45 protein-coding genes are annotated in these 57,671 nt (G+C 71.0%); 27 read left to right on the top strand and 18 right to left on the bottom strand.

The annotated features are described in order from the left end of the window. Positions 1–338: 338 nt before the first annotated feature. Together K8638_RS24940 and K8638_RS24935 are read left to right on the top strand one after the other, a co-directional pair. Complete coding sequence (locus K8638_RS24940; RefSeq protein WP_223757117.1) at positions 339–1,097, top strand: DUF1338 domain-containing protein; 759 nt, start codon at positions 339–341, stop codon at positions 1,095–1,097. A gap of 85 nt (positions 1,098–1,182) precedes the next feature. Next, on the top strand, positions 1,183–3,267 hold the full coding sequence (locus K8638_RS24935; protein WP_223757116.1) for a S9 family peptidase: 2,085 nt from the start codon (positions 1,183–1,185) through the stop codon (positions 3,265–3,267). Here K8638_RS24935 and K8638_RS24930 read toward each other — a convergent pair. The 3 genes from K8638_RS24930 to K8638_RS24920 form a co-directional block, all read right to left on the bottom strand. Beyond that, on the bottom strand, positions 3,264–3,851 hold the full coding sequence (locus K8638_RS24930) for a GNAT family N-acetyltransferase (protein ID WP_223757115.1): 588 nt from the start codon (positions 3,849–3,851) through the stop codon (positions 3,264–3,266). The two genes, K8638_RS24935 and K8638_RS24930, sit on opposite strands and share 4 nt — an antisense overlap. A gap of 125 nt (positions 3,852–3,976) precedes the next feature. Further along, positions 3,977–5,425, bottom strand: a complete 1,449-nt coding sequence (locus K8638_RS24925; protein ID WP_223757114.1) for an OmpA family protein — start codon at positions 5,423–5,425, stop codon at positions 3,977–3,979. 24 nt (positions 5,426–5,449) lie between these two features. Continuing rightward, entirely contained in the window at positions 5,450–5,809 is a 360-nt protein-coding gene (locus K8638_RS24920) for a DUF4398 domain-containing protein (protein ID WP_223757113.1), read from the bottom strand. A 213-nt stretch (positions 5,810–6,022) separates the two neighbouring features. Between K8638_RS24920 and K8638_RS24915 the strand changes: the two genes are divergently transcribed. After that, complete coding sequence (locus K8638_RS24915; RefSeq protein WP_223757112.1) at positions 6,023–6,907, top strand: 5'-3' exonuclease H3TH domain-containing protein; 885 nt, start codon at positions 6,023–6,025, stop codon at positions 6,905–6,907. 52 nt (positions 6,908–6,959) lie between these two features. On the opposite strand, the gene K8638_RS24910 is transcribed toward K8638_RS24915, so the two are convergent. Further along, entirely contained in the window at positions 6,960–7,961 is a 1,002-nt protein-coding gene (locus K8638_RS24910; RefSeq protein WP_223757111.1) for a hypothetical protein, read from the bottom strand. Then, a complete protein-coding gene (locus K8638_RS24905; protein ID WP_223757110.1) occupies positions 7,958–9,103 on the bottom strand; it encodes a hypothetical protein in 1,146 nt (381 codons plus the stop codon). The genes K8638_RS24910 and K8638_RS24905 overlap by 4 nt, the downstream gene beginning before the upstream one ends. Before the next feature lie 306 nt (positions 9,104–9,409). On the opposite strand from K8638_RS24905, the gene K8638_RS24900 reads away from it, so the two are divergent. From K8638_RS24900 to K8638_RS24890, 3 genes are read left to right on the top strand one after another with little or no spacing between them, the layout of a single operon-like run. Then, positions 9,410–9,850 carry a group II truncated hemoglobin gene (locus tag K8638_RS24900; RefSeq protein ID WP_223757109.1) on the top strand — a complete coding sequence of 147 codons (441 nt, stop codon included), beginning with the start codon at positions 9,410–9,412 and terminating at the stop codon, positions 9,848–9,850. A 42-nt stretch (positions 9,851–9,892) separates the two neighbouring features. Further along, on the top strand, positions 9,893–10,492 hold the full coding sequence (locus tag K8638_RS24895; protein ID WP_223757108.1) for a TetR/AcrR family transcriptional regulator: 600 nt from the start codon (positions 9,893–9,895) through the stop codon (positions 10,490–10,492). Between the two features lie 36 nt (positions 10,493–10,528). Then, positions 10,529–11,470 carry an alpha/beta hydrolase gene (locus K8638_RS24890; RefSeq protein ID WP_223757107.1) on the top strand — a complete coding sequence of 314 codons (942 nt, stop codon included), beginning with the start codon at positions 10,529–10,531 and terminating at the stop codon, positions 11,468–11,470. Positions 11,471–11,540: 70 nt separating this feature from the next. Here the strand turns inward: K8638_RS24890 and K8638_RS24885 are convergent, their stop codons facing one another. Both K8638_RS24885 and K8638_RS24880 read right to left on the bottom strand, forming a co-directional pair. Next, the gene (locus K8638_RS24885; protein WP_223757106.1) at positions 11,541–12,044 is read right to left on the bottom strand and encodes an imm11 family protein; all 504 of its coding nucleotides are present in this window, start codon (positions 12,042–12,044) and stop codon (positions 11,541–11,543) included. A 220-nt stretch (positions 12,045–12,264) separates the two neighbouring features. After that, complete coding sequence (locus K8638_RS24880; protein ID WP_223757105.1) at positions 12,265–12,720, bottom strand: VOC family protein; 456 nt, start codon at positions 12,718–12,720, stop codon at positions 12,265–12,267. 372 nt (positions 12,721–13,092) lie between these two features. Here K8638_RS24880 and K8638_RS24875 point away from each other — a divergent pair, with 372 nt between their 5' ends. From K8638_RS24875 to K8638_RS24865, 3 genes are all read left to right on the top strand, one after another. Then, complete coding sequence (locus K8638_RS24875; RefSeq protein WP_223757104.1) at positions 13,093–14,454, top strand: serine/threonine-protein kinase; 1,362 nt, start codon at positions 13,093–13,095, stop codon at positions 14,452–14,454. Positions 14,455–14,613: 159 nt separating this feature from the next. Then, the gene (locus K8638_RS24870; protein ID WP_223757103.1) at positions 14,614–15,528 is read left to right on the top strand and encodes an ABC transporter ATP-binding protein; all 915 of its coding nucleotides are present in this window, start codon (positions 14,614–14,616) and stop codon (positions 15,526–15,528) included. Continuing rightward, complete coding sequence (locus K8638_RS24865; RefSeq protein ID WP_223757102.1) at positions 15,525–19,130, top strand: M1 family aminopeptidase; 3,606 nt, start codon at positions 15,525–15,527, stop codon at positions 19,128–19,130. Before K8638_RS24870 ends, K8638_RS24865 begins: the two co-directional genes overlap by 4 nt. A gap of 552 nt (positions 19,131–19,682) precedes the next feature. Here the strand turns inward: K8638_RS24865 and K8638_RS24860 are convergent. After that, positions 19,683–20,966: an acyl-CoA desaturase gene (locus K8638_RS24860; RefSeq protein ID WP_223757101.1), complete on the bottom strand. Its 1,284-nt coding sequence runs from the start codon at positions 20,964–20,966 to the stop codon at positions 19,683–19,685. A gap of 203 nt (positions 20,967–21,169) precedes the next feature. Next, entirely contained in the window at positions 21,170–22,630 is a 1,461-nt protein-coding gene (locus K8638_RS24855) for a DUF4397 domain-containing protein (RefSeq protein ID WP_223757100.1), read from the bottom strand. Positions 22,631–23,013: 383 nt separating this feature from the next. On the opposite strand from K8638_RS24855, the gene K8638_RS24850 reads away from it, so the two are divergent. Both K8638_RS24850 and K8638_RS24845 read left to right on the top strand, forming a co-directional pair. Beyond that, entirely contained in the window at positions 23,014–25,041 is a 2,028-nt protein-coding gene (locus K8638_RS24850; RefSeq protein WP_223757099.1) for an alpha/beta fold hydrolase, read from the top strand. A 157-nt stretch (positions 25,042–25,198) separates the two neighbouring features. Beyond that, on the top strand, positions 25,199–25,744 hold the full coding sequence (locus K8638_RS24845) for a hypothetical protein (RefSeq protein WP_223757098.1): 546 nt from the start codon (positions 25,199–25,201) through the stop codon (positions 25,742–25,744). 21 nt (positions 25,745–25,765) lie between these two features. On the opposite strand, the gene K8638_RS24840 is transcribed toward K8638_RS24845, so the two are convergent. Then, positions 25,766–28,459 (bottom strand): GAF domain-containing protein, encoded by a 2,694-nt coding sequence (locus tag K8638_RS24840; protein WP_223757097.1) that lies wholly within the window; start codon positions 28,457–28,459, stop codon positions 25,766–25,768. A gap of 277 nt (positions 28,460–28,736) precedes the next feature. On the opposite strand from K8638_RS24840, the gene K8638_RS24835 reads away from it, so the two are divergent. Next, positions 28,737–30,647, top strand: coding sequence for a potassium transporter Kup (locus K8638_RS24835; RefSeq protein WP_223757096.1), 1,911 nt, complete (start codon positions 28,737–28,739; stop codon positions 30,645–30,647). 373 nt (positions 30,648–31,020) lie between these two features. Next, positions 31,021–32,043 carry a hypothetical protein gene (locus tag K8638_RS24830; protein WP_223757095.1) on the top strand — a complete coding sequence of 341 codons (1,023 nt, stop codon included), beginning with the start codon at positions 31,021–31,023 and terminating at the stop codon, positions 32,041–32,043. A gap of 27 nt (positions 32,044–32,070) precedes the next feature. Here K8638_RS24830 and K8638_RS24825 read toward each other — a convergent pair whose 3' ends face one another. Continuing rightward, entirely contained in the window at positions 32,071–32,652 is a 582-nt protein-coding gene (locus tag K8638_RS24825; RefSeq protein WP_223757094.1) for a TIGR02265 family protein, read from the bottom strand. Positions 32,653–32,723: 71 nt separating this feature from the next. Next, entirely contained in the window at positions 32,724–33,461 is a 738-nt protein-coding gene (locus K8638_RS24820) for a metallophosphoesterase (RefSeq protein WP_223757093.1), read from the bottom strand. Between the two features lie 454 nt (positions 33,462–33,915). On the opposite strand from K8638_RS24820, the gene K8638_RS24815 reads away from it, so the two are divergent. Further along, on the top strand, positions 33,916–35,520 hold the full coding sequence (locus K8638_RS24815) for an N-acetylmuramoyl-L-alanine amidase (protein ID WP_223757092.1): 1,605 nt from the start codon (positions 33,916–33,918) through the stop codon (positions 35,518–35,520). Positions 35,521–35,527: 7 nt separating this feature from the next. Beyond that, positions 35,528–36,625, top strand: a complete 1,098-nt coding sequence (locus tag K8638_RS24810) for an LpqB family beta-propeller domain-containing protein (RefSeq protein WP_223757091.1) — start codon at positions 35,528–35,530, stop codon at positions 36,623–36,625. Between the two features lie 3 nt (positions 36,626–36,628). On the opposite strand, the gene K8638_RS24805 is transcribed toward K8638_RS24810, so the two are convergent. From K8638_RS24805 to K8638_RS24790, 4 genes are all read right to left on the bottom strand, one after another. After that, positions 36,629–38,641, bottom strand: coding sequence for an ATP-binding protein (locus K8638_RS24805; RefSeq protein ID WP_223757090.1), 2,013 nt, complete (start codon positions 38,639–38,641; stop codon positions 36,629–36,631). A gap of 63 nt (positions 38,642–38,704) precedes the next feature. Next, on the bottom strand, positions 38,705–38,941 hold the full coding sequence (locus K8638_RS24800; protein WP_223757089.1) for a hypothetical protein: 237 nt from the start codon (positions 38,939–38,941) through the stop codon (positions 38,705–38,707). 96 nt (positions 38,942–39,037) lie between these two features. Next, positions 39,038–39,898: a carboxypeptidase regulatory-like domain-containing protein gene (locus tag K8638_RS24795; protein ID WP_223757088.1), complete on the bottom strand. Its 861-nt coding sequence runs from the start codon at positions 39,896–39,898 to the stop codon at positions 39,038–39,040. Between the two features lie 184 nt (positions 39,899–40,082). Then, the gene (locus tag K8638_RS24790; protein ID WP_223757087.1) at positions 40,083–41,396 is read right to left on the bottom strand and encodes a hypothetical protein; all 1,314 of its coding nucleotides are present in this window, start codon (positions 41,394–41,396) and stop codon (positions 40,083–40,085) included. A gap of 239 nt (positions 41,397–41,635) precedes the next feature. Between K8638_RS24790 and K8638_RS24785 the strand changes: the two genes are divergently transcribed. After that, positions 41,636–42,643: a hypothetical protein gene (locus tag K8638_RS24785; RefSeq protein WP_223757086.1), complete on the top strand. Its 1,008-nt coding sequence runs from the start codon at positions 41,636–41,638 to the stop codon at positions 42,641–42,643. Between the two features lie 37 nt (positions 42,644–42,680). Here the strand turns inward: K8638_RS24785 and K8638_RS24780 are convergent, their stop codons facing one another. Further along, complete coding sequence (locus tag K8638_RS24780; RefSeq protein WP_223757085.1) at positions 42,681–43,352, bottom strand: DsbA family protein; 672 nt, start codon at positions 43,350–43,352, stop codon at positions 42,681–42,683. Between the two features lie 163 nt (positions 43,353–43,515). Continuing rightward, positions 43,516–44,541, bottom strand: coding sequence for a RimK family alpha-L-glutamate ligase (locus tag K8638_RS24775; protein WP_223757084.1), 1,026 nt, complete (start codon positions 44,539–44,541; stop codon positions 43,516–43,518). 77 nt (positions 44,542–44,618) lie between these two features. Between K8638_RS24775 and K8638_RS24770 the strand changes: the two genes are divergently transcribed. From K8638_RS24770 to K8638_RS24720, 11 genes are all read left to right on the top strand, one after another. After that, positions 44,619–46,049, top strand: a complete 1,431-nt coding sequence (locus K8638_RS24770; protein WP_223757083.1) for a sigma 54-interacting transcriptional regulator — start codon at positions 44,619–44,621, stop codon at positions 46,047–46,049. Between the two features lie 123 nt (positions 46,050–46,172). Then, on the top strand, positions 46,173–46,976 hold the full coding sequence (locus K8638_RS24765) for a TadE/TadG family type IV pilus assembly protein (protein ID WP_223757082.1): 804 nt from the start codon (positions 46,173–46,175) through the stop codon (positions 46,974–46,976). A gap of 64 nt (positions 46,977–47,040) precedes the next feature. Continuing rightward, positions 47,041–48,663 carry a pilus assembly protein TadG-related protein gene (locus tag K8638_RS24760; RefSeq protein WP_255662904.1) on the top strand — a complete coding sequence of 541 codons (1,623 nt, stop codon included), beginning with the start codon at positions 47,041–47,043 and terminating at the stop codon, positions 48,661–48,663. Further along, the gene (locus tag K8638_RS24755; RefSeq protein ID WP_223757080.1) at positions 48,660–49,709 is read left to right on the top strand and encodes a pilus assembly protein; all 1,050 of its coding nucleotides are present in this window, start codon (positions 48,660–48,662) and stop codon (positions 49,707–49,709) included. The genes K8638_RS24760 and K8638_RS24755 overlap by 4 nt, the downstream gene beginning before the upstream one ends. 34 nt (positions 49,710–49,743) lie before the next feature. Beyond that, the gene (locus K8638_RS24750) at positions 49,744–50,067 is read left to right on the top strand and encodes a hypothetical protein (RefSeq protein WP_223757079.1); all 324 of its coding nucleotides are present in this window, start codon (positions 49,744–49,746) and stop codon (positions 50,065–50,067) included. 43 nt (positions 50,068–50,110) lie between these two features. Then, positions 50,111–51,019: a hypothetical protein gene (locus tag K8638_RS24745; RefSeq protein ID WP_223757078.1), complete on the top strand. Its 909-nt coding sequence runs from the start codon at positions 50,111–50,113 to the stop codon at positions 51,017–51,019. Between the two features lie 38 nt (positions 51,020–51,057). Then, complete coding sequence (gene ileS, locus K8638_RS24740; protein ID WP_223757077.1) at positions 51,058–53,958, top strand: isoleucine--tRNA ligase; 2,901 nt, start codon at positions 51,058–51,060, stop codon at positions 53,956–53,958. An 80-nt stretch (positions 53,959–54,038) separates the two neighbouring features. After that, positions 54,039–54,458 carry a hypothetical protein gene (locus K8638_RS24735; RefSeq protein WP_223757076.1) on the top strand — a complete coding sequence of 140 codons (420 nt, stop codon included), beginning with the start codon at positions 54,039–54,041 and terminating at the stop codon, positions 54,456–54,458. 92 nt (positions 54,459–54,550) lie between these two features. After that, on the top strand, positions 54,551–55,495 hold the full coding sequence (locus tag K8638_RS24730; RefSeq protein WP_223757075.1) for a DUF2381 family protein: 945 nt from the start codon (positions 54,551–54,553) through the stop codon (positions 55,493–55,495). Between the two features lie 10 nt (positions 55,496–55,505). Further along, positions 55,506–56,009, top strand: a complete 504-nt coding sequence (locus tag K8638_RS24725) for a hypothetical protein (RefSeq protein WP_223757074.1) — start codon at positions 55,506–55,508, stop codon at positions 56,007–56,009. Positions 56,010–56,652: 643 nt separating this feature from the next. Further along, positions 56,653–57,671, top strand: a 1,019-nt coding sequence (locus K8638_RS24720) for a hypothetical protein (RefSeq protein ID WP_223757073.1), incomplete at its 3' end; no start/stop codon positions are given.

Below are 57,671 nucleotides of genomic sequence, written 5' to 3'. Positions count from 1 at the left end.
CGAACCTGTCAATTAGCTTTGCTTCAGGATGGCGCAATGCGCTGTTGATGAAGAGTCTTGCGTGGCGCTGGCGTTTTTACCCGGCACACCCTATCTCCGCGCTCGCTTTCGGGCGGTGAGGGCGGTGGCGGGAAGGAAGTCAATGCATACCATGGGTGTGGAGACTCGAAACTCCAAGGCGAGTCTCCAGCAGCCTCCGCGCTGCACGGCGGCGCGCGTATCCGGTTGAGCAGTCCCCTCCAAGGACCCGGACCCGCGCGCCGCCGCTCTTTTTTCCGGCATCAGGAGCTTCTCGGGCGCGGGCCGCACGTCCAGGCGTGGCGCTACATTGCCGCGCCATGACGACCGCCCATGCCACCCGTCTCCTCGCGCTGCTCTGGGAGCGCTACGCCGCCGAGGTGCCCTACGCGCGCACCTTCGTCCAGCTCTCCGGGGGCAGCTTCCGCAACGACCACGTCGCGCTCCGTTCGCTGGCCCGGCCCGGCAGCGGCATCGCGATGTTCTCCCGGCCCTTCGAGCGGCTCGGGTGGAAGCCCGCGGGTGCGTACACCTTCCCCGACGCGCACCTGTCCGCCATCTACATGTCCCATCCGGCGGGGCTGCCGCGCGTCTTCATCTCCGAGCTGAAGCAGGAGGAGCTCTCCCCGCGCGCCCGCGAGCTGCTCGCCGCGCTGCCCGAGGACCCGCCCGCGCCGGATGACGTGGAGGCGCTCGCCGCGTGGTTCTCCGCGCCGCCGGCGCCGCCGGACGAGGCCGCGCTGCTGGAGCTGGAGAAGGAGTCGCAGTACGGCGCGTGGCTGCTCGCGTTCGGCCGCAAGGTGAACCACTTCACCGGCTCCGTGGATGACGTGGAGGTGTGGCAGCGGCGCATGCGCGAGGCGGGTGTGCCCATGAAGGCGGACATCGAGGGCGCCCCCGGCACGTCGCTGCGGCAGACGGCCACCCACGCCGCGCCGCTGCCGGTGGCGCTGAAGGGCGGTGGCGCGCGCGCGTGGCCCTATGCCTACTTCGAGATTGCCCAGCGCTCGGTGGACTTCGACGGCTTCCTGGGGCCGCAGGCGCGAGCGCTCTTCGACATGACGAAGCGCGGCGGCTAGGTGCTCATCCGGGGTGGGTGTTCGGTGTCCACTCCTGTAGGCTGGCCCCTTCCTTCACTACCTCCTGGGGGACTCGATGCGTCGGGTGACGCGAATCTTCGGACTGGGCGCGATGCTGCTGGGAGCGCCCGGCCTCGGACAGCAGGCCACTTCCGGCGCCGAGCTGCGTCAGGCGGACGTGGCGCTCCGCGGCGCGGTGGTGAAGGCGGTCCGCCCTCCGCTGGAGTCCGTCTACGAGGCGCTCCTGGACACCGTGCGCTTCCGGCAGGTGGCCCTGGCTCCGAACGGCAAGCGCGTGGCCTGGGTGGAGTCCGGCTCGGAGCCGGGCTCGCGGAACGGAGGGGGCGTCATCCAGGTGCTGGACCTCTCCGAGCCCGGCGCGAAGCCGGTCCACGTCACCGTCTGTCTCGGACACAGCGCGTGCAACGAGTCCTCGCTGACATGGGATTCGGATGGGCGGCGGCTGGCGTTCCTGTCCGACGCCGGGCTGGGCGGGACGGCGCAGCTCTACGTGGTGGACGTCGTGTCCAACGGCCCTGCGCGGAAGCTGACGTCATTCACCACGGCGGTGTCCGCTCCGCGGTGGGCGCCGGATGGGGACTCGGTCGCGGTGCTCGTCATGCAGGGCGACGGTGCCGAGCACGCCAAGGGCCCCACGGGGCCCGCGTCCCGCGAGACGGGCGTGGTGCAGGAGTCGCACCCCGTGCGGCGCGTGGCCGTCGTCGACGCGGACGGTGACGGGCACCGCTTCGTGTCTCCGGAGCACCTGTTCGTCTACGAGTTCTCGTGGAGCCCGGACAGCGAGACGCTGGCCATCACCGCCGCGCCTCCGCCCGGAGACGCGAACTGGTGGGTGGCGAAGCTGCACGCGGTGGACGTGGAGTCGGGCCGCGCGCGGCTGCTCCACGCGCCGAAGTGGGCGCTGGCCGAGCCCACGTGGAGCCCCGACGGGAAGCACGTCGCCTTCATCGAGGGGCTGATGAGCGACCAGGGCGTCCATGGTGGTGACGTCCACGTGGTGCCGGCGGCGGGCGGCAAGGCGCGCAACGTCACCCCGGGGATGAAGGCCACCGCCACCAGCCTGGACTGGGTGGCGCCGGGGCGGCTGGTGTTTGGCGCGCAGGTGCAAGGGGAGTCGGCGCTGGGGGCGGTAGACCCGGTGAAGGGCGGGGTGACGATGCTGTGGAAGGGCCCCGAGCACATCAGCGCGGGCGGCTCCGTGGGAGCCTCGCTGTCACGTGACGGGGAGCTGAGCGCGGTGCTGCGCGAGTCCTTCACGCGCGCGCCGGACGTGTGGGTGGGGCCGGTGGGGGCGTGGAAGCCGGTCACCCGTCACAACGCGGAGGTGAAGCTCCCCGTGGGAGCGGTGCGCAGCGTGACGTGGAAGAGCGACGGGCTGGAGATGCAGGGTTGGCTGATGGCGCCGCCCACGCCGCCGGTGGGCAGTGCCCGGGCGCCCATGGTGACGTCGATTCACGGCGGGCCGGCGGCGGGAGTGCTGCCGGCCTTCCACCCGCAGGCGCTGCTGCTCACGAGCCAGGGCTACTACGTCTTCCTCCCCAACGCGCGCGGCAGCTTCGGGCAGGGCGCGGACTTCGTGCAGGCCAACCGGCGCGACTTCGGCTACGGCGACCTGCGGGACGTCATGGCGGGCGTGGACGCGGTGCTGGCCAGCGAGCCGGTGGACCCGACGCGGCTGGGCATCACCGGGTGGAGCTACGGCGGCTACATGACGATGTGGGCGGTGACGCAGACGCAGCGCTTCCGGGCGGCGGTGGCGGGCGCGGGCGTCTCCAACTGGCAGAGCTACTACGGGACGAACCGCATCGACACGTGGATGCTGCCGTACTTCGGCGCGTCCGTGTACGACGAGCCGGACGTGTACTCGCGCAGCTCGCCCATCAACTTCGTGAAGCTGGTGCGCACGCCGACGCTGCTGCTGCACGGTGAGCGGGACGTGGAGGTGCCCGCGTCGCAGAGCTACGAGTTCTTCAAGGCGCTCAAGGCGCTGGGGCAGAAGACCCAGCTCGTCATCTACGCGGACGAGGGGCACGGGCTGCGCAAGCTGGAGCACCAGTGGGACCGCTCGAAGCGGCTGGTGGAGTGGTTCGACACGCACCTGCCTCCGCCGAACCTGCCCGCGCCGAGGGTTACGACGCCGCTGCGCTAACGCGGCTCCGGGGTGTCATCGGGCGCGACGCGGGCGGTGAGGACGTGGTCGCGCCAGCGGCCGTCGATGAGGAGGAAGCTGCGCGCGTAGCCCTCCACGGTGAAGCCCAGGCGCTTGAGCACGGCGGCGCTCTTGAGGTTCTCCGGCAGGTGGTTGGCGTGGAGGCGGTGCAGGCGCATGACGCCGAAGGCGTAGTCGCAGACGGCGCGCAGGGCCTCCGTCATGAGGCCCCTGCCCTCGTAGCGGTGGTCCAGGGCGTAGCCCAGGTCCGCGGACTGGAGGGGGCCGCGGCGGATGTTCGTGAGGGAGAGGTTGCCGATGACGGGCGCCGAGCCGAGGGGCCTCTCGCGCGGGAGGAGGAGCAGGCGCAGGGAGACGTCGTGCCGGAAGTCCTCGCGGTCCTGCGCGAGCCGCGTGCGCCAGTACGTCACCGAGAAGAAGTTGGCGGGCCGCTCCGGGGACACCGGGCCGAAGTGGTCGCGGTTGGCTTCGTGGTACTCCAGCACGCGCCACGCCGCGTCCGGTGGGAGGAGCGCCAGGTGCAGGCGCTCGGTGGTGAGCAGGGCGGAGGTATCGGAGGCCATGGCGCGGAACCGCCCCCGAGGCTAGCGCTTCTCGGGGGCGGTGGGGGCCGCGGACTCCCGAGCCGGCCGGCGCTCGCGGGTCCTGGCGTGCTCGCGAGGCGGGCCTGCTCCGGGGAGTCCCACGCTCAGCGAGGCGGCTGCGTGTCGCTCTGGCCGGGCTGGGCGCCGGGCCGCGGCGGGGTGGCGCCTTCGATGTCTCCGTCCAGGGTGTGACTGCCGCTCTCCGGCCCCTGCACGTCGGTCCCCTCTGAGGGCTGCTGCGTGCCCGTGCCGCCCGTGCCCTGCTGGGGCGCTGGCTCCTGCGAGCCCTGGGGCGCGGGCTGCTGCTCCGTGCCCGTGCCGCCCGTGCCCTGCTGGGGCGCGGGTTGCTCGCCACTTCCACCGATGGCCCGCGCCTCGCGCTCGATGATGATTTCCACGCGCCGGTTGTTGGCCCGGCCCTCGGGCGAGGTGTTGGTGGCCACCGGCCGGTACTCGCCCAGGCCCCGGATGCGGACACGTTCGGCGGGCACGCCTTGCGAGACGAGGAACTCACGCACGCGCTCGGCGCGGCGGTAGGACAGCTCCTCGTTGTAGTCGTCCGGCCCCTGCGAGTCCGTGTGCCCCTCGATGAGTAACGGGCTCTGCGTCTGCTTCAGCACGTCCGCGACCTGGGTCAGCCTGTCCCGCGCCGCCGGGAGCAGGTCCACCGCGTCCGAGGCGAAGAGCACGCTGCCGGACAGCGTCACCACCAGGCCGCGCGCCTCCTCCCGCACCTTCAGGTCCTTCGCCGTCTCATCCAGCCGCGTCAGCGCCTCGGTGGCCTTGCGCTCCGCCTCCAGCCGCGCCTGGCGCTCCTGCTCGGCCTGCTGCTCCGCCTGCACGCGCGCCTGGCGCTCCTGCTCGAGCTGCGCGGCCTGCTGCTGCAGCTCCACGTTCTGCTGCGCCAGCCGCTGCGCCTCGGCCTCGGCCTGCATGCGGCGCTGCTCCTCCTCCTGCCGCCGCGCCGTCTCCGCGGCCAGCCGCTGCGCCTCCGCCTGCCGCTGCTGGGCCTGGACCCTCAGCCGCTCCGCCTCCTGCTGGCGCCGCTGGGCATCCGCCCGCAGCCGCTCCGCCTCCTGCTGCTGCGTCTGCGCGAGCTGCGAGGCCCGCTGCTGCTGCGCGAGCGCCTCCTGCCGCTCACGCTCGGCCTGGGCGAGCTGCTGCCGCGCCGCCTCCAGCTCCGCCTCCACGCGCTCGCGCTGGCGTGCCTGCGCTTCCTTCATCGCCGCCTGCGCCTCCGCGAAGCGGCGCGCCGAGAGGTCCGCCGTGCCGCGCGCATCCGCGGTCTCCGCCTTCCGGAGCGCCACGTACGCCAGCGAGCGCGCGCGAGGCGAGTCCTTGCTGCGGTCATACTCCCGCTCGGCTTCCAGCAGCGCGTCGCGGGCGTCCGCGACGTCCTCCGGGCGCGCCTGCCCCTCGGGGCTGGTGGACAGCTCCTGGTACGCCGCGCGTGCCGCGGTCAGCTCCTTCGGCGGCGGTCCGCTCGCACATCCCACCGCCACCAACGCCGTGGCCCCGGCGAGGGCCTTCCATCCATGCTTCCAACGCACCATGACGCTCTCCTCTCGGGCTGGCGGCTACTGGAGACCGCGGCGGAGGGACTCCGCCTGCTGGGTGGCTCGGTCCGCCTGCCGCTGGATGGGAATGGAGCGGGCCAGCGCGTGCGCCAGGTCCGCGTCCGCCGCGGCCTGCATGAAGCGCAGCTCCGCGGCCTCTTCCTCGCCCTCCACCAGCAGGCGCTCCGCGTCGGAGACCTGCTGCCGGGCGTACTCCAGGTGCCGGGCGGCCTCGGGAATCCGGTCCGCGCCGGCTCCTTCCGCGGCCTTCAGCGAGGCCTCCGCCTCCACGCGGCGCTCATTGGGAACGGGAACAACACGCTGTCCGGCGCACCCGACCACGGTCAGGCACAGCAGGGCGGCAAGCAGCTTCGGGCGCACGGTTCACCTCCAGCCGTCGGGACACCGGGCGCGGGACGCCGCGCCCACAGCCAGAGGTGAGCCCTTCCCCGCAGGCCGGCAATCCGCAGGAGATAGGGTCGCCTGAAGAGGGGGCGGGCGGCCGTGTACGCTGTCGCCCCAGAGGATGAAGTCCCTTGTCACCGCGCACCACCGGACTGGCCGGGGCGCACCGGGAAGGGTAGAGGGAGCGGCATGCGCTTGCACCTGGTGGACGGTACCTATGAGCTGTATCGCGCCCACTTCTCGCCCCGGCCCGGCCACACGGCGCCGGACGGGAAGGACGTGAAGGCCACGGTGGGGTTGATGTCCTCGCTGCTCGCGCTGCTGCACGACGCGGCGGAGGGCGTGACGCACGTGGCGGTGGCGTTCGACAACCCCATCCGCTCGTTCCGCAACGCGCTGTTCGCCGGCTACAAGAGCGACGAGGGCGTGCCGCCGGAGCTGCACGCGCAGTTCGACCTCGCGGAGGAGGCGGTGCGCGCGCTGGGCGTGAGGGTGTGGTCCATGAAGGAGCAGGAGGCGGACGACGCGCTGGCCACGGCCGCGGCGCGCTGGGCGGGCGAGGTGGAGCAGGTGCGGCTGCTCACGCCGGACAAGGACCTGGGCCAGTGCGTGCGCGGCAAGAAGGTGGTGCAGGTGGACCGGCGGCAGGAGAAGGAAATCGACGAGGACGGCGTGCGCGCGAAGCTGGGCGTGTCCCCCGCGAGCGTGCCGGACCTGCTGGCGCTGATGGGCGACGACGCGGACGGCATCCCCGGGCTGCCGGGCTTCGGTGAGAAGGGCGCGTCCGCGCTGCTGGGCGCCTACGGCCACCTGGAGGCCATTCCGGCGGACGCGTCGGAGTGGAAGGTGCGCCCGCGCGGCGCGGAGAAGCTGGCCGCCACGCTGCGCGAGCACCGCGAGGACGCGCTCCTGTACCGCCGGCTCGCCACGCTGGTGACGGATGCGCCGCTGCCGGGCACGGCGTCCCTGGCGGACCTGGAGTGGGCGGGCGTGCCCCAGGGTCTCTACGAGGCGCTCTGCGACAGGCTGGGGCTCACCACCCTCAAGCGCCGCCCGAAGCGCTGGGCGGCGTAGGGCGCGAAACCACCGGACGCCCGCGCGGAGTGTGCGCGGACGCCCGGCCGGCTCAGTCGTGGCGGCGGAAGACGAAGAAGCCCTGGTCGTGCGCGAGCAGCAGGTAGTCTCCGGCCAGCGCCAGGTCGTGGGTGACGAACCGGGAGTAGCGCTCTATCGGCGTCACCAGCCGATGGACGTCCGGCGCCTCCGGGTTGCCGAGGTCGTAGTCCTTGAGCTGTCCGGTGCTGCCGGACGGGACGATGAGCTGGTCTCCGTTCAGCAGCATGCCGGCGGAGTTGGTGCCTGACCCGAAGCCGGCCTTGGCCACTCGCGGCGCCGCGGGGTCCTTCACGTCGATGATGGCGGTGTCGCCCACGTCGCCCACCGAGCCGTACAGCCAGCGGCCGTCGTACAGCGCCAGGTCGCTCATCATCGGCACCTTCACGGTGCCGAGCCGCTGCAGGCCCGTGTCCAGCGAGACGATGGTCAGCCCGTCGGAGCCGCCCGCGTACAGCCGGCCGCCCTCCAGGTGGATGGACTTCGCGTACGCCGGGGAGATGATTTCCGGTGCGCCCGGCTCCGACGGCGTCGACACGTCCACGCGCCGCACGCCCGCCTCGAGGCCGGCGTAATACAGCCAGTTGCCGTCGAAGGTGAGCTGTCCGACGCCGGTGCCGCCCGAGCTGAACGCCGCAATCTGCCGCGGGTTGGGTGCATCTCCGGAGTCGTATGCGAAGAGCACCACGCGGGCGCCATGTCCCACCGCGACCAGCCCCTTCTTCACGGCGAGGTGGTTGCCCGCCTGCGGTGACTGGGGCTCCACCCTCAAGGCCCCCAGGTGCTCCGCGTCCTCGCCGGAGTGGAGGCGGTACATCTGGAGGCCGTAGCTGTCACGCACCCAGACGACGCCGTCGAGCTCCTCGACGTCGAAGGCGGCGCCGGTGGGCGAGCTCGACGTCTTGAACGACGCGACCTCTTCCATGGCCTCCAGGTCGATGCGGGTCGCCTCGTCCCCGCACGCGGCGAGCAGCGCCACGAGCAGCAGCCGGCCCACGTTTCCGATAGAGCTCATCGCGCGACGCATTTGGGGCACTCCAGGTCCTCGTCCACCAGCTTCCACAGGCCCGTGTGCGAGTCGCTGTGGTCCCACAACCAGATGCCGTCCTTGCCGTCCATGACCATGTTGAGCACGCGCGGCAGGCCCGTGACGACGGTGACCCACTCGGTCTGCTTGTCGCCCGCGCGGTGGGCGAGCACGTGGCCCTCGCCGCCAATCTGCTCCGTGCGCATCGCGACGTACGCGTTGTTGTCCTTGTCGACGACCATCGCGAAGGGCCTGCCGAAGTAGCTCTGGTCGTTGACGGGCGAGCGGACGATGGCGCGCTTCGTGAGCCGCGCGTCGCCGGGCTTGAACGTGTACAGCTCCGGCTCGTCGTTCATCACCGCGAGCGTCATGTGGCCTTCGCCGTCGATGCGGAGGCCGCCGATGACGTTGGAGGAGGCGTTGCAGCTCCCCAGCTCGCGCGTGTCACAGTCGAAAATCTTCGTCGCGCTCGACAGGTCCGCAGGCAGCTCGAAGATGCGCGAGCCGTTGGTGGCGTAGACCTTCCCGTTGGGGTGGAGCACGGCGCTCACGGGCGCGGAGGTAGTGCCGGCGCTCGGCGGGGTGTTGGGAATCTCCTCCCACACCGAGGCTCCCGGGGCGAGCCGCTGCAGCGGCCGGAAGCCGCTGGCCGAGCCCGCCATGCCGAGCATCGCGCCGCCAGGCGTCTTCAGCACCGGCATCACCCGGCCGCCGTCGGCGAGCGTGGGGACGGGCGTGAAGCCGTCCTCGGTGAGGACGCGGTACCGCTCGATGTACCCGTTCGTCCCGTTCTCGCTCACGGAGGCGATGATGCCGAGGCCCGGGACGGTGCGGGGCAGGTCCATGATGTTGCCGGCGACGTCGCTACGCTGCACCCAGACCTGGGTGTCCTCCTCGAGCGAGCCCTGGAGCTTCCACAGGCCCATGGAGGACTGCAGGTTCACGTAGGCGTGGCCGTCATCCGTCACGGCGAGCGCGCCAAGGGTCCGGCCCACCGGTGGGAAGCCGATGTTCACCGCCTTCATCGAGGTGGGGTCGGTGCCGTCACCACAGCCGGCGGCACCCAACAGGAGGACCGCCGCCAGCAGCCGCCGGGCGGAGGTCGGAAAATACTGCGATGTGAGATTCAAGCGGCTCTCCTCGCACCCGCCCTGAGTTCAAGAGAGAACTCTCGCAGGCGGGGCTTCAAGCGGCTTGAGCCTATGGGTGCAAAAATCCAGCATCAAGGGATGGATTGTGACCCAGGGAGGTGCTGTGCCTACCCTGTCGCCTGGCCCGTGCCGCCCTGGTCCGCCGGGGGCATGGGGCGCGGCAGGTTCACGGTGAAGGCGCGTACCGCCTGCCACCCTGGCTACTTCCCCGGCGCGATTCCCAGGTGCCCGGGGCTCGAGAGCCGGTCAGGATGGACGAAGTCACTCCTGCCGTTGAAGGAAGTCATGTCCGTTGAACTGAAGATGCCCACCTCGGATGACTGGGTCCCCTCCATGGACGACCTGCCGTACCACCGCCTGGGCGGTGAGGAGCAGGTGCGCGCGCTGGCCTACGCCTTCTATGACGCCATGGACGCCGACGAGCCGGCGCTGGCGAAGCTGCACGAGCTGGACGAGCACGGCCGGGTGAACGCCGGCATCCGCGAGCGCTTCGGCCTGTTCCTCATCGGCTGGCTGGGGGGCCCGCAACATTATATGGAGCGCCACGGCCACCCCCGCCTGCGCATGCGCCACGCGCACGTGCCGGTGGACACGGCCATGCGTGACGCCTGGCTGCGCTGCATGCGCAAGGCCATGGACGCGCGAGGCATCACCGGCGGGCTGCGCCGCTTCCTCGATGAGCGCTTCGCCAACGTGGCGGACTTCCTCCGCAACACCGAGGGCTGAGCCCCGGTTGCGGAAAAAGCACGACCGTTTTATATCTCCTCCATGCGGAAGGGCGAGCTCACGCACCAGACCATTCTCGAACGGGCCGTCCGGCTGGCGAGCCGGGTGGGCCTGGAGGGTCTGAGCATCGGCGGGCTGGCGGAGGAGCTGAACCTCTCCAAGAGCGGCCTCTTCGCGCACTTCAAGTCCAAGGCGGTCCTCCAGGTGCAGGTGCTGGAGACCGCCACCGCGCTCTTCACCGAGCGCGTCATCCGCCCGGCGCTGACGAAGCCCCGCGGCGAGCCCCGGGTGCGCGCCCTCTTCGAGGGCTGGCTGGCGTGGGACAAGGACCAGCTCCTCGAGGGCGGCTGCATCTTCGTGGCGGCGTCGGTGGAGTTGGATGACTCACCCGGGCCCGCGCGGGACAAGCTGGTGCAGACGCAGCGGGACTGGCTGGACGTGCTGGCGCAGGCCGCGCGCATCGCCGTGGCGGAAGGGCACTTCCGCGAGGACGTGGACGTGGAGCAGTTCGCCCACGACGAGTACGCGGTGATGCTGGGCTTCCACCACGCGAAGCGGCTGATGAGAGACCCCCAGGCGGAGACGCGCGCCCGGCGCGCCTTCGAGGCGCTGCTCGCCGCCGCCCGGGCCCCCGCCCACTGATTCTTCATTCTGGAGTCCTTCGAGGAGGCCCTCGTCATGGCAGAAAATAGCACGAACGTTCGGACGAAGATGGCGCTGTGGGGAGTGCGGGCGACGGCGCGGAGCCTGGGGGTGGTGGCGCCGGGGCTGGCGGCGTCGTGGGGGGAGCGGCTGTTCCTGACGCCCCGGCGGACGCGGCGCTCGCGCACGGCGGAGGCGGTGCTGGCGAAGGGGCAGCAGCGGATGCTGAAGCTGGCGGGCGAGCAGGTGGCGGTGTGGAGCTGGGGCGAGGGCCCCCGGGTGCTGCTGGTGCACGGGTGGAGCGGCTACGGCGGGCAGCTCACGGCCTTCGTGGCACCGCTGGTGGAGGCGGGCTTCTCCGTGGTGGCGTACGACGCGCCGGGGCACGGGGTGTCGTCCGGACGCCGCAGCTCGCTGCCGGAGATGGCGGAGTTGGTGGCGGAGGTGGGGCGCGCGACGGGCGGGCCGTTCGCGGTGGTGGCGCACTCGCTCGGCGCGTCGGCCACGGCGGTGGCGATGCGGGACGGGCTGAAGGCGGAGCGCGCGGTGTTCCTGTCACCGCCCTCGGACCCGCGCGGAGGTATCTGGGCCTTCGGGAAGGCGATGGGCCTGTCCGACGGCGTCCAGCGGCGAATCCAGGCGCGCATCGAGACGCGGTTCGACATGCGGATGAGGGATTTGGCGCTGCCGAACTTCGTGGGCCTGCTGCGCGTGCCGCTGCGCATCTTCCACGACGTGGGGGACCGTGAGGTGCCGCTGGCGGCGGGCGAGGCGGTGGCCCAGGCGTGGCCGGGCGCGACGCTGACGCGCACGGAGGGGCTGGGCCACTACCGCATCCTGTACTCGCCGGAGGTGGTGGCGCCCGCGGTGGACTTCATCGCGGAAGGCCGCCCGCGCGGCGAATGGCCGGTGCCGGCGGTGATGGCCTCGGCCGTGCCCTCCTCGCGCAGCGCGCTGCGTCTCGTGCATGGCGGCTGAGGTGGAAGTGGCCGGAGTATTCGTTCAGAGACTGTGACGGATGGGCGTGCCAGCGCTGAATTCTCGCCATTCAGGCTCGCTGGTCAGCGTGTCCTCCACGATGCCCTGTCACACGCTCGAAATGCACTCCAAGGTTCCCGATTCCCTCAAGCGCGTTCTTGATTTCCTCGGACACGATGAAGGCTGACCGATAGCCCTGAATCCGGAAGACACGCGCGTTTTCGATTTTCGAGGTGTCTATCCGCAGCCCGGAGATGGAGCGGTATTCGCCCGCCCGTTCAGGTGCAGCGCCGTTTGGAGGATAGAGCTGGACCTCTCTGGAGTTCGCTTCATCAACGCACTTGAAGCACTTTGTTGCGTTGATGATGTAGAGCGGCTTCGCCGCCCCTTCGACGTCTACAGGGAACACCTGGACGTCGTTGGGCGCGAGTTCACGGAAGGCACGCGCGACCAACTCATCTGCGATGGGCGCTCTCCCGGAGTTGGCCACCGAGAAGGAGCGCTGGGGGCCGCCGTGGAGTGGCCGGGTCTTGAGCGGTCCTGGATCTGGCAGCAGCCTACCGTCGCCAAACATCCACGGGTCATCCAACTCGCCACCCGATGCTGGGACGGGCAGTCCCAGACACCACTGAGGGACATCTGCAATGCCAATGTCGTAGAAATGGTGCGCCACAACTCGTTCCCGTTCAGCAATCCAGCGACCCGCGGGAAGATGCCAGCCTCGGACGCTTCGAGCGCTCGCTCCTCGCATCGTGGGTATCAAGGAGCGAGCGTTTGAATTCAGCAGGACGGCGCTATCCGCCCATCTTCGCCATGCGGCGCTGCATCTCCTCGGGCGACACGTCCTCGATGTGCTGCGCGAGCGTCCACCGGAAGCCCTCGGGGTCCTCGAACTGGCCGGAGCGGTCGCCGTAGAACTGGTTCTCCAGTGGTCGCACCACCTTGCCGCCGGCCTTCACGAAGCGCTCGGCGAGCGCGTCCACGTTCTCCGTGTAGAGGCAGAGCCCCACCGGTGAGCCGCCGTACTGCTTCGTGCTCTTGCTGCCCATCTCGGGGAACTCGTCCGACACCATGAGCCGCGAGTTGCCAATCTGCAGTTCCGCGTGTCCGACCTTTCCGTTCGGCATTGGCATCCGGAACAACTCGGTGGCGCCGAGCGCGGCCTTGTAGAACTCGATGGCCTTCGTGGCGTCGTTCAGCGCGAGGTACGGCGTGAGGGAGTGATAGCCGTCGGGAATCGCCTTGGGCATGGCTGCTCCTGGGGGTGGGCCCGCTCCATGCGGGGGTGGGGGCGGGGAGGCTGCGCGCACCAGGGCTCGGGCTGCAAGGCCGTTCAGTGGCTTCTGGACAGGAGATGACACCATGGCCCCCGGTCACGGCGGCACGGCTCGCACTGCGTTGGTGGCACGTTGGGGACGTTGGCTCTGTGCGTGACCGCGCATGTCGCGACCCTTCGCGGCGGGAGTACGTCGCGACGGAGCTCGTTGACCTGGGGGATTGCGCTGACACGCGCCTACTCCGGGAGTAGCCTCCTGGCGAGCGGTGCGAACCGCGCATCTCCTTGCGAGGCACTCATGCAGTATGGCCCATTGAATCCGGCGCGCCTTCCCTCGGGGACGAGGGTGGGGTCCTGGCGCGTGCTGGAGCGGCGCGGGTTGGGGGCCCACGGGGCCGTCTACCGGGCCATCGGCGCGGAGGTACCCCGCGGCTTCGTGGCCCTCAAGCTGGCCCTGCACCCTCGCAACGAGCGCTTCGCGCGGGAGGTGGAGCTGCTCTCCCGCCTCCGTCATCCCAACGTCCCACGCCTCGTGGACCATGGCGTCTGGCAACAGTACCCGTACCTCGCGATGGAGCTGGCTGACGGCGCGTCGCTGTATGACTGGGCGCTGGAGCGCGTGCCCACCTCGCGGCAGGTGCTCCACGCCCTCGCCAGCCTCGCGCGGGCCCTGGAGGCGACACATTCAGCGGGCGGCGTCCACCGCGACGTGAAGGGCGACAACACGCTCGTCAGAGAGGCGGACGGCCGGGTCTTCCTCACCGACTTCAGCTCCGGGCACTACATTGGAGCCGCCACGCTCACGCAGCCGCCGTTTCCGCCCGGGACGCCGCCCTACCGTTCGCCGGAGGCGTGGCGGTCCGTGCAGCTGCCCATGCGCGAGCCCATCGTGCCCTACGCCCCCGGGCCGGCGGATGACGTCTTCGCGCTGGGTGTCACCGCCTACCGACTGGTGACCGGGGAGTACCCCTTCCCTTCGAATCCGGCGCCCGATGCCGTGTCCATGGAGGGAGCCACGCCTCCGTCCGTGCGAGCGGTCAACGCCCGCTGCTGCGAGGAGTTGAGTGCGCTGACGACCCGGATGCTCTCCGCGAGCCCCGAGGCACGCGGAAGTGCGCGCGAGCTGGCCGCGGCGCTGGAGCACGCCGTGCGCGAGGCGGGGCCGGAAGCGGATGTGCCCCTCTTCGTCCGGGAGGTGTCTCGGCCCGTGGAGGCCCGGGCCGCTCCCCGGCACGTCCCGCGTCACCCTCCCAGTCGCTCCAGGCGGTCCTGGCTCACGGCGGCCAGCCTCGGAGGCGCGCTCGCGCTGGGAGCTGGGTGGATGCTGAGCGCGAATCCTGGAGAGGAGGCGGAGACGGTGCAGGCTTCAGCGCCCGAGGAGGGCAGGGATGGCGGCACAGTCGCCGTCGGAGACTCGGTGCTGACGGCCCCGGTGCCTCTCACCCGCGCCCCCTCTGCGTGGTCCACCATCGCCGTGGACCTGCCTCCCAGGCCTCTCCCGGGCCAGCGGCGGCCGGATGCCAACGGCCGCTGTCCCCTCAAGGAGCAGGTGCCCATCAATGGAGGCTGTTGGATCAAGCTGAACGTGGACCTGAAGACCTGCGGGGAGGAGGGCTACATCCACGAGGGCGGATGCTATGTGCCCTCCGTTCCTCCCGCGCGCCCTCCCACCTCGAGTCCAGCGAATCGCCCTGAGGATGCCCCGTAGCTCGAGGCGCTGTTGAGCGCCCTCGGGCCTGGGCCCTGCCCATGTCCCCCGGAGTCTGGAACCCGGGTTTGACAGCCGGGGCGCGCCCCGCACCGTGCCGGGCTGTTCCGTGGCGCGCGGAAATGGAAATGACCGCATGGTCCCAGGCGTACATGGGCCATGCTCTCCCTCCGCAATCTGGTGAAGGTCTACCCGGGCCCCGTCTCCGCACTCCGGGGCGTGGACCTGGACGTGCCGCGCGGGATGTTCGGGCTGCTGGGCCCGAACGGCGCCGGCAAGTCCACGCTGATGAAGATTCTCTCGGGCCTGCTGGAGCCCACCTCCGGAGAGGTGACGCTGGACGGGGTGGACATCGTCCGCCATCCGGAGGCGCTGCGGCCGCACCTGGGCTACCTGCCGCAGGAGTTCGGCTTCTACCCGTACCTCACGGGCGAGGCCATGCTGCTGTACCTGCTGGAACTCAAGGGCGTCACCGCGCCGCAGGGCTTGAAGAAGCTGTGCGCGGAGCTGCTGGAGCGCGTCAACCTCACCTTCGCGGCGAAGCGGAAGGTGAAGGAGTACTCGGGTGGCATGCGGCAGCGGCTCGGCATTGCCCAGGCGCTGGCGGGCAACCCGAAGCTCATCATCGTGGACGAGCCCACCGCGGGCCTGGACCCGGAGGAGCGGCTGCGCTTCTACCGGCTGCTGGCGGAGGTGGCCCACGAGCGCACGGTGCTGCTGTCCACGCACATCGTCGAGGACGTGGCCATGCTGTGCCCGCGCTTCGCCGTCATCCGCCAGGGCCGCGTGGTGGCGATTACGTCCCCCACCGAGGCGAAGGCCGCCATCCAGGGCACCATCTTCGAGGGCACCGCGTCCGCCGCCGAGCTGTCCGAGCTGCAGCGCACCCGCCGCGTCACCCAGGCCGTGCTCTTCGAGGGCCGCAACCGCGTGCGTATTCACGAGCCGGGCGGCGCCGTGCCCCCGGGCTTCGAGCGCGTGACGCCCACGCTGGAGGACGCCTACCTCCTGCTGATGAAGGACACGCGCGAGCCCGCCGAGGCCGTGGCACCGGTCCGTGAGGTGGCGCGATGAACGCGCAACGGCTGGGCACGGTGGTGCGCGCGGAGATGGCGCACCAGGTGCGCCGCCCGCTCTTCGTCATCCTGCTGGTCATCACCTTCCTGGTGGTGTGGGGCCTGTCGTCCGGCAACGTCACCATCGAGTCCGGGGCCAGCCAGGTGGGCGGGCAGAAGGCGTGGGTGACGAGCGAGTTCGCCGTCTCCCAGACACTCATCTTCCTCACCTTCCTCCTCTACACCTTCTTCATCTCCGTGGGCGCCGGCATGGGCGTCATCGCGGACGACGAGGCGCGCATCGGCCCCATCCTCCACACCACGCCGCTGACGCCGCGCGAGTACGTGTGGGGCAAGTTCCTCGCGGTGCTGGGCACCTACGCGCTGGCGCTGGGGGCGCTGGTGCTCTTCCTGGTGTTCTTCCACCACGGGGTGCCCGCCGGGGAGAACGCGGAGTACCGGGGCCCGCTGTCGCTGCTCAACTACCTGCGCCCGGCGCTCTTCTTCGGCGTGCCGCTGCTGGTGTTCACCGCGGGCGCCGCGTTCGCGGTGGGCGAGCTGACGCGGAGGCCGGTGCTCGTCTACTTCCTGCCGGTGGTGATGCTGTTCATCTGCGCCTTCTTCCTCTGGGAATGGTCGCCCGGATGGCTGGACGCGCGGGTGAACCGGTTCCTCATGGCGGTGGACCCGTCGGGCTTCCGCTGGCTGAGCGAGACCTGGGTGAAGGTGGACCGGGGCGTGGAGTTCTACAACACGGGCCGCGTGCGGCTGGACGCGCTCTTCGTCCTCAGCCGGCTGGGCTTCATCGCGTTGGGCCTGGGCGGCGTGGCGTGGAGCGTGCGCCACGTGGCGCGGGGGCTGCGGGGCGCGCCGGTGCGGGCCGCGAAGGGGAAGACGCTGGCGGACGCGCCGCCCGCTACGCCGCTGGGCGTGGTGCGAGATGAGGTGCCCCTGGCCTCGCTGAACATGGGCGTGCGCGCACCGGGGCTGCTGTCCGGCCTGGGGCACGTGGCGCGCGTGGAGCTGCGGGGCCTGCTGTCGCAGCCGGGGCTCTACCTCTTCGTGCCCATCATCCTCCTGCAGATGGTGGTGCAGTCGCTCAACCTGCTGGGCCCGTTCGACACGCCGATGCTCGTCTCCCCGGGCCACTTCGCGGTGCGCGTCATGGGGCAGGCGTCCGTGTTGGTGTGCCTGCTGCTGATGTTCTACACGGTGGAGTCGCTGGAGCGGGAGCGCGCCGCCGGCTTCGCGCCCATCCATGACGCCACGCCGGTGCGCACGCTGTCGGTGCTGCTGGGCAAGGCGCTCGCCAACAGCGTCGTGGGCGTGGCCATGCTCGTGGCGGCGGGGCTGGCGGGGACGCTGGTGCAGCTCGCGCAGGGGCAGGTGCCGGTGGCGCTGGGGCCCTTCCTCGCCGTCTGGGGCCTGCTGCTGGTGCCGACGTTCATCCTGTGGACGTGCTTCGTGCTGGCGGCGCGCGCGGTGGCCGGTGGGCGCTTCGGCGCGTACGGACTGGCGCTGGCGGCGCTGTGCCTCACCGGCTTCGCGGCGGTGCGCGGCGAGCTGAGCTGGGCGACGAACTGGCCGCTGTGGGGCTCGGTGCGGTGGTCGGACCTGGGGGCCTTCGAGCTGGACAGGACGGCGCTCGTGCTCAACCGGCTGGGCGCGCTGGGGCTGGCGGCCTTCTTCGCCGCGCTCGCGGTGCGGCTGGATGGGCGGCGGGCGGCGGACTCGGTGAGCACGCTGGAGCGGCTGAAGCCGGGTGGGCTGCTGCGCGGCGCGTGGAGGCTGTCGCCGTGGGCGGTGGTGCCGGCGGTGGCGCTCATCGGCGCGGCGGTGCAGGTGGGGCAGGGCTGGCAGGGCGACGCGGCGAAGAAGCGCGCCAAGGAGTACTGGCAGAAGAACCTGGCCACGTGGAAGGACGCGCCGCGGCCCGCGATTCAGGACGTGGACCTGGACGTGGACCTGGAACCCGAGGGCGGGGCGTTCCGCACGCGCGGCACGTACACGCTGGTGAACCGGCACGAGAAGCCGCTGGAGTCCTTCGCCCTCACCGGCGGGGACCACTGGGAGGACGTGCGCTGGACGGTGGACGGGAAGGAGGCCGCGCCGGAGGACCGCTCCAGGTTGTATGTCTTCAAGACGCCCCTGCCGCCGGGCGCGGTGGTGCGCGTGGGCTTCGACTTCCACGGCCGCTTCCCTCGCGGCGCCACGAAGGACGGCGGCGAGGTGGAGGAGTTCATCCTCCCGTCTGGCGTGGTGCTGACGTCCTTCAATCCCTCCTTCGCGCCGGTGATTGGCTACCGGGAGGACATCGGCATCGACGAGAAGGAGAACAAGTACGAGCCGCGCGTGTACTCGGACCACTACTACGAGGGGCCGACGGAGCCCGCATGGGGCACGGGGACTCCCTTCACCACGCGCATCCGGGTGACGGGCCCGGCGGAGTACACGCTCAACTCGGTGGGCGTGCTGGAGCGTGACGAGGTGAAGGACGGCCGCCGCGAGAGCGTGTGGAAGAGCGACCACCCGGTGAGCATGTTCAACATCGTCGCGGGACGCTGGGCGGTGCGGCGCGGTGCCGGAACGGCCGTCTTCCACCACCCCGCGCACGGCTACAACGTGGCGCAGATGCAGCGCGGGCTGGAAGCGGCGCGCCGGTACTACTCGGAGTGGTTCCACCCCTACCCGTGGAAGGAATTGAAGCTGTCCGAGTTCCCCGGCCTGGACACGTACGCGCAGGGCTTCGCCACCAACATCACCTTCTCGGAGAGCATCGGCTTCCTGACGAAGAGCACGCCGAAGGCCAACGCGGTGCTGCTGATTACCGCGCACGAGGCGGCGCACCAGTGGTGGGGCAACCTGCTCATCCCCGGCGAGGGGCCCGGCGGCGAGGTGCTGTCGGAGGGCACGTCGCACTACTCGGCGCTGAAGCTGATTGAGCAGCTCGAGGGGCCGGCGGTGCGGATGGAAATCGCGAAGCGGCTGGAGGAGCGCTACGCGAAGAACCGGCGCGTGGACGCGGAGCAGCCGCTGGTGAAGCTGGACAACACGCGCGAGGGGGACAACACCGTCCTCTACGACAAGGGCGGCTGGGTGTTCTGGATGCTGGAGGACCTGATGGGCCGCGAGGCGATGCACGCGGGCCTCCAGGCCTTCCTGCGCCGGTACATGAACGACGCCGACCACCCGGTGCCGCAGGACTTCACCGCGGCGCTGCGGCCCTTCGCTCCGGACGCTGCGGCCTACGACGCCTTCGTGCGGCAGTGGTTCCACGAGGTGCACGTGCCGGAGTACCGCCTGTCCGGCGCGAGCGTGAAGCAGGAGGGCGGGCAGTGGGTGGCCACGGTGATGGTGGAGAACGCGGGCAGCGGGCGCATGCCGGTGGAGGTGGCGGCGGTGAAGGGCGAGCGCTTCCCGGAGCGGACGGAGGAGGAGGCCGCGAAGGGGCCTGCCACGCAGTCACCGGACTACCGGGAGGCGAGGACGCGGGTGGTGCTCGGGGCGGGGGAGAAGGCGGAGGTGACGGTGCGCGCGGACTTCCCGCCCGAGCGGTGGGTGGTGGACCCCGACGTGCGCGTGCTCCAGCTCCGCCGGGAGGCCGCCGTGCTGACGCTGTGAGGCCCCGGGCTTCGCTCCCGCGCGTGTCCTGGTGCCCGGTGTCAGGCTGTCACATGGCCACCCGGCTCGGATGACAGGGTGACGTGGAAGGGGCACCGCGCGTGCTTCGTGCTCCTCGGGTGAGCCGTTGTGCATGCGGGTTGCAAAGGGGGGCGTGCACATCCGGACCGCCGGGTCCATTCGCCCATGAGGGGGCTCTCACCGATGAAGCACATCTCCACGCTGTTGATGACCGTTCTGCTTTCCGCGTCCGCGGGCGCCGACGATGCGGGTACCACACCGGCGGCTCCCGAGGCGCGCCGCACCGTCCTGGGAATCCTCATCAACCCGAGCCAGCTCGGCGTGCTGGCGCTGCAAGGCGAGCGGGTGGTGAGTCCGCGCGTGATGGTGGGAGTGGGGGTGAGGGCGGGCGTCGTCCGCGCGGGAGGCCGCTCCGAGTACCCCAACAGGCTGGACTCCGAAGCGGAGAGCGACAGCTCCGCGTACGTGGTGGGCGCCGGGCCGCAGGCCCGCTTCTTCCTGACAGGCACCGCGCCGGAGGGGCTGTGGCTGTCACCGCAGCTCGAATTCACCCGGAGGTGGGAGCGCTTCGACAATCGTGGCGGTCCCCAGTCGCCGTGGTCCATCGAGTCGGAATCGCGCGGCTGGAGTGTCGGAGGCACCGCGCTCATCGGGTACAGCACCGTCGTGGGAAAGGGGCTCGCGGTCCAGCTCGGCGCGGGAGTCGAGACGCGGTACCAGAGCATTCGGTCGTCCACCCACTACACGCCGCCGCCCGAGGCGGGTCTGTCCGGGAGCGAGTCGTCGAGCCGGAACCGCTCCTGGTACGTGAATGAGCGTGTCGCCCTGTCCCTGGGCTGGGCCTTCTGAGCGGCACGCTCGGGTGGGCGCCGTCACACCGGCAGGCAGCGCGGGCCACCGTGGCGCCGGTCTCCGTGACGGCGCTCGGGGGGGCTGGCGGCCGCTCCGCGCGCGGGCCCCCGGGCGCAGCGGCAGGTCCGCGATGGCCTTCACGTCAAACACGAGTCCCAGCGCGGCCAGCGCGCGCACCGCCCACCAGCCCGGGTCCGGCTGCCGCCAGCCCTGCCCCATCTGCGCCGAGCCCGGGTACGCATGGTGGTTGTTGTGCCACGACTCGCCCATGCTCACGAGCGCCAGCCAGCCCGCGTTGCGTCCCTGCTCCGCGCAGCCGGGCAGCTCATAGGGCTGCTCGCCCTCCACGTGGCTCACGTAGTGGACGCTCCAGAAGCCGTCCTGCGTGAGCGCCAGCCGCACCAGCACGCCCCACGCCACCCAGGCGGCGCCGCCCATCGCGTACAGCGCGGCGGCGAGCGGCACCTGGAGCCACAGCCCCGCGCGCTCCAGGAAGCGGAAGAACGGGTCCTCCAGCACGCGTGGCTCCACGGGCGGGTACACGGCCGCGTCGCGCGGGTGCCACGTGTGGAAGAGGGCGTACGCCATGCTGCACGCGAAGCCGTCGCGGTAGCCGAAGTACGGCGGGCAGTCGGGCTCGGGCTGGTTCTGGTGGAAGTCGCGCAGGTGGTGCATGCGGCTCATGCCGATGATGCCGCCCAGCCCGGCCAGCGCGCCCACCAGCGCCAGCGTGCGCTCCACCGCGAGCGGAGCGCGGAAGGCGCGGTGGATGAGCCCGCGGTGCATGCCCACCGACACGCCCAGGCACATCGTCACCGCCGTCAGCACGGCGAACACCGCCACCGCGCTCCACGAGAAGCACAGCGCTCCGCCCACCAGTGAGCCCGCGTGCAGCAGGCTCCAGCGGAGCACCTTGCTCCCGTCCAGCTTCGCCTCGCCCCACCGCGTGCCGCGTCCGTCCATGGCCTGCTCCCCTTTCGGAGGGAGGCCATCGCAAGCGCCCTGCCAGCCAGGCACGGGCCTGATTCCGGGCGCTTGCGAGGACGCGCGGGCCGAAGTGTCAACGCCGTTCACACCGCGCTGCTCACGGCGTGGACGGGAGCGCCCCGAGGGACCGGTCGACTCCGGCCCATCGGGGCGGCTCTCAGGGCGTGCCGTGCCCGGAGCTACTCCTCCGGCTGCACCGCGCGGGCCTCCCACGGCGTCTCGGAGGTGTCCACCATGAGGAGCTGGAAGCCGGGCTGGTTGCCGAGGGGCGTCAGCGCGCCGGCGGCCACCGCGAAGACGCCCTTGCCCACGAAGGGCGCCGAATCCAGTTGGAATCGGGCAATGGGCGCGCGGTCCGACGCTGCGGCCGGCGCAACGCCCAGCTCCACCGTGGCGGCCGGCAGCGGCAGACCCTCGGCCGGTGTGGCCTCGGAGAAGTTCAGGTCGTTGACGGGCGCATCGGCTGGCACGGTGCCGTCAGCTCCCACCGGAGCGATGTCCACCGCCGGAGCACCCGCGGACGCGTGCACCACCCGCACCCGCGCGGAGTTGGGGTCCTCGGAGAAGGCTTCCGCGTAGGGCAGCAGCGTGAAGCTCCGCGGGCCGCCCTGCGTCGTGAGGTAGCCGGAGGCCACCACGAGGTAGCGCTCGCCCGCGACCAGCTCCGGCGTGCCGCTGCTGGCGGCGGGAGCGTCCGGCGGGCGGGTGCCTCCGGGCGCGGTGGCGAAGAAGTCCAGCGTGTACGTCCCCGGCGGCACCTGGATGGGCTTGGACAGGTCGCCGAAGGACAGCTCTCCGGCCAGCTCGGTGTCACCCGCGAAGATGTCCACCTCCGGCGCGTCCGGCGATGCGTGCAGCGCGTACACCACCGGGTTCTGCCGCACCTCGCCCAGGTCGCCTTCAGGACCCGCCGTCAGCAGCAGGAAGCCCTGCTCCTCGCGAGGCTTGCGCTCCAGCAGGCCGCTGGCCACCACGAACACCTCCACGCCCTCGGGCAGCGGCGGCACGGTGAAGGCCGTCACGCGCTCGTTGTTGGGGCCGGCGGTGATGCCCACCTGCGCGGCCGTGTCCGCCGGCAGCAGCACTCCCACCTCTCCCGTGTCCTCGAAGCGCTCCAGGTCCGCGACGTCCACGGAGCCGTCATTGCCCAGGTCGATGCCCACCGTGGGCGCGTCCGGCGAGGCATGGACGATGCGCACCCGCGCCTGTCCGGCCTGGTCCTCCCCGAAGTTCTCCGGCAGCACCAGCACGCGGAAGGACTCGGAGGCGCTGTCTCCATTCAGCAGGCCCGTGGCGATGGCTGTCGCCCGCAGGCCCGGCGTCAGCGTGAGCGTGCCGGTGGTGAAGACCGGGGCGGACTCGGCCGGCGCGCCCGCGGGCCGGATGTCCACCGCGACGTCGCCGGGCTCCAGGGTGAGGTACTCCGTGGTGTCGCCATACGCCACGTCGGTGAGCAGCGGCGTGGTGCTGCCCGCCGCGTAGATGTCCACCGCCGGCGCGTCCGGCGAGGCATGGATGATGCGCAGCTTCGAGACCTCCTCGTCCGGGCGCTCCTCGATGGGCGGCGGCGTGGTGTCGTCGTCATCGTCGTCGTCGCAGCCGGGCGCGAGCACGGCGAGGCCAGCCAGGAGTACGGCCATCCAGGACTTCCATCGCGTCTGGGTCATCTACGGTCCCCCCTCGGGTGTGGGCCCTCCCACGTGGAGCGGGTGGGCTTGTTCTCGCGGAGGCTATGGAAGAGGGGCCGCTCCTGGAGGTGTCACCCGGGGGCCGCTTGCGTGACGGCCCGCGACGCTGTGCATGGGAACACCGTGCAATCGGGCGTGGCCCCGTGCGGCCAGGGCCCGAGTGTCTGCCGGTGAGCACACCGGGCTCCTGGGGAATCGGCGCACCCCGTGGCCCGGGTTCCGCATGTCTGGCGGGGGAACGATGCGGGAGCGCATCGCTCGCCAGGCCAGTGCCCCCGCCCCCCAGGGCCAGGGGTGTGTGCGCCCACGGGAGGCGCTGTTAGCGTGCACCCACCATGAACCTTGGAGCCCTTCCTCTCGTCGTGTCGCTGCTCACCGCGCAGGCGCCGTCTCCCGCGAAGCCGCCGGCGTCGCAGCAGCAGAAGGCGGTGCCCTCACAGGTGTCCGGCATCGCGCCGCTGCCCGGCCAGCCCAACGTCTGGGTGAGCAACGTGCCGCCGGTGCCGCCGGAGCTGCGCCAGCGGATGGACCAGTACCTGGAGGCCCGCTTCGCGTCGCTGGTGGACGTGAGCGCGGATGGCGGGCAGTTGCTCATCTCCACGCGCTTCGCGGACACCAACCAGCTCCACGTGGTGGAGTCGCCCATGGGTGCGCGAACGCAGCTCACCTTCACGGACGAGCCCATCAACCAGGCGCGCTTCCTGCCCGGCAATCCGCAGGTCATTTACTACCTGCAGGACAAGGGCGGCGGTGAGTTCTACCAGGTGTTCCAGCTCGACCGCCGCACGGGCCGCTCGGAGCTGCTGACGGACGGCAGGAGCCGCCACGAGGCGCTGCGCGTTTCACAGGACGGCCGCTGGCTGACGTACAGCGGAACGGGGCGCAACGGGAAGGACACGGACGTGTACGTGGCACCCACCAGCGACCCGCGTCAGGCCCGCCGCCTCACCGAGGCGGAGGGCACGTGGCTGCCCGTGGAGTTCTCACTGGACGGCTCGAAGCTGCTGGTGATGCAGACGCGCGCGGTGGATGACACCGACCTCCACGTGGTGGACCTGAAGTCGGGAGAGCGCCGGCAGCTCACGCCGAAGGAGGGCAAGGGCAGCGTCAATGCCGCCGTCTTCAGCCAGGACGGCCAGGCCGTGTACCTGGTGACGGACCGCTACTCGGACTTCAACGAGCTGTACCGGCTGGAGCTGGCGAAGGCGCCCTACACCGAGGCGCCTCCGTCGCTGACGAAGGCGGTGCGGTGGAACGTGGTGAGCCTGGCGATTTCGCCGGACGGCCGCCGGCTGGCGGTGGGCATCAACGAGGACGGCTATGTCCGCGTGTACCTGCTGGACACGCGCACGCAGGCGCTCTCGCCGCTGGACGTGCCGAAGGGCGTGGTGTCCACGCTGCGCTTCCCCTCGCGGCGCTCGGACGTGCTGGCCTTCGGCATGGGGGACGCACGCTCGCCCATGGACGCGTGGATGGTGGACCTGAAGAGCCGCAAGACGACGCGGTGGACGCGCTCCGAGGTGGGCGGCATCGACCCGTCCCTCTTCGTGGAGCCGGAGCTGGTGCGCTACCCGTCCACGGACGGCGTGCGGGTGCCGGCCTTCCTCTACAAGCCGAAGGCGTCCTCCGGGAAGGTGCCGGTGGTGGTCCTCTTCCACGGCGGTCCGGAGGCGCAGAGCCTGCCCGTCTTCAACAACTTCACGCAGTTCCTGGTGACGGAGATGGGCAGGGCGGTGCTGGTGCCCAACGTGCGCGGCTCGGACGGGTACGGCAAGACGTACCGGGCCATGGATGACGGCGTGAAGCGCGAGCAGAGCCTCGCGGACATCGGCGCGACGCTGGACTTCATCGCCTCGCGGAAGGACCTGGAGGCCTCGCGCGTGGGTGTCTTCGGCGGCTCGTACGGCGGCTACCTGACGCTGGCGTCGGCGGCGTACTACCCGGAGCGCATCAAGGCGGCGGTGGACGTGGTGGGCATCTCCTCGCTGGGCTCGTTCCTGCAGAACACGCAGGCGTACCGGAGGGACTTGCGGCGCATGGAGTACGGCGACGAGCGCGACGCGGAGGTGCGCAAGGTGCAGGAGCGCATCTCCCCGCTGAACTCGGTGGAGAAGATTCGCGCGGCGCTCTACGTGCAACAGGGGGCCAATGACCCGCGCGTGCCACAGTCGGAGGCGGAGCAGATTGTCCAGGCGGTGCGCAAGCGCGGCGCGGATGTCTGGTACATGCTGGCCACCGACGAGGGCCACGGCTTCCAGAAGAAGGACAACCGCGACTACGCGCAGATGACGGCGTTGATGTTCTTCGAGAAGCACCTGGGCACGCCGCGCGCGCGGGGCGGTGGGGCGCCGGGCTCGAAGTAGCGCGCATCGTCCTCGGGGGCGGGGCAGGCGGGCAGGCGCGGGATAGGTACCACGGGGAAAGTATTTCCCGGAGGTTGGGGCCGGGCGCGTGACGGGCCGGTATGGGGTGAGCAGACTGTCGTTTGACTCCCGGGATTCCGGGAGAGGAGGACTCCGTATGAAGCGCTTTCTGATGCCGCTGCGCCGGGGTGTGCTGGTGATGGGGGTGCTGCTGGGCGCGGGGGCCGCGGTGTCGGCGCCCCGGCAGGACGCCATCAACCTGCGGATTGCACGCCAGCAGTACAACCTGGTGATGACGCCCGAGTCGGTGACGGGGGCGGACTTCCAGATTTCGCGCTCGCCGGGGGAGCTGCGGGGGCAGACGTATCTGGGCACCTTCACGCTGGAGTTGAAGAACGGGCAGGTGAAGGGCGCGCTGGGCGGCGCCGTGGTGAACCTGAAGGTGTCGAAGGACGGGGACGCGATTGTCGCCAAGGGCGGCTTCGGCGGGCGTCCGGTGGACCTCAAGCTGAGCCCGAGCGAGCTGAAGGTCTACGTCCGCGACTGCACCTACCGGCTGAAGGCGGAGGAGCCGCACCGCTACTACACGGGCAGGCGGAGCTGCGACGTGGCGTCGACGCCGCCGGCCGAGGTGTGGCTGCCCGACGAGTTCCACGCCGCGAGCCCCGAGGAGCAGGCCGTCATCCTGCTCCTGGCGCTGTGAGTGACGGCCCCGGGGGGGGCCTCATCCCCCGGCCCGGGGCAGCTCCACGGTGAAGGTGGAGCCCACGCCGGGCTCGCTGTGCACGGCGATGTGGCCGCCCATGGCCTCGACCATCTGCCGGGCAATCCACAGTCCCAGCCCGAAGCCGCCGTAGTTCCGCTCGGACACGGCGCGCTCGAAGCGGTGGAAGAGGCGCGGCAGGTGCTCCGCCGAGATGCCGATGCCTCTGTCGCGCACGTCCAGGCGCACCCGCCCCCTGGTGGCCGACAGCTCCACGTGCACCGGGTTGCCCCGCCCGTACTTCACCGCGTTGGACAGCAGGTTCGTCAGCACCTGGTCCAGCCGCAGCCGGTCCCACTGGCCGTGGGCATCCACCGTGAGCACCAGGTGCAGCGTCGTGCCGGTGCGCGCCAGCTCCGGCTCGAAGCGCTCGGCCACCTCGCGCACCAGGGCGCCCAAATCCAGCGGCTCGGGGTTCAGCTCCAGGCGTCCGGCGCTGATGCGTGACACGTCCAGCAGCGCGTCGACGAGCCGCGCCTGCCGCTTCACCTGGCGGCCCATCACCTCCAGTCCCCGGCGCAGGCGCTCCGGGGCCAGGGCCGCGGGCGCGCGGTCCAGGCTGCTTTGCAGGCTCTGCACCTGGAGCTGCAGCGCGGTGGTGGGCGTCCTCAGCTCATGGCTGGCGATGGAGAGGAACTCCTCGCGCAGGCGGATGGCCTGCCGCGCCTCGCGGTACAGCCGCGCGTTGTCGATGGCGAGCGCCGCCCGCCGCGCCAGCTCCTGCGCCAGCGCCAGGTCCTGCACGTCATACGGCCGCCGCGAGGTGACGAACGTCAGCGCCCCCAGCGTCTGCCCCCGCACCTCCAGCGGCACGCACAGCCCCGCGAGGACACGCTCCGCGCCTCCGGGCCCGTCCGGCGCCAGGCTCCCGCACAGCTCCGGCGCGCCCAACGCGATGACCCGCGACACCACCTCCGAGGAGGGGGCCAGCGGCGTCCCGGGCGGGTAGCGGAGTCCGTCCGCGAACGCGGTGGCCACGCAGCACACCGCGCCCGCCTCGTCCGAGAGGTACACGCCGCAGGCCTCCGCGTACGCGGGCACGGCCAGGTGCGCCACGCGCTCCAGCGTCTCCTCCTGCTCCAGGCTGGCGGCGAGCACCCCGCCGGCCTCCGCCAGGAAGCGCTGGGTGTCCTCGCCGCGCTTGCGCTCGGTGATGTCCACGAAGATGCCCAGGCACTGCGGGGCGCCGCTCGGGGTGCGCAGCAGCGCCGTCCACAGCGCCACCTGGATGAGGGAGCCGTCGCGCCGCCGCCGCTGCGTCTCCGCGCCCGACAGCAACTGGCCCCGCGCCGCGCCCTCGAGGTTTCGGCGGAACTCCTCCCGGTGCGATTCGGGCACCACGGGCAGCTCCTGGCCGAGCACCTCGTCCGCCGTCCATCCGAAGATGCGCTCCGCGGCGGGGTTCCACAGCCGCACCGTGCCGTCCATGTCCAGCAGCATGATGGCCGCGGGCGAGGCCTGGATGATGGCCGACAGCGTCTGGTGCGCCTCTCGCAGCGCCGCGCGCGCGCGCTGCTCCTGCTCCAGCAGGCGGGCCCGGGCCAGCGCCTGCGCGGCGTGGTGCGCCAGCAGCTCGAGGAAGGCGCGCTCGTCCCCGTCGAAGGCATGGGGCTCGGCGAAGGAGAACAGCAGCGCTCCCAGCGCGCGCCCGTCCACCGCCAGCGGCAGGCACACCGACGAGGGCGCCGGGTTGCCGCGCGCCCGCCGGCACCGCTCGGCCAGCTCCGGGAAGTGCGCGCCCAGCGCGTCCGGCGTCTCCAGCCACACCGGCTGCGCGCCGTGGATGGCCTCGGCGATGGGCGAGGGCTGCTCCAGCGGTACCGCGCCGAAGACGTCGGCCAGCATGCGCGAGTCCTCGCCCTCGCAGCGCAGCAGCCGCGCCTGGGCGTCTCCGGGCTCCACCAGCCAGAGCCCGCCGCTGCGCGCGCCCACCGCCTCCACGCCCTGGTCCACGACGACCTCCGCCATGCGCGCCGCGGTGAGCACCTGGGACAGCTCCGCCGTCACGCGCTGCAGCCGCGCCAGCCGGCCCGCGGCCACCTCCGCCGCCTGACGGGCCTGCCGCTCCGCCGCGTACGCGCGCGCCACGTCCAGCGCCAGCGCGGCGCGGTCCGCCAGCTCCTGGAGGAGCAGCTGCTCGCCCGCGTCGAAGGGCGCCGCCGCCGGCTCCCGCCACACGGTGAGCGTGCCCAGCCCCCGTCCCCGGGCCCGCAGCGGCAGCACCAGCGAGCCGGTGAGGGGCAGCCGCTCCAGCATTCCATGGTGCTGGGGCGGAAGCTGGCGGCGCAGCTCCTCCACCTCCAGGCGCGGCACCATCATGGCCACCCCCGTGCGCAGCACCTCGGCGGACGGGCCCTCGTCCGCGCGCAGCACGGGGGCGATGAGGTACTGGAACAGGGGCCGGGCCTCCGGCGTGGACGACGCCGAGGCCACCGTGCGCAGCCACCGCCCGTCCTCCGAGCGCAGCCTCAGCGCGCACGCCGAGCCCAGCAGGGGGACGACCAGCGCGCACAGCCGCTCCATGACGGCGGGAGGCTCCAGGCTGGCGTCGGCCAGCAGCCGGGAGGCCTCGGCCAGCAGCGCCAGCCGCTCTTCCACTTCCGGAGCCCGGGCCCCGTACTGCCATGACTCACCCAGCCTGGAGACCGCCGCCATGCGCATTCCCATCCTCGCCATGGCATGGGAGCACGGGGGGAGTGGGCCCGGGATGGTGCTACGGGGAATCCGCCCCCCGCTTCTCGGGTGGCCAACATCCCGGCCCCCGTGACTGTCCGCCCTGGACGCCTTCCTTGTACCCAGGCCCTCTACCGGGACAGTGGGTGCCTACCCGGCCGCACACGGGGTTACCCGGACGTTGGAAAACGGGGGGCGGGGTGTCTCGCGGGTTGCTCGGGGCACGGGTTCGGCTAAAGCGGGGGGCGTGAAAGCCACCATGACCGGAGTCCCGGGAGGCGATGAGGCCCGGGGGGCTCCGGACAGCTTCAAGCGGACGGCGGTGCTGGCCCTGGGGGCCCTGGGCATCGTCTATGGGGACATCGGAACGAGCCCGCTGTACGCGCTGCGCGAGTGCTTCCACGGCCCCCACAGCGTGTCGGCCACACCGGCCAACGTGCTGGGGGTGCTCTCGCTCATCTTCTGGTCTCTCATCATCGTCGTGTCGGTGAAGTACCTCATCTTCGTGATGAGGGCGGACAACCGGGGCGAGGGCGGCATCCTGGCGCTGATGGCGCTCGCCATGCAGCGGCCCCGGGGCCAGACGCACAGCGCGCGGCCGGTGCTGATGACGCTGGGCATCTTCGGGGCGGCGCTGCTGTATGGAGACGGGGTCATCACCCCCGCGATTACGGTGCTCAGCGCGGTGGAGGGCCTGAGTGTGGCCACCCCCGTCTTCGAGCCCTACATCATCCCCATCACCCTGGTCATCATCCTGGGGCTGTTCCTGGTGCAGCGGCACGGCACGGCGGGCATCGGCGCGGTGTTCGGGCCCTTCATGAGCCTGTGGTTCGTGGCGCTGGCGGTGCTGGGTGTGAAGGAGCTGGTGCACAATCCGGCGGTGCTGTGGTCGCTGTCGCCGGTGCATGGCGCGGAGTTCTTCGCACGCAACGGTGGGCACGGCTTCCTGGTGCTGGGCTCGGTGTTCCTGGTGGTGACGGGGGGCGAGGCGCTCTACGCGGACATGGGCCACTTCGGATGGAAGCCCATCAAGCGGGCCTGGTTCTTCCTGGTGCTGCCCGCGCTGATGCTCAACTACCTGGGGCAGGGGGCGCTGCTGCTGCGGGACGCGAGCGCCGCGCGCAATCCCTTCTACCTGCTGGCGCCTGAGTGGGCGCTCTATCCCATGGTGGTGCTGGCCACGGGGGCGGGCATCATCGCCTCCCAGGCGCTCATCTCCGGGGCGTTCTCGATTACGCGCCAGGCCATGCAGCTGGGCTACAGCCCGCGCATGGAGGTGGTGCACACGTCGGCGGAGGAGATGGGGCAGATATACCTGCCGGGGCTCAACTGGGTGCTGATGCTGGGCGTGGTGGCGCTGGTGCTGGGCTTCCGCTCCTCCAGCGGGTTGGCGGCGGCGTACGGCATCGCGGTGACGACGACGATGGCCATCACCACCCTGCTGGCCTACGTGGTGGCGCGCGAGCGGTGGGGCGTGGGGCGGGCGCTGGCGCTGCCCGTGGCGGGGGTGTTCCTGCTGGTGGACCTGTCCTTCTTTGGCGCCAACGCGGTGAAGATTGCCGACGGTGGCTGGTTCCCGCTGCTGCTGGCCATCGCCATCTTCACGCTGATGACGACGTGGAAGCGGGGGCGTGAAATCCTGGCGGGCAAGCTGCGCGCGGCGAGCATTCCGCTGAAGGAGCTCGTGGAGAGCTTCGGAGGCCACCCGCCGGTGCGGGTGCCGGGCACGGCCGTCTTCATGACGGGCAACGCGGAGGGCACGCCGCCGGCGCTGCTGCACAACCTGAAGCACAACAAGGTGCTTCATGAGCAGGTGGTGCTGCTGACGATTATCTCGGAAGAGGTGCCGCACGTGCCGGGCGAGGAGCGGGTGGAGGTGGAGCCGCTGGAGCAGGGCTTCGTGCGGGTGGTGGCGCGCTACGGCTTCATGGAGAACCCGAGCATTCCGGACGTGCTGAAGCGCTGCCGGGAGAAGGGGCTCCAGTTCCAGCTCATGGGGACGAGCTTCTTCCTGGGGCGGGAGACGCTGATTCCGACGAAGCGCCCCGGCATGGCGGTGTGGCGCGAGGCGCTGTTCGCCTGGATGAGCCGGAACGCGCGCAGCGCCACGGCGTACTTCCGCATTCCGCCCAACCGCGTGGTGGAGCTGGGCAGCCAGGTGGAGCTGTAAGGGCTGTTGAGCGGTGGCCGGGCCGACCCGGGGCGTCCGAAAAGGGACTTCACGGCCCCTTTTCCGGGGTGCTCCTAAATACCCGGATTCACTCACGAACATTTCGCTGCCTCTGGGTGAGGGGTACCCCAGACACTGCTTGACTCCGCGCGTCGGGCGGGGTTCATGTGCCGTCCGTCGGCCGTCCGAGCGCAAGAATCCGCGCTGAAATTGCGTCCACGGAAGAAAATTACCGGCCGAAGCAACAAATCGGGCTGTCCAACCGAGAATTTTGCATCGGTACAGAAAAAGTCCTGTACCAGCAGAAGCCTGCTCGGTTACAAGGCGTGCAGGTGTCCCCCGGCACCCTGTGTCCAGAAAGAGGTCAGCCCCCATGTTCGATTCCGCTCCCCTCGCCGCTGCCCCTTCGATGATCGCCTCCGTCCCTGGAGCCTCCTGGACCCAGTCGCAGGAGCCCCTGCGCGCGCTGAGCGACCTCGCGCCGCACACGGTGCTGAGCGCGCAGGAGCTGTACCCGCGCATCTGCGTGAGGGACCCGTACTTCGCGCTGAAGGACGTGACGGTGATGGGGCAGGGTGAGGTGGTGGCGCGGATTCCGGTGCAGCAGGACCCGGACGCGGAAGCCGGCCCCATCAGCATCGCGGAGTCGGGGCGTCACCTGGCCATCCTCGGCTCGTGCGCGTCCGCGCTGGTGACGCCGAAGGACGGGCAGCACTTCTACCTGGCGTGCGGCGCGCGCGGGCAGTGGCTGAGCAAGCAGCCGATGGCCCGCTCCACGGAGCTGATGTGGGGCCTGGCCCAGGCCGAGTTCACCGGCAAGCGCACCGCCACCGCGCGCACGCTGCTGTCGCTGGAGGACGGCACGCCGGTGTTCCGCCTGGAGGTGGACTACAACGTGCTGTCCGCCGCCGCCTTCACCCGCCTGTTCGGCGAGGCGCGCATGGACATGCGCCGCGAGCCGCGCCGTGACGACGGCATCCAGCGCACCCCCGAGGAGTGGGCGAAGCTGCGGCAGAACCCGTACAGCAAGCCGCTGGCCCTGCGCGACTGGCGCCCGGACGGCGAGTCCCTCAACGCCACGCTGGGCCCGGTGACGCCCGACATGTGCAAGGGCCACTTCGCCCTGCACCCGGTGATGCCGGTGGCCATCGTCGCCAGCGGGATGACGCGCGTGGCCACCACGCTGCTGCGCCGGCTGGAGGGGGCGCCCTGGGCGCGCTGCCTCGCGAAGGACGTGCGCCTGTCCGCGGACAGCCTCGCCTTCGCCGGCCAGACGGTGACGTTCGGCGCGCACCGCCGCGAGGTCAACGGCGCCGACCACACCTTCACCTGCCAGGCGTCCGTGGGCGAGCGCGTGGTGGCGAGCCTCGACGTCACCTTCACCCGAGTGGACTGAAGTAGCGCGGCCCCGCGAGCGCGGCCCCTACTCCCACTGGATGTCGTAGTCCACGCGGTCCACGTCCAACGCGTGAGCCTTCGCCGTACCCTTCAATCCCAGCACCTTCAGCGCGCCGGTCAGGATGCCCTCGTGGTACGCGGGTGGCAGCATGTCCCTTCGCACGCGCAGCGTGCCCGACGTCGGGCCCGTGGAGAGGTACTCCCGGCTGCCGTACGTGACGGCCGCGCTGTAGCCCATCTGCGCCCCCGCGAAGAGCTTCTGCGGGTCGCCCCGGGAGATGATGCCGAAGATGAGCATTCCGGGGCCGGTGGCGTAGCGAGTCACCCCCGTCTCGCCGCACGCGTGGAACACGGCGTTCTCCGGCCCCACCGTGTCCTCGAGCACGTCCGCCGCGCGGTAGAGCAGCGTCAGGAAGTCCTGCACCGGGTACGTGCGCAGGTCCGAGTAGTCCGCCGCCAGCGCGCCCTCGCGCACCCCTTCCAGCGCGGCGAGGCCCGCGTGCTGCTGGACGAGGCTGAAGACCGTCTTGAAGAACAGGCCTCGCACCAGGTCGCCCGGCTGGGCGGCGGCGATGCGGACGGCGAGCTCGGCCTTGTTGGACGGCATGACTCCACTCCTGCTCCCCGCCCGCGGCCCCACAGGGGGAGGGGCGGGAGCTTAGCTGGACTGCCTCACCCTCACACCTCGTCGAGCAGCACCGGCGCGAAGTGCGCCGCGTCACACGAGGCCAGCACGTAGCGCACCCCGGCGCGCTCCCCCGTGAAGCCCGCGGAGATGCCCTCCGCGTGCAGGTGCCCATACACACACACCTTCGGGTGGAAGGCTTCAATGGGCTCACTGAAGGCGGTGGGCTTCTGGTTGGCGTACACCGGCGGGAAGTGCACCGCCACCACGCGCACCAGCGGCGTGGGGCTGGCCGCCTCCTTCTTCTTCGCGTCCTCGAAGGAGGCCGCCAGCCGGCGCGTCTCGCGCTCCACGTAGCCCAGGTCGATGGGCTCGTCGCCCATCTCTCCGCCGGGCATGGGCGGGGCCTCGGGCGCCGTCCACAGCCGGCTGCCGGCAATCACCCACGGGCCCATGACGACGGCGCTGTTCTGGAGGAAGCCCTCCAGCGTGCGGTACGGCTCCAGCAGCTTGCGCAGCTTGGAGGCGGAGTCGCCCCACCAGTAGTCATGGTTGCCGCGCACCAGCACCTTGCGGCCCGGGCGCGCGTCCAGCCACGCCAAATCCTCCAGCACCTCGTGCGGCCGCGTGCCCCAGGAGATGTCGCCCGCGACGATGACCACGTCCTCCGGGCGCACCCGCTCGTCCCAGGCCCGCTGCAAGGGGAGCGGATGGTCCGTCCATCCGAAGCGGTGCATGTCCTTCTGCCGCGTGGAGGGCAGGTGCGTGTCGCCAATGCCGAAGAGCCGCATGTCCCTCCTCATAGCGGAAGCCCTCGTCCCTGTCGGCAACGCCACGTCAGCTGAAGGTCTTCCCGGCGCGCGCCCGGGAGGGGCAACCCGCACCCGCTCGTCCGGCTCCACGCCAGAAAGGGCGGGGCAGGGAGGGAAGGTAAACTCTTCTTACATCAAGACTGTCTCGAATTACGACAGTGCGACACGCCTGGGCCAATGCGACGCGGCAGGTAGGGGCCAGAGGGGGGCCATGTCTCGCGATTTCAAGTGTTTGCGGCGCTGCCCCAGGCTGTCCGGCAGCGGATTTCTTGACACCCGGGTGGTGCATGCATGCTCCACCTGGAGTCCGGGAAGGAGGTTCTCTCGGGGAGCACGAGGCTGGCACGGATGATGCTGACGGCCCGCCCCTGCGCCGCTCCCGGAAGGTGGGGGCGGACCGTGGAGCTGCTGACCCCCCTTGAAGGAGTTCCCAGTGTTCCTCTTCCGTAAGACGCTCGCGGCGACCGCCGCCGCCATGGCCCTGGCATCCTGCGGCCCCCAGCCGGAGGCTCCGGCGCCCGAGGCGCCCCCGGCCGCGGAGACCCCGTCCACCGAGACACAGCAGGACGCCTCCCGTCGCACGCCGTATGAGCTGGACGCGGTGTTCGCCGACGCCGCCGCGGAGTTCGACGTCCCGGTGAGCCTGCTCAAGGCCATCTCCTACGCGGAGACGCGCTGGGAGCACGTCCAGGGCGAGCAGGAGTTCGAGGGCCGTCCCGCGGCGTTCGGCGTCATGGGCCTGCGCGGGCAGCTCCTCGACGACGGCGCCGCGCTCGCGGGCGTGTCCGCGGAGGCCGTGCGCGCCGACCCGGCCGCCAACATCCGCGCGGGCGCCGCGCTGCTGTCGAAGTTCGCCGCCGAGGCGGGCATCGACCGCGCGGACCTGGGCGCGTGGGCCCCGGTGGCCGTCCGCCTGACGGACATCACCGACCCCGACATCCAGGCGCACTACATCCACGAGGACGTGTACGCCGCCCTCGTCGAGGGTGCCACCGCCTTCACCCCCGAGGGCAAGGTCGCCGTCTCGCTGGAGCCCTCCGCCGTCGAGGCGAAGTTCGCGCTGCCGAAGCTGCGCGCCTTCGCGGCCGGCCCGGACTACGCCGCCTCCATCTGGCGGCCGTCGCCCAACTACAACTCGCGTCCGGCCGGCACGGACGTGTCCATGATTGTCATCCACACCTGTGAGGGTGGCTACTCGGGCTGCTGGGGCTGGCTGACCAACTCCGCCGCGGGCGTCAGCGCGCACTACGTCGTCAACGAGGGCGGCACGGAGATTTCGCAGCTCGTGCGCGAGGCAGACCGCGCCTGGCACGTGGGCGCCAGCTACGACTGCAACCTCAACGGCGGCGTGATGTGCGGCCTGCAGGGCGTGTCGGTGAACCACTTCTCCGTGGGCATCGAGCACGGCGGCTACGCCAGCCAGTCCTCGTTCCCCGCCGGCCAGATTGACGCCTCGGCGAAGCTGTCCTGCGACATCACCCAGGGCCAGGGCATCGTCCGCGACAGCTACCACATCGTCGCGCACGGCCGCCTGCAGCCGGCCACCCGCACGGACCCGGGTGCGAACTGGCCGTGGTCCACGTACATCAGCAAGATCAAGAGCTACTGCGGTGACGCCACGTCGACGTCCATCGTCGTCGACAGCAACAACGCCAACAACAACTCGGCCAACGCCCGCTTCTCCACGGTGGGCACCTGGACGGACGGCTACAGCGCCGGCTACTACGGCAGCGGCTACTACTACGCCGCCACCGAGGCCGTCTCCGCGCCGGCCGTCTTCGAGTTCTACCTGCCGGCGGCGGCCACGAAGACCATCGACGCCTGGTGGGTGGCGGGCACCAACCGCTCCGCGACGGCGCCCTTCATCGTCACCACCTCGTCGGGCAACGTGACGGTGAGCGTGAACCAGCAGCTCAACGGCAGCAAGTGGAACACGCTGGGCACCTGGAGCTTCCCGGCCGGCTGGAACAAGGTGCAGCTCAGCCGCTGGACCACCGCCGGCTACGTGGTCATGGCGGACGCCATCCGGGTCCGCTGAGATGACGATGCGGGGCCTCGAACGGATGCAGCGTTCCTGGCCGTGGCGGGCGCGGGTGTTCACCGCGCTCGCCGTGCTCGGCGTCGGGTGCTCCGGCCGGTGTGGCGGGGTGTCTGGCGCCGGGCCGCTGTCGAGGGAAGAGGTCCGCGCCATTCCGGGCGTGGTGGCCTTCCTGTCGGAGCGGGCGGGGCAGAAGGACGTGTGGCTGGTGGGCGCGGACGGGAAGGAGACACGGGTTACGCACGGCGAGGAGGACGACTACCCGGGTCCGCCGTCGCCGGATGGGAAGTCCCTGCTGGTGGTGGCGGTGCGCGAGGAGCGCGGACTCCAGTTCCAGCAGCTGCGCGTGGTGCCCCTGGACGGCGGGGCGGCGGTGCCGCTGCATGCGCCCCGGGCGCGCGCGCGCAACGCGAGCTGGGCGCCGGACGGCTCGTGGCTGGTGGCCGAGTCGGACGCGAAGGGCTTCAGCGACGTGGTGCGGCTGCAGCCGCGCGAGGGCGTGCCGGAGGTGCCGCTGACGCAGGTGAAGGAGGGCTGCTTCGAGCCGTCGGTGTCGCCGGACGGCGCGGAGGTGGCCTACGTGTGCAGCCGCGAGGGTGACCCCGAAATCTACGTGGCGCGCGCGGATGGCACGGAGGAGCGGCGCATCACCGCCTTCCACCGGGAGGACCGCACGCCGGTGTGGAGCCCGGACGGGAAGTGGCTCGTCTTCGTCAGCGACCGGGAGAACCGGGAGCGCCTGTACCTCGTGCGCCCGGACGGCGCGGACCTGCGGCCGGTGTCCGGCGGGGCCTTCGAGGGGGACGAGCGCGAGGCGGCGTGGAGCCCGGATGGGCAGCGCCTGGCGTACGTGAGCCGCCTGCCAGATGGCCGCAGCCGCATCTGGGTGGCGCCGGTGGCGGGCGGCGCGCCGGTGGCGCTGACGGACGGCACGCACCGCGACGACATGCCGGCGTGGAGCCCGGACGGGAAGTACCTGGCCTTCGTCTCCGAGCGCGACAGGGAGACGGACGTGTACCTCATGCGCGCGGACGGCACGGGGCAGACGCGGCTCACCACCGCGAAGGGCCCGGACTGGCTGCCACGCTGGGTGGCACGGCGTTGAAGCTCACGCGCCTTCCCCCGGTCCTGGCTCCTCGGGCGCCGGGCCGGGGACGGGCGCCTCCCGCGGGGGCCCCACCGGCAGGCTGAAGCAGAAGGTGGCGCCCCGGCCGGGCTCGCTCTCCACCCAGATGCGGCCGCCGTGCGCCTCCACGATGAGGCGGCTGATGTAGAGCCCCAGCCCCAGTCCCTTCGTGTCGGACGCGCTGCCCTTCCGTGTGCGGTAGTACTTGTCGAAGACGTGCGCCGCGTCCTCGGGGGACAGCCCCGGGCCCTGGTCGCTCACCGACACCTCCACCCACGAGTCCCGCACCCGGGCGCGCACCACCACGGGCAGGTGCGGCGGGCTGTACTTCGCGGCGTTGCCCAGCAGGTTGGCCAGCACCCGCTCCAGCCGTGGCGCGTCCATCCAGACGGCCGGCATCGGCCCGGCCACCTCCAAGCGGAAGCGCTCGCGCTGGTCCGGCGGCACGTCCCGCTCCATCACCTCTTCCAGGAAGCGCACCAGGTCCCTTGGCTCGCGGCGCGGCGTTTCCCGCTTCGCTTCCAGCCTCGCGCCCTCCAGCAGTTCCTCAATCATGGAGCTCATCCAGGCCACGCTGCCCAGGATGGCTTCCGACAGGCCCTGCTCGCGCGACAGGTGCCGCTCGCGCAGCAGGCGCTGGAGCAGGTCCGCCCGGAGGGAGATGGTGTTGAGCGGGGTGCGAAGGTCGTGCGAGATGAGGCTCACGTACTCCTCGCGCAGCCGCTCCAGCTCGCGGCGCGGGGTCAGGTCCTGGAAGCTGACCACCACGCCACGCCCGCCGGGGACGGGGGCCGCCGTGGCCAGCACCGGGAGCGTGTGGCCGTCCGGCTGGAGGACGAGGTACTCCTCCGGCCCCACCACCCGTTCCGTCTCCGCCACCCGCGTGGAGGGAAGCTCCTCCAGCCGCACCGGCCGCCCGTCCACGTGGCGGAGTTGCTCCATGTACCGTTCCCGGCTCCCCTCGGACAGGGGCCGCCCGAGCATCGTGTCCGCCACCCGGTTGGACACCACCGTGCCGCGCTCCGGGTCCACGAGGATGACGCCCACCGGCGCATGGTCAAGCACCGTCTGGAGGAGGCCGCGCTGCATCTCCGCTTCCGCGTGGGCCTGCTGGCGCCGGACCTCAATCATGTCCAGTGCCCGCGCGGAAAGCAGCACCAGCACCAGGCCCGCCGCGCTCACCACGGTGGCGAAGAGGGGGAACCTCGCCTCGTGTTTGATGGCGCCCGCGCCCTCCAGCAGCACCAGCGCCACTCCCAGCAGCGGCGGGCCCAGCAGGGCCACGGGGATGAGCCGGCGCCCCAGCAACCCGCCGAGCGTGTTCCGGGTGATGCGGCCCATGAGCCCCTGCCTGGGCTGCGCGCACAGCGTTCCCAGGCCGAGGAAGAGCAGTGACAGCGCGGTGGGCAGGCTCATGCTGCGCCGCGCGAGGAAGGGCATGGCGCTCACTCCCACGACGGGGCCGAGCAGCACGCCGTTGAAGCCCAGCAGCGCGCCCAGCATGGCCAGCACCGTGAGGGTGTCCTTCGTGGAATGCCACCGCCCGGAGCGCCACTGCAACATCAGCGCGGGTCCCAGCAGCAGCAGGCAGGTGGAGGTGAGGGGCGAGGGACGGCGCACGGGCGCCTCCGCTCCATCCAGCAACCGCGTCAGCGTGGTGTGCGCTGATACGCTCAGTCCCGCCAGGTCGTGGGAGAGGCTCATCACGCCAAGGGTCAGCACCCCCACCGCGCAGGCCTCCGCCAGCAGTTCATGGAGCAGGGAGGGGCGGCGAGGCAGCCTCAGGCCCAGCGCCATGCCTCCGAGCATCTGCGCGAGGCTGGTTTGAGGAGGCGGCGTGGGCAGGCCGGCCATCACCGGCTCGAGCACCGGCACGCCCCGGGCCCAGCCCACCAGGTTCAGCAGCCCCAGGGCAGGGACTCCCAGCGCCGCGAGCCAGGCCAGCGCGCGGGCCCAGGCCTCGATACGACTCTGGGGCCTCCCGGTCCAGCTCATCGTTGGCGTCCCCCCTGGAACGCATGGGACTCCTTCAATGCCTGGTCCGGGCCGAGGGGCCGGTCAAGGCAGGGCCTTGTCCACGGACGAGATGCCTCGGGGAGGCATGCGCCGCGCGAGGGCTCCTGACATCGGCCCGGGGGGCAGGCGTCTGCCGCGGAACGGCCGGGCCCATGCGAGCAGGCCGCGCGGCGCCGCGCCCGTCAGCAGCCCCGCCACCGACAGCAGCACGGCCTCACCCGTGCCGACGCCCGGGTACAGGCCCAGGATGGGCATCCCCAGCGGGCCCCGGCCTCGCATGGCCGGCCGTCCGCACGGCGAGCGGGGAATCGTGCCCCGGCTCGAAGTCACGCGGCTCCAGAGCGGCGGACGCACCGGAGCCGACGGGCTTCCGGGCTACGGAGGCGGGTGCTGGCCCGGGTAGACGGTGAGCAACAGTCCCCAACCGGGCGCGGCGCCCGCGTTGCGCGGCGTGTAGCCCTCCGCGCCGTCCACGCTCAGGCGGAACGTCTCCGCGTCCCCGGCGGAGTGGACGTAGAGGAACAGGCCGTCCGCGCCGGTGCCGTCCTGGCCCACGCCGCTGAAGTCCGGGGTGGGGTAGTAGACGCGGTCGGCCAGCTCGCTCCGGTCCGGCGTCACGCGCACGCCCGCCACCGGGTTGCCGTCCGCGTCCACCACGCGGCCCAGCACGAAGCCCGCGTCGCGCAGGGTGCCGGCCTTGTCTCCGGTGTGGCCGCGCAGGCGGACCTCGCCCACGGCGGCGCCGAGCGCGTCGTGGAAGGACTCCGGCAACGCCCAGGCGCGTGTGTCGATGAGGTCCGTGCGCGGCCGCCCGCCGGTGAAGGCCGTGTCGTAGACGACGGTGGCCGTGCGCACGAGCCCGGGCGCGGCCAGGCCCACCGCGAGGCTCTGGTGCACCTCGCGCACGGGCACCTCGGCCACGCTGAAGTCACCGTCCTCGGCCAGCGCTCCCGTGCCGAAGGTGGCATTCACGTCGTTCACCGCGAGGCGCAGCGGCTCCTCGATGGTGACGGGGACTCCCGCCAGCGAGGGCACCGGCTGGCCTCGCGACTCGAGCAGGCGCGCGGCCTCGGGCAGCACCTCCACCCGGCCGCTGACGCGGATGCGGAGGTTGTCCAGGTCCACTGCCTCGGCGTCCTCGGTACGGACGCCCGGGTCCGGGTTGGCATCGCCGGAGCCACAGCCCGACGTCAGCCCCAGCAGGACACAGGTCGCAATCAAGAGAGGGCGCTTCATCGGCCGGCAACATTTCCACGCACCCCCGCGGCGGCAATCCACCCCGCCCGCCGTCCGTCCCCTGTCCGACGCCCCGCGGGAGGGGCACCCGGAAAACGCGACACCGGGCGGTCCGCCTGTCTGCGGGAGACAGGGGACGCGGCCCGGTGTCGGAAATCCATCAGCCTTCGGAGCCGGCTACGCGTCAGCGCCAGCCGCCGCCACCGCCATTGCTCTTGGAGGAGCGGCCACGGCCGCTCGGGGGCGAGGAGGAGCCGCCACTGCTGGAGCCAGAGCGCGATCCGCCCGAGCTGCCGCTGTTGCCACTGCTCCAGCCACCGCCGCTGCTGCTGCTGGAGCTCCGGCCGCCACCGCTGTCCCAGCGGCTGCCGCCGTTGTCGCTGTTGCCCCGGCTGCCGCTGTTGCCACGACCCGACGGAGGGCTGTAGCCACTACCGGAGCTGTTGCCGCCGCTGCTTCCTCCGCTGTTGCCCCAGCCGCCGCCGTTGCCGCCGCTGTTGCCCCGGTCATCGTTGCCGCGGCCACCGTAGCCGCCACCGGAGCTGTTGCCGCCGCTGCTTCCTCCGCTGTTGCCCCAGCCGCCGCCGTTGCCGCCGCTGTTGCCCCGGTCATCGTTGCCGCGGCCACCGTAGCCGCCACCGGAGCTGTTGCCGTTGCCGCTGCTTCCGCCGCTGTTGCCCCAGCCGCCGCCGTTGCCCCGGTCATCGTTGCCGCGGCCACCGTAGCCGCCGCCGTTGCCATTGCCGCCGCTGTTGCCCCAGCCGCCGCCATTGCCGTGGTCATCGTCGTTGCCGCGGCCACCGCTGTTGCCGCGTCCCGGGGGCGGGCCGCCGTAGCCACCACCGGAGTTGCCGTTGCCGGAGTTGCCGTTGCCGGAGTTGCCGTAGCCGCCGCCGTTGCCGCGGCCACCGCCGTTGCCCCAGCCGCCGGAGTTGCCGTAGCCGCCGCCGTGGTCGCCACGCGGGGGCGCGGTGCCGTAGCCGGTGCCGGACGGCGGAGGAGGACGGCGGCCCTGGGAGTCATCGTTGTAGTACCGCGTGGGCGGAGGCGACGCCGGGCGCGACGCCTGCCTCACGTAGCCGTAGCCCGGGGTGGCCCGGTGCGTCCGGTCCCACACGTAGCCGCGGTTGCGCTCGTAGCGGTAGCCGCCGCTCGTGGTGGGGTAGTAGTCGTGGGAGTGGCGCCCGCGCAGGTCGCAGTAACCGCCGTGCGCATGCGGGTGGTAGTCCCAGTACCAGACCACCGACGGGCCCCGGTAGTAGTACACGTTGTCCGTGTAGACGTAGTACGTCGTCGCCGGCCGGTAGTCGTGCACGTGCACGTGCGTGTGCGAGCACCAGCCACCGCCGTAGTCGTCCGGCACCGGGTGGTCGCCCGAGTAGCTGTATTCGACGACCTCGACCGTCCGGGTGCGGTAGTGGCCATCGTGGACGTGGGCGACACATCCGGTGCCCATCATCAGGGCGACCGGGATGGCGAGTGCGAGCAAGCGACGCATGGGAATCTCCTGGGGGCGGAGTGGACCGCGAGACCATCCACCTGCGCAACCACGTGGGGGTAGACGGGCGGGCGTGAAGGAAATTCACACCGTGGCGCCGAGTCTTTCTCCGCCGGGCCGCGGCCCCAGGATACCCACTCCTGTCCTCTGGTGGACATCGCCCCGGCTGGTGTAGGTGTAGCTGGGCGCGGCCCGCTCCGGGGTGGACCGGAGGCCGGCCGCATGAGGAGTCGGCAATCATGGCGGAGATGGACTTCGGAGGGGGGGCGGGGGCGCTCTGCCCGCTTCACCCGGCCCATGCGGCGTCGAGCACCTGCACGCGCTGCGGCAACTTCATGTGCGACACGTGCAGCGAGGGCGGCGCCCAGGCCCTGTGCCCCGGCTGCCGCGAGCGCACGGGACTGGGGCAGTCCTTCCCGCTGACCCGGGGGACGTGGACGGTCAGCGCGCTGCTGGACACCGCCTGGGCCGCCTTCAAGCGCGACTGGGTGATGATCTGCGTCGGCGTGCTCATCGCCATGGCCGGGTCCATCGTGGGGGAAATCGTCAAGCAGATCCTCACGCTGATGGGCGGCGTGGTGGACAACGTCGCCGTCACCGCGGTGTTCATCGGCCTCGGCTACCTCGGCTCCACGGTGGTGCAGGGCGTGGCGAACCTCGGCCTCATGCGGATGCTGCTGGACGTGCTGGAAGGGCGGAAGGCGGACCTGGGGCGGATCTTCACCCAGTTCCACAAGGCCGTCCCGTACCTGCTCACCACGCTGATCATCTTCGCGGTGATGCTGCCGTTCCTCCTCCTCGTCTTCGGTGCCGGGGTGGGCGCGGCGGCCGTCACGGGAGGACTCGGGGCCCTGGAGTCCCTGGACTGGACGTCGCTGAACGAGGGAAATCCCTCCGAGGAGACGGTGCGGGAGTTCGGGACGCTGTGGCCCGCCATGGTGGCGATGCTCGTCGTGGGCGGCGGGCTCAGCATCTTCCCGGGCATGTGGCTCGGCATGCCCCTGCTGCTGGTGCAGCCGGAGCTGGCCCGCTCCGAGAACCCCACCGCCATGGCCACGCTGCGCCGCTGCTTCGCCTACGCGCGCGGGCACCGGCTCGGCATGCTGGGGGCCGCGCTGCTCGGCACCCTCATCACGTTCGCGGGCATCCTCGCGTGCTGCGTGGGACTGGTGCCCGCCGCGGGTCTCTTCAACCTGATGATGGCGGGGCTCTACCTGGCGCTCAGCAACGGCGCCGAGGAGACCTGAGCGCCGGAGCCCGCGTCACGCGGGCTCCAGAGGGGCTTCAGTGCACCAGCCGCTCGGGGGAGCCCGAGCGCGGCGCGGAAATCTTCCCCAGGCACGCGAGGATGTGCTCGCGGTACTCGGTCACCTCGCGCAGGCCGCACAGCATCCACCGGCCGCCGATGACCAGCGTGGGCACGCCGCGCACGCCGCGGTTGGCCGCGTCGCGGTGCTCGTCGAGGATGAGCCGCCGCGTCTCCTCCGAGCGGAAGGCGGCGGAGAACTCGTTCATCGCCAGGCCCACGCGCGACGCCAGCTCGAACACCACGTCCGTGCGCGACACGTTGATGCCCTGCTCCAGCGCCGCGCGCTGCATGGAGCGCGCGAGGAACGCGCGCGCCTGCGGGCCCTGGAGCCGCGCCGCCTCGAGCGCCGCGAGCGCCGGCACGCTGGTGCGCGGCGGGTCTCCCCCGAGCCACAGGTCCGTGGTGAGCAGCTTCGCGGCGGGGTCGGGCTCGCGCATCGCACGCTGCACCTCCTCCACCAGCCCGCGCTTCTCGCGCTCCGTGGGAAGCGCGTCGTGGAGGCGCAGCGGATACGGCCTGACGCTCCAGCGGATGACCTCACCGAACTCCTGGCGCAACACGTCCAGGCGATGCTCGGCGAGGTAGCACCAGGCACAAAGCACGTCCTGGTAGACGGTGATCTGCAGCGGCTTGTGCAGCGTTTTCATTGAGGAGCGCCAGATTAGAGGGCTCTCCACGCCGCTGCCAACTCCCGAAGACACGTGGGCGCGAAGTGCATTCCTGTGTTCCTGAGGAGCAAACGAGGCACCTTGCCCAGGCTGCCTGCCTGCTTCACGGCGCGCGGGCCGTCCCGCACGGCCGGCGTCGTGCTCACCCTCCCGGTGCCCTCAGCCGTCCCGCCCGCGCCTCCGCGTAGGCGAGCGCGTGGTCGATGATGGCCCCGGCGATGTCCTGGCCCGTGGCCCCCTCCAGCCCCTCGAAGCCCGGGCTGGAGTTGATTTCCATCAACCGGGGGCCGGCGTGCCCCTCCAGCATGTCCACCCCGGCCACCTCCAGGCCGATGATGCGCGCGGCCTTCACCGCCGCCTCCACGTACGACTCCGGAAGCTCGATTGCCTGCCCCTCGCCGCCGCGGTGGATGTTGGAGCGGAACTCGCCCTTCTTCGCCTTGCGCCGCATCGCCCCCACCACCCGCTCACCCACGACGAGGGCCCGCACGTCCCGTCCCTCGCTCTCCGCGACGAACTCCTGGAGGACGATTTCCTGACCCAGGTCCCAGAAGGTGTCGAGGATGGTCTGCACCTCCGGCAGCGTGTGGGCGATCATCACCCCCACGCCCTGGGTGCCCTTGATGAGCTTGATGATGACGGGCAGCCCGCCCACCTCGTCCACCAGGCGGCGCACGTTGCTGCGGTCATGCGCCATCACCGTGCGGGGGATGTCCAGCCCGGACGCGGCCAGGAACTGCAGCGCGCGCAGCTTGTCCCGGCTGCGGGCAATGGACGTGGGCGGGTTGAGGACGGGCACGCCCATCATCTCGAAGTGGTTCACCACCGCCAGCCCGTAGGCCGTAATCGACGCGCCGATGCGCGGCACCACCACGTCCACGCCGCGCACCTCCACGCCACGGTACGTCATCCGCGGCTTCCCCTTCGCCAGCAGCAGGCAGCAGCGCAGCGTGTCGAAGACCAGCGGGCGGTGGCCCCGCTCCTTGACGGCCTGCACCAGGCGGCGCGTGGAGTACAGCGACCGTTTGCGGGACAGGATGGCGACCGTCTTCTTCTCGGCGACCGTCTTCTTCGCGCGTGGGGCGCGAGCGACTCGCGTGGGACGCTCGGGTGCCTGGGACCCAGGCGGGGCCGGGGCCTTCTTCGACTTCACTTTGCGAGGAGACATGGGCGGGGCGCGGGAGCCTAGCACGTACCACCCGTCAGGGCGGGCCGAGTGGGTGCCGTTTGCTATCCTCACGTCAGATGAGTGCTCCCCCTCTGCACCCTGACGACATCCACACCAGTCCTGGCGACGTCGGACAAGACCTGACCCACTCCCCCCTCCTGGGGGAGACGCTCGTGGTGGACCCCCGCACCACGGTGAAGCTGCACAAGTGCCGGCTGTCCGTGTCCTCCGGGCCGGATACCGGCCGCTCCGTGGTGAGCGACAAGGAGCGGCTGCGCTGCGGCGCCCACCCCGGCAATGACCTGGTGCTGGTGGAGGACCGCACCGCCAGCCGCCACCACTTCGAAATCCAGTTCACCGAGCGCGGCTACCTGCTGGTGGACCTGGGCTCCACCAACGGCACCTTCCTGGACGGCCGCCGGATTGAACGTGCCTACCTGACCTCCGGCTCGCAGATTCGCGCCGGCTCCTCGCTGCTGACCTTCGCCCCGCTGGACGAGGAGGTCACCATCGAGCCCGACCGCGACAGCGAGCTGTGCGGCATGGTGGGGCAGAGCATGAAGATGCGGCAGATATTCGGCCTCATCAAGAAGATCGCCCCCCTGGACGTGTCCGTCATCATCCAGGGCGAGACGGGCACCGGGAAGGAGCTGGTGGCGCGCGCCATCCACGAGCTGTCCGGCCGGACGAAGGGGCCCATGGAGGTGCTGGACTGCGGCGCCATTCCGCCCAACCTCATCGAGAGCGAGCTGTTCGGCCACGAGAAGGGCGCCTTCACCGGCGCGGTGTCCGGCCGCCCCGGCGCCTTCGAGCGCGCCCATGGCGGCACCATCTTCCTGGACGAGCTGGGCGAGCTGCGCCTGGACCTCCAGCCCAAGCTCCTGCGCGTGCTGGAGAACCGCGAGGTGCGGCGCGTGGGCGGCAACGACGTCATCGAGGTGGACTGCCGCGTCATCGCCGCCACCAACCGGGATTTGATGAAGGAGATTCAGGCGGGCAACTTCCGCGAGGACCTCTACTTCCGCCTGTCGGTGATTACGGTGCAGCTGCCGCCGCTGCGGCAGCGCCGGGACGACATCCCCCTCATCCTCAAGCAGGCGCTGGCGGACCCGGAGCTGGTGGGCAAGCACGGCAAGAAGCGCTTCTCCGCGGAGGCCCTGGGCCTGCTGATGTCCTACGCGTGGCCCGGCAACGTGCGCGAGCTGATGAACGTGCTGTCGCACGTGCTCACCTTCAGCGAGGGCGAGGAGATTCTGCCCTCCCACCTGCCGCCCCGCGTGCGCGGCCAGGCCCGCGAGGGGCCGCTGCCCTTCAACGAGCACCTCTCCTTCAAGGACGCCAAGGAGCAGCTCCTGGAGAACTTCGAGCGCGAGTACATCACCAGCGTCCTGACACGCTGCGAGGGGAACCTCTCCCGCGCCGCCCGTGAGAGCGGCCTGCACCGCAAGTCCATTGAACGGCTGGTGAAGAAGTACCAGCTCGACACCAAGGGCATGAAGCCGAGGTAGCCCTCCCGCCGCCCGCTACAGGTCCGTGACAGGGATGTGGTCTGCTGTGGGCCGCCAAGGTGGGCTTGCCGTCAAGTTGACGTATGTCCGATCGCAACGGAATTCCCGGAACATACGAGTGCCATGAAATCTGAGCGGCCGCTTCGAGGAGGGCGCCAATCGGGACAGGCGATGGTGGAGGCGGCGCTGACGCTTCCGCTCGTCGTGTTCCTCGTGCTGGGCACGCTGCAGCTCTTCCTGATGCTGCAGGCGCGGGTGCTGGCGCACTACGCCGTCTTCCGCGCCACGCGGGCGGGCGCGGTGGGCTACGGGGACTGCGAGCGGATGACCCACTCGGCCATCCTCGCGTTGCTGCCCTCGTTCCACTCCTTCCTCGGAGACTCCACGCCGGCGGCCGTCGTCCAGCACGGCGGAGGAGGCAACGCCCCGGCGAAGCTGGCGGCGGCCTTCGCGGCCCGCCGGTTCAACCGCTACGCGGGCGGCGCCAACCCGGGGCCCCGGCTGGACGGAGAGCACGACGGCAGCATCGTGTGGATTGACCGCCACATCGAGGGCGGCGGCATCGGCGGCGAGCAGGACCGCGACTTCGACGAGCCCGGGCACCTGCGGCAGCTCGAGGTGCGGATGATTTATTGGTACCCGCTGCGGATTCCCTTCGCCAACTGGGTGATGTCGCACATGTTCCTGGCGCAGCTCGGGCTGGAGGACTACACCGCCGCCAACCCGCTGCTGCTCGCCGAGCGCGATGCCAACTGGAACCGCGGCGAGTTCACCGACCCGTTCTCGCTCAGCGGAGAGGTCGGCGCCGAGCTGCTCAACCGCGTGCGCGCGCGGCAGTACGTCTTCCCCATCGAGACGACCTTCACCATGCGGATGATGACGCCGCTGAAGGCCCGCCACTTCCCCACCATGAACTGCCCCCGGTGACCCGATGATTGCGCGCCTGATTGCCAGAGCCCGCCGGACCGGAGCCCGCTCCCGCGGCCAGACGATGACGCTGTTCGTCCTCAGCATGCTGCTGGTGGTGCTGATGGTGGTGCTCACGCTGTCCTTCTCCATGAAGGTGCGCGAGCGCATCGAGGTGCAGACGGTGGCGGACGCCGCCGCCTACACCAACGCGGTGGCCACCGCGCGCACCTTCAACAACATCGCCGTGCTCAACCGCGCGCAGATTGCGCACGCGGTGGCCCAGGCCGGCGCGCAGAGCCTCATCTCCTGGACGACGCTGTACCGCGCGCACCTGAACGCCACGCGCTCGTCCTTCCGCGGCGCCCAGTGGCCGTATCAAATCATGCAGGCGTTGTGCGCCTGCGCGCCCTTCAACGGGTTCTGCCGCCGCGCGTGCCGGTGCGGCCGCCGGGGCATGAGCGACTTGCGCGCCCTGCAGAACGCCTTCCTGAACGAGGACCGCCGCATCGACCCCATCTTCCGGGGCGCGGACGCGCGGGCCGCGCTGCAGGTCCTCCTCCACCAGACGGCGCAGCTCGGCATCTACGCCTCGCAGCGGGACACGTTCGGTGACCTGTCGGACAAGCTGAGGGACCAGTCCTTCGCGCGCGACGTCGCGCAGGCGGCCTCGGCGGGCGGCAACCCCGGCGAGTGGCGGACCCCCGGCGGGCTGGAGGTGAACCGGAAGGAGCTCCGGGGCGGCACGGCCTGCTCGGACGACGGCGCGGCGTGTGACCTCCCCATGTCGGTGGCCCACGCCGTCAACGCGGCCTCGGGCAGCCGGGGCTACCGCTTCGTCACCCACCGCTCCACCGAGATGGGGCACTACCTGCCCCACCAGCTGCGCGTCTTCCTGCTGGCCTTCCTCTCGCGCCGCAGCTTCGCCTTCGCCACGGGCGAGGGCACCGCGTACTTCAACAAGCCCGCGGGCAACTTCACCATGGGCGCGGTGATGAACCTCATCCCGCCCTACGCGTCCGCCGTCACCGGCCAGGACGAGGGCACGGTGGACACCATCTACATGCACCTCCTCAACGGAGGCGGCCTGCCCTGTCCGCTCATCATGCCGGGCAGCCGGCAGACGGCGCGCTCGGAGGTGGTGGCGTCCGGCTTCCAGTTCCGGCACCGGTGGACGGGCGGGCAGGACTCGATACCCTTCGTCCACTTCCTGGTGCCGTGCACGGGCGGCCCGTCGAGCTGCCCCGGCATCTGGCCGGCCTTCATCGACTACCACTTCACCGGCGTCACCGAGGAGGACAACAACTACGCCCAGCCGAAGAACTTCGCGCTGGTGCAGCGGGACATGAGCGCGCGCCCGGTGGCGGACCCGTGGAACTTCTTCACCCGCTTCCGCTTCGAGCGCGGCGGGCGGAACAACGAGTTCAGCACCCGCGGGCTGGAGCTGGCGGACGGCACGCCCAACTCGGTGCAGACGGCGTTGGCCACCGGCATCGCCTACTACCATCGCGGGGTGAGCCTGGGCATCAATCACTGGGCCGAGCCGCCCAACCTGCTCAACCCGTACTGGCGCGCCACCCTCGTCGCGCCCGACATCGACGAGTCCGGCCTGGACGACGCGAGGCGGACGCTGCAGAACGGCGGGGCCGGCACCGCCGCGCAGACCTTCGACGCCCTGCTCGGGGCGGGCTACAGGGGGATTCAATGAGCACGCACGTCCCGTCGAGCCGGAGGAAGGCCCGCGGCGCGGCGCTGGTGGAGACGGCGCTGGGCGCCACGCTGATGGTGACCGTCATCATCTTCGGCATCCACTTCGCGGAGGTGGGCTACCTGTCGCTGAAGGTGCAGGAGGCCGCCATCTCCGCGCTGTGGAACGGCACCCACCGGCAGATGCACAGCATCCCCGTGGACTACGAGAAGGCGGAAGACTCCATGGCCGCCTCGGCGGCGAACGCGCAGCAGCGCTACGCGGACTTCGACGGCCGGTCCACCATCAACCGGGCGCCGGGCGTCACCCAGGCCTTCACCGCGGGCCGGAACCTGCGGGTGACGTGTGGCCAGGGCGGCGCTCCCGACTGGGAGGGCGCCGTCCTCACCCAGCCAGTCTACCGCGACCAGGGGGCCGCCCACTGCGAGGCCCAGGCGGACCTGAGCGCCATCCGCCTCCCCCGCCGGTTCCTCGACGACGACAACCCGGCGGAGGGCGGGCTCTACCAGGAGCAGCACGCCGACGACCGCTTCACCAACATGCGCGTGTGCGCCGCGGGCCGCGCGGTGGCCGGCGAGTGCCAGGCCCGCTTCAACATGCTGGTGGATGACTGGGGGCTGGCCGGCAACTTCCCCAGCGAGGTGCTGACCTGTCAGCTCCCCATGGGGCACACGCCGTACGACATGTTCAGCCTGCCCATCTACGTGCCCACGCCCTGTCTGAATCTGCCCTTCTACAGCGCGGTGTACGGCACGTACCTTCCGACGGCCATCGTCATCCCCTGGATGTCCGACATGATGCCGATGGCGGTGATGCAGATTCCCGAGCAGATGGTGCCCATCAAGTCCCGGTACTTCTTCATGAGCGCGCCGGGCGAGGAGATGCTGTTCATGCAGGTGCCCACGCTGGACCAGTGGCGGGGCTCCGGCATGTTCCCGACGACTCCGGGCTCGCCCATCGCGATTTCGTCCGGCACCTACGGCTACGCGTGGGCCCGGCGGCTGGCCAACGGCCGGTGCTTCCTCGGTAGGGACTGCGACGAGTAGCCCCTGAATCCCCCTCCACAAGGACCCTCCTCACATGAAGACGAAGCGCCACTCCTTCACCCGCCTCGCCGCCGCCGCGTTCCTCGGCGCGCTGCTGTCCGCCTCTCCCGCGCTGGCCGACCGCGCCGAGTGCGAGGCCACCTGCGCCGGCAAGGGCAGCGAGACGCTCCAGGCCTGCATGGACCGCTGCCCCACCCCCACCGCCCCGGGAAGGGGCAGCAAGGCCAGCCAGTTCCAGACCTGCGCCATGCGCTGCAGCCAGAAGTACGAGAAGGCCTTCAACCAGTGCTCCAGCCGCTGCCCCAAGGAGGGGCCCAGCGGGAAGGACAAGGCGAAGAGCCTGCCCGAAGAGGACTGACACCCGGGCGCGCGCCCGGGCACGGCGGAGTCGAGAACACGGCATGAATTGGACCCTGATGCTGCTGGCGCTGGGCGCGAGCGGCACCGAAGCACCCACGCGGCCCGCGCGGGCTCCCCAGGTACAGGAGGCCGCGAAGGCGAAGGACTCGAAGGCCCCGGAGCCGAAGAAGCCGGAGTCGCAGGCGCGGGAGTCGAAGCCTCCCGCCGCGTGGGCCCTGGAGCTCGAGGAGCCGAAGCCGTCCACCGTGTCGGACCTGCTCGGCCTGGACGAGGACACGCCGCCGGTGAACCTGCTGGACATCCCGCCCGGCATCGAGGTGCCGCCGGTGTACCGGCAGCCCTTCGTCTGGGACGTGCCCAAGGTGGTGGACATCGTCGACGTGCCCGGGGTGATGCTGGCGGACGGCGTCCCGGTGCGGCTGAAGGCGGTGCGCAGCAAGGAGAAGCCGGAGCCGCTGCTCCAGCACATCGTGGACCGCTGGGAGGCGTGGGGCCTCTTCATTCCTCCGGTGGAGCACCAGCCGCAGACGCTGCGCGAGGCGCAAATCACGGCCCTCGACCCCGAGCGGCTCATCACCTACACCGTCATCTTCCAGCCCAACCCGGACGGCACCACCACGCTGTACCTGGGCGAAGCCAACATGTCCCAGCCGCCCCAGGCCGTGTCCTCGGTGGCGCCGGTGTTCGCCGGGGCCGAGGGCGTGATGACGAGCGAGCTGGAGGTGGTCCGCTCGGTCAACTACACGGTGCGCGCGAAGGAGGCGGAGGTGGAGGCCTTCTACCGCGCCGAGCTGGGCAAGGCCGGCTTCAAGGAAGTGGAGCCGCGCCGGTTCCGCTCGGGGCACGAGGAGATGGAGCTGGTCATCCGCTCCGTGCAGCCCGGACAGCTCTCGGTGGCGGTGCTGCGCCGCACCGTTGCTCCCGAGGCGGGGAAGCCCACCGTCGATTGATTGAAGGTGTGCGGGGAGCGTGTTACGGGCGCTCCGACATGAGTGATACGCCCCCGAAGGAGAAGGACTACAAGGACACCGTCAACCTGCCCCGCACGGAGTTCCCGATGAAGGGGAACCTGGCGCAGCTCGAGCCGAGGATGCTCGGCTGGTGGGGAGAGCGGGGCATCTGGGGCAAGATTCTGGAGAGGAACGCGAAGGCCGAGCCCTTCGTGCTGCCGGACGGGCCGCCGTACGCCAACGGCCACCTGCATGCCGGCCACGCGCTCAACCGCGTGCTCAAGGACATCGTCGTGAAGTACCGGAACATGTCCGGCCGGCTGTGCGACTTCATCCCCGGCTGGGACACGCACGGCCTTCCGATTGAGCAGGCGGTGGAGAAGCGGCTGAAGGACAAGAAGGTGGACAAGCGCACCCTGTCGCGCGACGCCTTCCTGGAGGCGTGCCGCGCCTACGCGCTGGAGTTCATCGAAATCCAGAAGGGCGAGGCCCAGCGCATGGGCACCTTCGCCTCGTGGGACAAGCCGTACAAGACGCTCGACTTCAGCTTCGAGGCGCAGGAAATCCGCGAGCTGGCCAGGTTCGCGAGCCGGGACATGCTCTACCGGCGCAAGAAGCCGGTGTACTGGTGCCTCACGGACCAGACGGCGCTGGCCGAGGCGGAGGTCGAATACGAGGACCACGAGTCCCCGTCCGTGTACGTGGCCTTCGCGGCCGGACCGGAAGTGGCGGAGCGGGTGCCCGCGCTGAAGGGGAAGGACGTCGCGTACGTCATCTGGACCACGACGCCGTGGACGCTGCCGGCCAACCTGGCCATCGCCGTCAACCCGGAGTTCGAGTACGTCTTCTACCAGCTCGGCGCGCGCGTCATCTGCGTGGCCAAGGACCTGCTGCCGAAGGTGCTGGCGGAGGTGAAGGCGGACGAGCTGGCGGTGAAGAACGTGCCGCTGCCCGGCGGCGAGGTGTCCGCCGCGGCGATGGTGGACCCGTCGCGCATCCTCGCGTACGCGCGCGGCGAGGAGCTGGAGCACCTGACGTACCAGCACCCCTTCCATGAGCGGCGCGGGCGGCTGCTGCTGGGCGAGCACGTGACGCTGGACGCCGGTACGGGCCTGGTGCACACGGCGCCGGGGCACGGCCAGGAGGACTACGAGGTCGGCCTGAAGTACGGGCTGGACATCTACAACCCGGTGCGCCCGGACGGCCGCTACGACGAGACGGTGGGCGAGGTGCTGGCGGGCAAGAAGGTCTTCGAGGCGAACCCGCTGGTCATCGGCATGCTGGTGGAGCGGGGCGTGCTGCTGAATGACTCGAAGGACACGGTGGCGCACAGCTACCCGCACTGCTGGCGGTGCCACAACCCCATCATCCTGAGCGCGACGTACCAGTGGTTCATCCCGCTGGACAAGCCGTTCCGCGGGGAGAAGACGTTCCGCCAGGCGGTGCTGGACGAGGTGGACAAGGTGCAGTGGGTGCCCTCGTGGGGGCACAGCCGCATCCGGGGTATGCTGGAGACGCGGCCGGACTGGACCATCAGCCGGCAGCGCACGTGGGGCGTGCCCATCTGCATCGCCTACTGCGAGGGTTGCGAGGAGGCGGTGGTGTCTCCCGAGCTGATGAACCGGGTGGCGGACCGCGTGGAGCAGGAGGGCGTGGGCGTGTGGTACCGCACGCCGGTGAAGGAGTTCCTGCCGGCGGGCTTCAAGTGCCCGCGCTGCGGCAAGGAGGAGTTCCGGCGCGAGACGGACATCCTCGACGTGTGGTTCGACTCGGCGTGCATGTTCTCCGCGGTGCTGGAGAAGCGGCAGCGGATTCCGGCGGACCTGTTCCTGGAGGGCAGCGACCAGCACCGTGGGTGGTTCCACTCGTCCATGCTGGTGGCGGTGGGGACTCGCGACATGTCGCCCTACAAGGCGTGCCTGACGCACGGCTTCGTGGTGGACGGCAAGGGCGAGAAGATGTCGAAGAGCGTGGGCAACACCGTCGCGCCGGAGAAAATCATCCAGCAGTACGGCGCGGAGGTGCTGCGCCTGTGGGTGGCGGCGAGCGACTACCGCAACGACGTGCGCCTGTCGGACCAGATTCTGAAGGGCCTGTCGGAGAGCTACCGGAAGATTCGCAACACGGTCCGCTACGCGCTGAGCAACCTGTACGACTTCGACCCGGCGAAGCACGCGGTACCGGCCGAGGAGCTGCTGCCGCTGGACCAGTGGGCGCGAGGCCGGCTGGCGGAGGTCGTCGCGCGGGTGCGCAAGGCGTACGAGGACTACGAGTTCCACCTCGTCTTCGCGACGGTGGTGGACTTCTGCGCCGGTGATTTGTCGGCGGTGTACTTCGACATCCTGAAGGACCGGCTCTACACGTGGCGGACGGATGGGAAGGCGCGGCGGAGCGCGCAGACGGTGCTGCACGAGGTGGCGTCGGTGCTGCTGCGGCTGCTGGCGCCGGTGATGAGCTTCACGGCGGAGGAGGCGTGGCAGTACCTGCCTGGGGCGCCGGCGGAGAGCGTGTTCCTGGCGGGCTTCCCGGAGCCGGCGGTGAAGCTGGATGCGGCGCTGGCGGAGCGGTACGGGAAGCTGTTCGCGGTGCGCGGCGCGGTGCAGGGCGTGCTGGAGGCGGCGCGGCGGGACAAGCTGATTGGCGCGTCGCTGGAGGCGCGGGTGGTGCTGACGGCGGACGCGAAGGCGCGCGACTTCCTGAAGGCGCACCTGGACGAGCTGCCGGGGCTGTTCATCACCAGCCAGGTGGAGTTGGCGGACGCGGCGGGTGGGAAGGCGCAGGCGCTGGACGTGACGCAGGCGTTCGGCGAGGGCGTGAAGGTGACGGCCGAGGTGCTGTCGGCGAAGGGCGAGAAGTGCCCGCGCTGCTGGACGTACTCGGAGGCCGTGGGGCAGGGCGGTGAGGTGTGCCTCAAGTGCCGCGAGGCGCTGGCGGCGTAGGGGAGTGATGGGGATGTGCCACGGTGGGGCCGTGGCATGTTCCCGCTGACGACACGGAAGATGAAGACCCGGAGAGTCCCATGCGGTGCTCTGCCCTGCTGTTGGCTGCGGTGGTGTTCTCCGGGTGCGCGCTCTCTCGCCGGCCCTTTCGTCCGGAGCACGCTCCGAAGGAGGAAGCGGCAAGGCTTCCGTATCCCCTCTGGCTGCCGGAGTCGGGGCGGGTGCAGGTGCCGGCGGTGGTCGCCGCGGCCATCTCGCTCGCGTTCGACGACATGCTCCCTCGCGATGTCGAGCCACCCCGAGGAGCCTCTCCCGACGAGGTGTGTCTGTACCGGCGAGACTCGTACGACGTGGAGGCGGCTCCGCTGAACGAGGAGGTGATGCTCGTCGGCTTTCGCGTCAGGGAGGGGGCCTGCCGCGCCGAGGGGAAGACCGCGACGGACGCTGCTACCTACGCGGTTGACGTGCGCACCTGGCGGATTCTGGCCGTCCAGAAATAGACGGGCGAATCGGAGCTGATGTTACGAACGACGGACTGGACTCTTCCCATCGTGGAGGTGGGTCCTGGGCTTCGCGCTTTGGAGGGGCGCCGATGCCCTGGGAGGTTCCAGGTTCTATGCGGAGCGCACTACCGTCCAGGTTTGTACTGTTCGTCGCCCTCGTGGCATCCGCCGCGCTGGCGGGTGACCGCGAGCGGAGCGGTGTCCGGACCCTGCTGCTCTCGGAGCACCCGGACGATGCGACCCATCGCATCTACGTGACGGGGCAGGTCATCACCAGCCTGCGGTTCGAGCAGCCCGTGGATGCGGGCAAGACCCGGTTGCTGGGCTGGGAGGGACGGTTCGAGCCGCTGGGGGTGGTCGGGCGGAAGGTCATCCTGGAGCCCATCCGTGACCTCGCCTCCGATGAGGGTGTGTCCCTGCTCGTGACGCTCCATGATGGAACGGAGGTTCCATTCCTCTTGAGGCCGCCGGCAGACGAGGAGCGGGCGGCGGACCAGCAGGTGAACGTGTTCAGGGACGCCGAGAGCTACGAGGCCATGGCGTCCGCATTGAAGCGCGTGCGGAAGGAGGCCCGGGCTCTACGGGAGGAGAACGAGCGGCTCCGCAAGGAGGAGACCTCCGAGGACCATGCGCTCGCCGCGCTCCTGGCCGCGGGGGCCATCGAGCAGACGCCGTTCACCATTGTGCAGACCTTTTCGGATACGGACCAGGACGCGAAGACGAAAGCCACCCTGTTTCGTGGCAAGGGGAAGGCAGCCGTCGTCTTCAATGTCACGAATCTCCAGCCGGAGAGCCCATGGAGCGTGCGGCAGGTGCGGCTCACCACCCTGGTAGGGGGGAGTGAGCGGGCGGTGGCGTTCAAGGCCAGTGCACCCACCATCGCGCCTGGGGCATCCGGTGTCATTGCCATCGTCGCGGACGGAAGCGCGTTCTCGGAGGATGGGCAGTTGGCGAACCTGTTCCTGGAGGTCTACCGGCACGATGGCCGGCGGACGGCCTACGTGACACTGGAACGTAGCCTGATGGGGAAGTAGGAGCGCGGGCATGTCCGCCATCAGGTCCATGCTCGTGTGGGGCGCCGCCCTCCTCGTGACGTCCTCCAGTTGCGCTACGACCCCGACGCCAGGGGACGTGCGGCTGCGCCCGGACGGAACTCCCGGGCCCGAGAAGTGCCCGGAAGAGGCCAGGAAGGCGATGGACTACCTGCGTATGTTCGTGGGCGAGGCTGCATTCGTGGTGCTCGACGCGAACCAGGGCTTCGTGCGGGACGTCACGCTGTATGACGGTCCCATCGAGAGCATGCTCGAAGACAACCTGGGCCTGCTTGAAGCGCCCGCCAGGCTCTACGGCCGCGTCTGGACGGGTGGCCCGCAAGTCGTCATCCGATACTACGAGGCTCAGCCCGTGAAGGGCGGGAACAAGATTCCCATCTGCGCGGTGGCTCGCCTCGGCCTCGGGCAGCTCCGCAAGCGACCCGATTCCAAGCCTGGAACCGCCATCCTCGGCGCCTCCAACGCGGGCGTGTTCATCGTCGACGAGTTCCGGTGAGCGATGGGGGAGTGCCCGAAGCCGTGAAGCCCGCGCTGCTGGACGTACTCGGAGGCGGTGGGGCAGGGCGGTGGCGTGCGCCTCAATGCGCTGGCGGCGTGGTTCCGCGCCGCTGCTGCCCGCAGCACTCCGAGCGGGCCGTTGCCGCACGGGTCCCGGTGGGCACGGCGCTCGGGGTGAAGGACGCGCTGGGCGTGTTGGCCCCGGTCCAGGTGCCCGCGCGGGCGGCCGTCCACGGGTAGGAGCGCGTGTCGCCGTCGACGGCGTCCATGGTGACAGTGGTGCTCGGCCCACGGGCTCTGGCGAGCGGGAGACGGTGATGCGTGTCCCGTCGAAGACCCTTGCCCACTCCCCTCAATCGTCGAGGGGCCGGTCCGCATGCCCCGTACATGCCGCGGGTGGAAATGAGGGCTGTCCACGTCATGACATTGGCCGCCGATGCCGCGCCTCCTGGTTTCGGTATCTCAGTCCCAGTGCACTTTGGGGGGCTCCTCCCAGCATGCCTCATGCATCGCGAGTCAGCCTGGGCCGGTAGGGTTGCCTGGTAGAGACAACAACGGGGGGACGTACGTGGAGACGTCCGCCGAGGGCGTCATTCACCTCCGGGGCGGCTCGATTCGAATCAACTGAGGGGGATGCCGTCATGGTGTTGGTGGATGTGCTTGAGGAGTACCTGGACGAGGCGGCCTTCCGGTGGGTGCAGTGGCAAAGGGCCCTGGTGGCGCCGGACTTCACGCTGGCGGAGACGGCGGAGCGCGAGGAGCGACTGCTGGCGCACCTGGAGGGGCTGGAGGACGAGGCCGCGCTCGACACCGTGGTGCGCCCGGCCTTCGACTCGGAGGAGGCACCGCGTATTTCGGCCGCGGCCCACGCGCTGCTTGCGCTGGGGGAGGTGGAGGAGGTGCTCGTGCGGCTGCGAGGGGCAGAAGCGCCGGCTCGTGCCGCCAATCTCCGGGCGTTGGAGGTGAGTGAGGCCCCGGGGCTGGGCGCACGCCTCCTGGAGTTGCTGAAGCTGGAGGACACGGCCCTGCAGGCCGGAGTGCTGGAGGCACTGGTCTTCCGCCAGGAGGCTCCTGCCGAGGTGCTGGTGCGCTTCTTCAGACATGACGAGCCGCGGGCGCAGGTAGCGGCCCTGCGCGGGGTGCTGCCGCTGCCGGAGGACACGGTGCGCAGGCAATTGCCCGCGCTGCTGGACTCGGCGCACCCCGCCATTCGCGCGGCGGCCATGGAGGCGGGACTGGCCTCCGGGGTGCGCCTGGCCTGGGAGGCCTGTCGCAAGGCGGTGCAGTCGCCCGGCGCGCATGTCCGGGAAGCCATGGTGTTGCTGGCCCTGGGCGGCGACGAGACGGAGGCGTCCATGCTGGTGGGCTTGCTCAAGTCCGCCGAGTTGCGTGCTCAGGCGCTCTGGGCGCTGGGCTTCAGCGGCCGGGTGGCGGCCATGGAGGCCTGCGTGGAGTACCTCGAGGTGCCCGAGGTGGCGCAATTGGCGGGAGAGGCTCTCTCGGTCATGACGGGCCTGCGGCTGGAGGGTGCCTATGCCCTGTCTCCGGGCGAGCGGCCTGAAGGCGCTGCGGTGCCGCCCGAAGAGCAGGAGAGTCTGGACGCGGACCTGGTGCCCCGGCCGGAGGATGACTTGCCCTGGCCGCACGTGGCCGCCGTGAG

Source organism: Myxococcus sp. RHSTA-1-4 (assembly GCF_020037125.1).
Taxonomy (GTDB): domain Bacteria; phylum Myxococcota; class Myxococcia; order Myxococcales; family Myxococcaceae; genus Myxococcus.
The sequence above is the reverse complement of the archived record's forward strand: the minus strand, read 5'-3'. Positions and strand labels throughout refer to the sequence as shown.

What these genes read in the sequence shown, in the direction of transcription:
- K8638_RS24760 (WP_255662904.1), top strand. Translation starts at nt 47,041, where the DNA reads ATGACGCTGTTCGTCCTCAGCATGCTGCTGGTGGTGCTGATGGTGGTG.
- K8638_RS24865 (WP_223757102.1), top strand. Translation starts at nt 15,525, where the DNA reads ATGAACGCGCAACGGCTGGGCACGGTGGTGCGCGCGGAGATGGCGCAC.
- K8638_RS24915 (WP_223757112.1), top strand. Translation starts at nt 6,023, where the DNA reads ATGCGCTTGCACCTGGTGGACGGTACCTATGAGCTGTATCGCGCCCAC.
- K8638_RS24780 (WP_223757085.1), bottom strand. Translation starts at nt 43,352, where the DNA reads ATGAAAACGCTGCACAAGCCGCTGCAGATCACCGTCTACCAGGACGTG.
- K8638_RS24820 (WP_223757093.1), bottom strand. Translation starts at nt 33,461, where the DNA reads ATGCGGCTCTTCGGCATTGGCGACACGCACCTGCCCTCCACGCGGCAG.
- K8638_RS24785 (WP_223757086.1), top strand. Translation starts at nt 41,636, where the DNA reads ATGGCGGAGATGGACTTCGGAGGGGGGGCGGGGGCGCTCTGCCCGCTT.
- K8638_RS24930 (WP_223757115.1), bottom strand. Translation starts at nt 3,851, where the DNA reads ATGGCCTCCGATACCTCCGCCCTGCTCACCACCGAGCGCCTGCACCTG.
- K8638_RS24730 (WP_223757075.1), top strand. Translation starts at nt 54,551, where the DNA reads ATGCCCTGGGAGGTTCCAGGTTCTATGCGGAGCGCACTACCGTCCAGG.
- K8638_RS24825 (WP_223757094.1), bottom strand. Translation starts at nt 32,652, where the DNA reads ATGCCGTCCAACAAGGCCGAGCTCGCCGTCCGCATCGCCGCCGCCCAG.
- K8638_RS24770 (WP_223757083.1), top strand. Translation starts at nt 44,619, where the DNA reads ATGAGTGCTCCCCCTCTGCACCCTGACGACATCCACACCAGTCCTGGC.
- K8638_RS24870 (WP_223757103.1), top strand. Translation starts at nt 14,614, where the DNA reads ATGCTCTCCCTCCGCAATCTGGTGAAGGTCTACCCGGGCCCCGTCTCC.
- K8638_RS24810 (WP_223757091.1), top strand. Translation starts at nt 35,528, where the DNA reads ATGCGGGGCCTCGAACGGATGCAGCGTTCCTGGCCGTGGCGGGCGCGG.
- K8638_RS24840 (WP_223757097.1), bottom strand. Translation starts at nt 28,459, where the DNA reads ATGGCGGCGGTCTCCAGGCTGGGTGAGTCATGGCAGTACGGGGCCCGG.
- K8638_RS24790 (WP_223757087.1), bottom strand. Translation starts at nt 41,396, where the DNA reads ATGCGTCGCTTGCTCGCACTCGCCATCCCGGTCGCCCTGATGATGGGC.
- K8638_RS24895 (WP_223757108.1), top strand. Translation starts at nt 9,893, where the DNA reads ATGCGGAAGGGCGAGCTCACGCACCAGACCATTCTCGAACGGGCCGTC.
- K8638_RS24855 (WP_223757100.1), bottom strand. Translation starts at nt 22,630, where the DNA reads ATGGCCGTACTCCTGGCTGGCCTCGCCGTGCTCGCGCCCGGCTGCGAC.
- K8638_RS24725 (WP_223757074.1), top strand. Translation starts at nt 55,506, where the DNA reads ATGTCCGCCATCAGGTCCATGCTCGTGTGGGGCGCCGCCCTCCTCGTG.
- K8638_RS24885 (WP_223757106.1), bottom strand. Translation starts at nt 12,044, where the DNA reads ATGTTTGGCGACGGTAGGCTGCTGCCAGATCCAGGACCGCTCAAGACC.
- K8638_RS24795 (WP_223757088.1), bottom strand. Translation starts at nt 39,898, where the DNA reads ATGAAGCGCCCTCTCTTGATTGCGACCTGTGTCCTGCTGGGGCTGACG.
- K8638_RS24860 (WP_223757101.1), bottom strand. Translation starts at nt 20,966, where the DNA reads ATGGACGGACGCGGCACGCGGTGGGGCGAGGCGAAGCTGGACGGGAGC.
- K8638_RS24830 (WP_223757095.1), top strand. Translation starts at nt 31,021, where the DNA reads ATGTTCGATTCCGCTCCCCTCGCCGCTGCCCCTTCGATGATCGCCTCC.
- K8638_RS24845 (WP_223757098.1), top strand. Translation starts at nt 25,199, where the DNA reads ATGAAGCGCTTTCTGATGCCGCTGCGCCGGGGTGTGCTGGTGATGGGG.
- K8638_RS24735 (WP_223757076.1), top strand. Translation starts at nt 54,039, where the DNA reads ATGCGGTGCTCTGCCCTGCTGTTGGCTGCGGTGGTGTTCTCCGGGTGC.
- K8638_RS24925 (WP_223757114.1), bottom strand. Translation starts at nt 5,425, where the DNA reads ATGGTGCGTTGGAAGCATGGATGGAAGGCCCTCGCCGGGGCCACGGCG.
- K8638_RS24765 (WP_223757082.1), top strand. Translation starts at nt 46,173, where the DNA reads ATGAAATCTGAGCGGCCGCTTCGAGGAGGGCGCCAATCGGGACAGGCG.
- K8638_RS24745 (WP_223757078.1), top strand. Translation starts at nt 50,111, where the DNA reads ATGAATTGGACCCTGATGCTGCTGGCGCTGGGCGCGAGCGGCACCGAA.
- K8638_RS24835 (WP_223757096.1), top strand. Translation starts at nt 28,737, where the DNA reads ATGACCGGAGTCCCGGGAGGCGATGAGGCCCGGGGGGCTCCGGACAGC.
- K8638_RS24750 (WP_223757079.1), top strand. Translation starts at nt 49,744, where the DNA reads ATGAAGACGAAGCGCCACTCCTTCACCCGCCTCGCCGCCGCCGCGTTC.
- K8638_RS24800 (WP_223757089.1), bottom strand. Translation starts at nt 38,941, where the DNA reads ATGCGAGGCCGGGGCCCGCTGGGGATGCCCATCCTGGGCCTGTACCCG.
- ileS (WP_223757077.1), top strand. Translation starts at nt 51,058, where the DNA reads ATGAGTGATACGCCCCCGAAGGAGAAGGACTACAAGGACACCGTCAAC.
- K8638_RS24890 (WP_223757107.1), top strand. Translation starts at nt 10,529, where the DNA reads ATGGCAGAAAATAGCACGAACGTTCGGACGAAGATGGCGCTGTGGGGA.
- K8638_RS24900 (WP_223757109.1), top strand. Translation starts at nt 9,410, where the DNA reads ATGTCCGTTGAACTGAAGATGCCCACCTCGGATGACTGGGTCCCCTCC.
- K8638_RS24880 (WP_223757105.1), bottom strand. Translation starts at nt 12,720, where the DNA reads ATGCCCAAGGCGATTCCCGACGGCTATCACTCCCTCACGCCGTACCTC.
- K8638_RS24850 (WP_223757099.1), top strand. Translation starts at nt 23,014, where the DNA reads ATGAACCTTGGAGCCCTTCCTCTCGTCGTGTCGCTGCTCACCGCGCAG.
- K8638_RS24910 (WP_223757111.1), bottom strand. Translation starts at nt 7,961, where the DNA reads ATGAGCTCTATCGGAAACGTGGGCCGGCTGCTGCTCGTGGCGCTGCTC.
- K8638_RS24940 (WP_223757117.1), top strand. Translation starts at nt 339, where the DNA reads ATGACGACCGCCCATGCCACCCGTCTCCTCGCGCTGCTCTGGGAGCGC.
- K8638_RS24755 (WP_223757080.1), top strand. Translation starts at nt 48,660, where the DNA reads ATGAGCACGCACGTCCCGTCGAGCCGGAGGAAGGCCCGCGGCGCGGCG.
- K8638_RS24805 (WP_223757090.1), bottom strand. Translation starts at nt 38,641, where the DNA reads ATGAGCTGGACCGGGAGGCCCCAGAGTCGTATCGAGGCCTGGGCCCGC.
- K8638_RS24775 (WP_223757084.1), bottom strand. Translation starts at nt 44,541, where the DNA reads ATGTCTCCTCGCAAAGTGAAGTCGAAGAAGGCCCCGGCCCCGCCTGGG.